General features: G+C 64.2%; 57 protein-coding genes and 1 pseudogene (1 of these 58 only partly in view). 30 read left to right on the forward strand and 28 right to left on the reverse strand.

Features of this window, described 5'->3' with window-relative positions:
* Positions 1-811 precede the first annotated feature (811 nt).
* Entirely contained in the window at positions 812-1531 is a 720-nt protein-coding gene (locus VGR99_RS17205) for a DUF599 domain-containing protein (RefSeq protein ID WP_326899835.1), read from the reverse strand.
* A gap of 121 nt (positions 1532-1652) precedes the next feature.
* Between VGR99_RS17205 and VGR99_RS17210 the strand changes: the two genes are divergently transcribed.
* The 5 genes from VGR99_RS17210 to VGR99_RS17230 all read left to right on the forward strand — a co-directional run bounded on the left by VGR99_RS17210 (position 1653) and on the right by VGR99_RS17230 (position 4802).
* A complete protein-coding gene (locus VGR99_RS17210; protein ID WP_326899836.1) occupies positions 1653-2315 on the forward strand; it encodes a glutathione S-transferase family protein in 663 nt (220 codons plus the stop codon).
* Between the two features lie 88 nt (positions 2316-2403).
* Positions 2404-2772 carry a YidB family protein gene (locus VGR99_RS17215; RefSeq protein WP_326899837.1) on the forward strand — a complete coding sequence of 123 codons (369 nt, stop codon included), beginning with the start codon at positions 2404-2406 and terminating at the stop codon, positions 2770-2772.
* Positions 2773-2976: 204 nt separating this feature from the next.
* The gene (locus VGR99_RS17220) at positions 2977-3168 is read left to right on the forward strand and encodes a hypothetical protein (RefSeq protein WP_326899840.1); all 192 of its coding nucleotides are present in this window, start codon (positions 2977-2979) and stop codon (positions 3166-3168) included.
* A gap of 155 nt (positions 3169-3323) precedes the next feature.
* On the forward strand, positions 3324-4319 hold the full coding sequence (locus VGR99_RS17225) for a hypothetical protein (RefSeq protein ID WP_326899842.1): 996 nt from the start codon (positions 3324-3326) through the stop codon (positions 4317-4319).
* A gap of 42 nt (positions 4320-4361) precedes the next feature.
* Positions 4362-4802, forward strand: a complete 441-nt coding sequence (locus tag VGR99_RS17230) for a DUF1489 domain-containing protein (RefSeq protein ID WP_326899844.1) — start codon at positions 4362-4364, stop codon at positions 4800-4802.
* Between the two features lie 18 nt (positions 4803-4820).
* Here the strand turns inward: VGR99_RS17230 and panC are convergent, their stop codons facing one another.
* Positions 4821-5672 (reverse strand): pantoate--beta-alanine ligase, encoded by an 852-nt coding sequence (gene panC / locus VGR99_RS17235; RefSeq protein ID WP_326899846.1) that lies wholly within the window; start codon positions 5670-5672, stop codon positions 4821-4823.
* Positions 5673-5953: 281 nt separating this feature from the next.
* Here panC and VGR99_RS17240 point away from each other — a divergent pair, with 281 nt between their 5' ends.
* The 3 genes from VGR99_RS17240 to VGR99_RS17250 all read left to right on the forward strand — a co-directional run bounded on the left by VGR99_RS17240 (position 5954) and on the right by VGR99_RS17250 (position 8967).
* Positions 5954-6877: a division plane positioning ATPase MipZ gene (locus VGR99_RS17240; protein ID WP_326899847.1), complete on the forward strand. Its 924-nt coding sequence runs from the start codon at positions 5954-5956 to the stop codon at positions 6875-6877.
* A 343-nt stretch (positions 6878-7220) separates the two neighbouring features.
* Positions 7221-8081, forward strand: coding sequence for an alpha/beta fold hydrolase (locus VGR99_RS17245; RefSeq protein ID WP_326899848.1), 861 nt, complete (start codon positions 7221-7223; stop codon positions 8079-8081).
* Between the two features lie 136 nt (positions 8082-8217).
* Positions 8218-8967, forward strand: a complete 750-nt coding sequence (locus tag VGR99_RS17250; protein WP_326899849.1) for a VWA domain-containing protein — start codon at positions 8218-8220, stop codon at positions 8965-8967.
* A gap of 4 nt (positions 8968-8971) precedes the next feature.
* On the opposite strand, the gene tehA is transcribed toward VGR99_RS17250, so the two are convergent.
* Positions 8972-9961, reverse strand: coding sequence for a dicarboxylate transporter/tellurite-resistance protein TehA (gene tehA / locus VGR99_RS17255; RefSeq protein WP_326899850.1), 990 nt, complete (start codon positions 9959-9961; stop codon positions 8972-8974).
* A 181-nt stretch (positions 9962-10142) separates the two neighbouring features.
* On the opposite strand from tehA, the gene VGR99_RS17260 reads away from it, so the two are divergent.
* Positions 10143-10868 carry a DnaJ domain-containing protein gene (locus VGR99_RS17260; RefSeq protein WP_326899851.1) on the forward strand — a complete coding sequence of 242 codons (726 nt, stop codon included), beginning with the start codon at positions 10143-10145 and terminating at the stop codon, positions 10866-10868.
* A gap of 219 nt (positions 10869-11087) precedes the next feature.
* On the opposite strand, the gene VGR99_RS17265 is transcribed toward VGR99_RS17260, so the two are convergent.
* Entirely contained in the window at positions 11088-12929 is a 1842-nt protein-coding gene (locus VGR99_RS17265) for a D-alanyl-D-alanine carboxypeptidase (protein WP_326899852.1), read from the reverse strand.
* Between the two features lie 390 nt (positions 12930-13319).
* Here VGR99_RS17265 and VGR99_RS17270 point away from each other — a divergent pair, with 390 nt between their 5' ends.
* Positions 13320-13658, forward strand: a complete 339-nt coding sequence (locus VGR99_RS17270) for a phasin family protein (RefSeq protein WP_326899853.1) — start codon at positions 13320-13322, stop codon at positions 13656-13658.
* Positions 13659-13736: 78 nt separating this feature from the next.
* Here VGR99_RS17270 and VGR99_RS17275 read toward each other — a convergent pair whose 3' ends face one another.
* Entirely contained in the window at positions 13737-15404 is a 1668-nt protein-coding gene (locus VGR99_RS17275) for a TadE/TadG family type IV pilus assembly protein (protein WP_326899854.1), read from the reverse strand.
* 473 nt (positions 15405-15877) lie between these two features.
* On the opposite strand from VGR99_RS17275, the gene clpS reads away from it, so the two are divergent.
* Complete coding sequence (clpS, locus tag VGR99_RS17280) at positions 15878-16210, forward strand: ATP-dependent Clp protease adapter ClpS (RefSeq protein ID WP_027548135.1); 333 nt, start codon at positions 15878-15880, stop codon at positions 16208-16210.
* Positions 16211-16504: 294 nt separating this feature from the next.
* Positions 16505-18916: an ATP-dependent Clp protease ATP-binding subunit ClpA gene (clpA, locus tag VGR99_RS17285; protein ID WP_326899855.1), complete on the forward strand. Its 2412-nt coding sequence runs from the start codon at positions 16505-16507 to the stop codon at positions 18914-18916.
* Positions 18917-19015: 99 nt separating this feature from the next.
* Here the strand turns inward: clpA and VGR99_RS17290 are convergent, their stop codons facing one another.
* From VGR99_RS17290 to VGR99_RS17310, 5 genes are all read right to left on the reverse strand, one after another.
* Positions 19016-20440, reverse strand: coding sequence for an MFS transporter (locus tag VGR99_RS17290; protein WP_326899856.1), 1425 nt, complete (start codon positions 20438-20440; stop codon positions 19016-19018).
* 89 nt (positions 20441-20529) lie between these two features.
* Positions 20530-20691: a hypothetical protein gene (locus VGR99_RS17295; RefSeq protein WP_326899857.1), complete on the reverse strand. Its 162-nt coding sequence runs from the start codon at positions 20689-20691 to the stop codon at positions 20530-20532.
* An 80-nt stretch (positions 20692-20771) separates the two neighbouring features.
* Positions 20772-21797: an aldo/keto reductase gene (locus VGR99_RS17300; RefSeq protein WP_326899858.1), complete on the reverse strand. Its 1026-nt coding sequence runs from the start codon at positions 21795-21797 to the stop codon at positions 20772-20774.
* Between the two features lie 115 nt (positions 21798-21912).
* Positions 21913-22149, reverse strand: coding sequence for a hypothetical protein (locus VGR99_RS17305; protein ID WP_326899859.1), 237 nt, complete (start codon positions 22147-22149; stop codon positions 21913-21915).
* 92 nt (positions 22150-22241) lie between these two features.
* Positions 22242-23198 carry a helix-turn-helix domain-containing protein gene (locus tag VGR99_RS17310; RefSeq protein ID WP_326899860.1) on the reverse strand — a complete coding sequence of 319 codons (957 nt, stop codon included), beginning with the start codon at positions 23196-23198 and terminating at the stop codon, positions 22242-22244.
* 196 nt (positions 23199-23394) lie between these two features.
* On the opposite strand from VGR99_RS17310, the gene VGR99_RS17315 reads away from it, so the two are divergent.
* Positions 23395-24411 (forward strand): carbon-nitrogen hydrolase family protein, encoded by a 1017-nt coding sequence (locus VGR99_RS17315; protein WP_326899861.1) that lies wholly within the window; start codon positions 23395-23397, stop codon positions 24409-24411.
* Positions 24412-24438: 27 nt separating this feature from the next.
* Positions 24439-25478: pseudogene (locus VGR99_RS17320) on the forward strand (phenylacetaldoxime dehydratase family protein).
* 97 nt (positions 25479-25575) lie between these two features.
* Here the strand turns inward: VGR99_RS17320 and VGR99_RS17325 are convergent.
* The gene (locus VGR99_RS17325; RefSeq protein WP_326899863.1) at positions 25576-26214 is read right to left on the reverse strand and encodes an HAD family hydrolase; all 639 of its coding nucleotides are present in this window, start codon (positions 26212-26214) and stop codon (positions 25576-25578) included.
* Between the two features lie 71 nt (positions 26215-26285).
* Positions 26286-27302, reverse strand: coding sequence for a TRAP transporter substrate-binding protein (locus VGR99_RS17330; protein ID WP_326899864.1), 1017 nt, complete (start codon positions 27300-27302; stop codon positions 26286-26288).
* Between the two features lie 39 nt (positions 27303-27341).
* On the opposite strand from VGR99_RS17330, the gene VGR99_RS17335 reads away from it, so the two are divergent.
* From VGR99_RS17335 to tsaA, 4 genes are all read left to right on the forward strand, one after another.
* Positions 27342-28364 (forward strand): lytic transglycosylase domain-containing protein, encoded by a 1023-nt coding sequence (locus VGR99_RS17335; protein WP_326899865.1) that lies wholly within the window; start codon positions 27342-27344, stop codon positions 28362-28364.
* Positions 28365-28465: 101 nt separating this feature from the next.
* Entirely contained in the window at positions 28466-29206 is a 741-nt protein-coding gene (locus tag VGR99_RS17340; protein WP_326899867.1) for an AzlC family ABC transporter permease, read from the forward strand.
* Entirely contained in the window at positions 29203-29553 is a 351-nt protein-coding gene (locus VGR99_RS17345; protein WP_326899870.1) for an AzlD domain-containing protein, read from the forward strand. Before VGR99_RS17340 ends, VGR99_RS17345 begins: the two co-directional genes overlap by 4 nt.
* A 31-nt stretch (positions 29554-29584) precedes the next feature.
* On the forward strand, positions 29585-30076 hold the full coding sequence (gene tsaA / locus VGR99_RS17350; RefSeq protein WP_326899871.1) for a tRNA (N6-threonylcarbamoyladenosine(37)-N6)-methyltransferase TrmO: 492 nt from the start codon (positions 29585-29587) through the stop codon (positions 30074-30076).
* A gap of 111 nt (positions 30077-30187) precedes the next feature.
* Here tsaA and VGR99_RS17355 read toward each other — a convergent pair whose 3' ends face one another.
* The 4 genes from VGR99_RS17355 to VGR99_RS17370 all read right to left on the reverse strand — a co-directional run bounded on the left by VGR99_RS17355 (position 30188) and on the right by VGR99_RS17370 (position 33324).
* A complete protein-coding gene (locus tag VGR99_RS17355; RefSeq protein ID WP_326899872.1) occupies positions 30188-30616 on the reverse strand; it encodes an HIT family protein in 429 nt (142 codons plus the stop codon).
* A gap of 66 nt (positions 30617-30682) precedes the next feature.
* Positions 30683-31924 carry a GNAT family N-acetyltransferase gene (locus tag VGR99_RS17360; RefSeq protein ID WP_326899874.1) on the reverse strand — a complete coding sequence of 414 codons (1242 nt, stop codon included), beginning with the start codon at positions 31922-31924 and terminating at the stop codon, positions 30683-30685.
* A gap of 180 nt (positions 31925-32104) precedes the next feature.
* Entirely contained in the window at positions 32105-32851 is a 747-nt protein-coding gene (locus VGR99_RS17365; RefSeq protein ID WP_326899876.1) for a glycerophosphodiester phosphodiesterase, read from the reverse strand.
* A gap of 5 nt (positions 32852-32856) precedes the next feature.
* Complete coding sequence (locus VGR99_RS17370) at positions 32857-33324, reverse strand: RidA family protein (RefSeq protein WP_014494672.1); 468 nt, start codon at positions 33322-33324, stop codon at positions 32857-32859.
* Positions 33325-33566: 242 nt separating this feature from the next.
* Here VGR99_RS17370 and VGR99_RS17375 point away from each other — a divergent pair, with 242 nt between their 5' ends.
* From VGR99_RS17375 to VGR99_RS17385, 3 genes are all read left to right on the forward strand, one after another.
* Positions 33567-34412: a cell envelope integrity EipB family protein gene (locus tag VGR99_RS17375; RefSeq protein WP_326899890.1), complete on the forward strand. Its 846-nt coding sequence runs from the start codon at positions 33567-33569 to the stop codon at positions 34410-34412.
* 202 nt (positions 34413-34614) lie between these two features.
* On the forward strand, positions 34615-35016 hold the full coding sequence (locus VGR99_RS17380; RefSeq protein ID WP_326899891.1) for a RidA family protein: 402 nt from the start codon (positions 34615-34617) through the stop codon (positions 35014-35016).
* Between the two features lie 13 nt (positions 35017-35029).
* A complete protein-coding gene (locus VGR99_RS17385) occupies positions 35030-35434 on the forward strand; it encodes an NUDIX domain-containing protein (RefSeq protein ID WP_326899892.1) in 405 nt (134 codons plus the stop codon).
* 18 nt (positions 35435-35452) lie between these two features.
* On the opposite strand, the gene VGR99_RS17390 is transcribed toward VGR99_RS17385, so the two are convergent.
* The 3 genes from VGR99_RS17390 to VGR99_RS17400 are packed head-to-tail and all read right to left on the reverse strand — an operon-like array spanning position 35453 to position 37457.
* Positions 35453-35860 (reverse strand): ACT domain-containing protein, encoded by a 408-nt coding sequence (locus VGR99_RS17390; RefSeq protein WP_326900056.1) that lies wholly within the window; start codon positions 35858-35860, stop codon positions 35453-35455.
* A complete protein-coding gene (locus VGR99_RS17395; RefSeq protein ID WP_326899893.1) occupies positions 35860-37149 on the reverse strand; it encodes a DNA polymerase IV in 1290 nt (429 codons plus the stop codon). The genes VGR99_RS17390 and VGR99_RS17395 overlap by 1 nt, the downstream gene beginning before the upstream one ends.
* Positions 37146-37457 carry a DUF3572 domain-containing protein gene (locus tag VGR99_RS17400; RefSeq protein ID WP_326899894.1) on the reverse strand — a complete coding sequence of 104 codons (312 nt, stop codon included), beginning with the start codon at positions 37455-37457 and terminating at the stop codon, positions 37146-37148. Before VGR99_RS17400 ends, VGR99_RS17395 begins: the two co-directional genes overlap by 4 nt.
* A gap of 229 nt (positions 37458-37686) precedes the next feature.
* Here VGR99_RS17400 and VGR99_RS17405 point away from each other — a divergent pair, with 229 nt between their 5' ends.
* Both VGR99_RS17405 and VGR99_RS17410 read left to right on the forward strand, forming a co-directional pair.
* Complete coding sequence (locus tag VGR99_RS17405) at positions 37687-38052, forward strand: response regulator (protein ID WP_008566616.1); 366 nt, start codon at positions 37687-37689, stop codon at positions 38050-38052.
* A 14-nt stretch (positions 38053-38066) separates the two neighbouring features.
* Positions 38067-39440, forward strand: coding sequence for a PleD family two-component system response regulator (locus VGR99_RS17410; RefSeq protein ID WP_326899913.1), 1374 nt, complete (start codon positions 38067-38069; stop codon positions 39438-39440).
* A 290-nt stretch (positions 39441-39730) separates the two neighbouring features.
* Here VGR99_RS17410 and VGR99_RS17415 read toward each other — a convergent pair whose 3' ends face one another.
* A complete protein-coding gene (locus tag VGR99_RS17415; protein ID WP_326899914.1) occupies positions 39731-40339 on the reverse strand; it encodes a TetR/AcrR family transcriptional regulator in 609 nt (202 codons plus the stop codon).
* Positions 40340-40468: 129 nt separating this feature from the next.
* Here VGR99_RS17415 and VGR99_RS17420 point away from each other — a divergent pair, with 129 nt between their 5' ends.
* The 5 genes from VGR99_RS17420 to VGR99_RS17440 all read left to right on the forward strand — a co-directional run bounded on the left by VGR99_RS17420 (position 40469) and on the right by VGR99_RS17440 (position 45504).
* Positions 40469-41707, forward strand: coding sequence for an MFS transporter (locus tag VGR99_RS17420; protein WP_326899916.1), 1239 nt, complete (start codon positions 40469-40471; stop codon positions 41705-41707).
* A 281-nt stretch (positions 41708-41988) separates the two neighbouring features.
* The gene (locus VGR99_RS17425; protein ID WP_326899918.1) at positions 41989-42162 is read left to right on the forward strand and encodes a DUF3606 domain-containing protein; all 174 of its coding nucleotides are present in this window, start codon (positions 41989-41991) and stop codon (positions 42160-42162) included.
* Positions 42163-42242: 80 nt separating this feature from the next.
* Positions 42243-43049, forward strand: coding sequence for a transglutaminase family protein (locus tag VGR99_RS17430; protein ID WP_326899919.1), 807 nt, complete (start codon positions 42243-42245; stop codon positions 43047-43049).
* Positions 43050-44293: 1244 nt separating this feature from the next.
* Positions 44294-44473 carry a hypothetical protein gene (locus tag VGR99_RS17435; RefSeq protein ID WP_326899920.1) on the forward strand — a complete coding sequence of 60 codons (180 nt, stop codon included), beginning with the start codon at positions 44294-44296 and terminating at the stop codon, positions 44471-44473.
* 755 nt (positions 44474-45228) lie between these two features.
* Positions 45229-45504 carry a hypothetical protein gene (locus tag VGR99_RS17440; protein ID WP_326899922.1) on the forward strand — a complete coding sequence of 92 codons (276 nt, stop codon included), beginning with the start codon at positions 45229-45231 and terminating at the stop codon, positions 45502-45504.
* Between the two features lie 110 nt (positions 45505-45614).
* On the opposite strand, the gene VGR99_RS17445 is transcribed toward VGR99_RS17440, so the two are convergent.
* Both VGR99_RS17445 and VGR99_RS17450 read right to left on the reverse strand, forming a co-directional pair.
* Positions 45615-45947 carry a hypothetical protein gene (locus VGR99_RS17445; protein ID WP_326899923.1) on the reverse strand — a complete coding sequence of 111 codons (333 nt, stop codon included), beginning with the start codon at positions 45945-45947 and terminating at the stop codon, positions 45615-45617.
* Positions 45948-46340: 393 nt separating this feature from the next.
* Complete coding sequence (locus VGR99_RS17450) at positions 46341-47573, reverse strand: acyltransferase (RefSeq protein WP_326899924.1); 1233 nt, start codon at positions 47571-47573, stop codon at positions 46341-46343.
* Positions 47574-47904: 331 nt separating this feature from the next.
* On the opposite strand from VGR99_RS17450, the gene VGR99_RS17455 reads away from it, so the two are divergent.
* Positions 47905-48672: a hypothetical protein gene (locus VGR99_RS17455; RefSeq protein WP_326899926.1), complete on the forward strand. Its 768-nt coding sequence runs from the start codon at positions 47905-47907 to the stop codon at positions 48670-48672.
* Positions 48673-49008: 336 nt separating this feature from the next.
* Here the strand turns inward: VGR99_RS17455 and VGR99_RS17460 are convergent, their stop codons facing one another.
* The 4 genes from VGR99_RS17460 to VGR99_RS17475 form a co-directional block, all read right to left on the reverse strand.
* Positions 49009-50016: a class I SAM-dependent methyltransferase gene (locus VGR99_RS17460; protein ID WP_326899927.1), complete on the reverse strand. Its 1008-nt coding sequence runs from the start codon at positions 50014-50016 to the stop codon at positions 49009-49011.
* A 140-nt stretch (positions 50017-50156) separates the two neighbouring features.
* Entirely contained in the window at positions 50157-51953 is a 1797-nt protein-coding gene (locus VGR99_RS17465) for a tetratricopeptide repeat protein (RefSeq protein ID WP_326899928.1), read from the reverse strand.
* A 390-nt stretch (positions 51954-52343) separates the two neighbouring features.
* Positions 52344-52511: a 50S ribosomal protein L33 gene (rpmG, locus tag VGR99_RS17470; RefSeq protein ID WP_007603295.1), complete on the reverse strand. Its 168-nt coding sequence runs from the start codon at positions 52509-52511 to the stop codon at positions 52344-52346.
* A gap of 208 nt (positions 52512-52719) precedes the next feature.
* Complete coding sequence (locus VGR99_RS17475) at positions 52720-54045, reverse strand: LLM class flavin-dependent oxidoreductase (RefSeq protein WP_326899962.1); 1326 nt, start codon at positions 54043-54045, stop codon at positions 52720-52722.
* Positions 54046-54371: 326 nt separating this feature from the next.
* Here VGR99_RS17475 and VGR99_RS17480 point away from each other — a divergent pair, with 326 nt between their 5' ends.
* Complete coding sequence (locus tag VGR99_RS17480) at positions 54372-54914, forward strand: hypothetical protein (RefSeq protein ID WP_326899963.1); 543 nt, start codon at positions 54372-54374, stop codon at positions 54912-54914.
* Here VGR99_RS17480 and VGR99_RS17485 read toward each other — a convergent pair.
* Complete coding sequence (locus tag VGR99_RS17485; protein ID WP_326899964.1) at positions 54911-55660, reverse strand: NUDIX hydrolase; 750 nt, start codon at positions 55658-55660, stop codon at positions 54911-54913. The two genes, VGR99_RS17480 and VGR99_RS17485, sit on opposite strands and share 4 nt — an antisense overlap.
* A gap of 32 nt (positions 55661-55692) precedes the next feature.
* Positions 55693-55737, reverse strand: the 3' end of a protein-coding gene (locus VGR99_RS17490) for a DUF983 domain-containing protein (protein WP_326899966.1). It continues 393 nt past the right edge of the window; only the last 45 of its 438 coding nucleotides appear in the window; the start codon falls outside the window, past its right edge — the gene reads right to left on this strand; its stop codon occupies positions 55693-55695.

Genomic DNA, 55737 nt, shown 5'->3' on the forward strand with positions numbered 1-55737 from the left:
GCAGCGTCGGGCGCGAGAGGTTAAGGGCAGGGCGGATGCTCTCCGTGGGCCCAAGACTTCGTGCCGACGAGCGGCGCTGTCAGGTTCGTTTCGCCAGTAAGTTTCCGGCTCCGTCGACAGGGCCGGGAAAACTGCGGCGAGTAAGCGAGCCGTGCGTACGGCAAAACCGTGTGGTCCTGGCCGTCGTTGCTACGGTCAAGCCTTGGCGAATGCGGTGATCGCGTCAACCGGCGCGGTGCCGGCGACTTTCGCGGAGGTGAGGGAGGCCAAAGGGAACTCGGCTCCCGGGAGAGCACGGCATAAGCCGTCCGACCATCGCGCAGGGAAGGCCGTGTGTTGGGCTTCACCTGTATGCCGCTGTGCAGTTCTTCTGCGTGTGCTGTCGCACAGCGGACCGTGGGTGCCAGCCGGCACCCGGCCTTCCCTGCGCCCTCTTGGCGAAGAGGGTGGAGCGATCAAGCAAAGCTCGGGCGAATTACGCCGCGAGGATGCGAAGGCGTGTCTGCGGGGCCGTAGGATGGGTAGAGCGAAGCGAAACCCATCATGCTTCGGCGAGGAGGATGCGCGATGGGTTTCGCTTCGCTCTACCCATCCTACGAGTGCGCGTTCGGAGAACTGCGTTGCCGCCCCATACTCCATCATTGCGAGCAGAGCGAAGCAATCCAGAATCTTTCCGCGGAGGGATTCTGGATTGCTTCGCTCCGCTCGCAATGACGATGTGGAGAACGCGAGCGTCACACTCTGCTCTCGTGCCCCGGACGTATCGTAGCGTCACTTCGACGGTGTGCCGCAGAGCCGGGGCACTAGCGCCTCAATGACCGCGCTTCTTCATTCCCGTATCGCCATCCACCAGCTCCGGCGCCATCGCGGCCCAGGCATTGGACGCGAACTGGCGGCGCCATGTCACCACCACCACCGCTGCCGTGGTCACGAACAGCACCCAGGGGCTGACGAACCAGCCGAGATAGCCGAGCGCGAAGAAGAAGGCGCGCTGGCCGCGGTTGAAATGGCGGCCGGCGGATTCGAACACGCGCGTGGTGCGGATGACGTGGGCTTCGGCCGCCGGCGTGTCGCGCTGGGAGGCCGGCGGCATGCCGCCGAACAGGATCGCGACATAGTTGAACAGGCGATAGGACCAGGCGAACTTGAAGAAGGCGTAGACGCAGATCAGCACGAGCCCGACGCATTTCAGCTCCCACATCGCGGGCGAGGTGCTGAGGTCGACCGGCAGCTTGCTCAGGATCGTGATGGCGTCGTTGGTGGCGTGCAGCAGCGCCAGCGCGCCGCCGAGCGCGAACAGGCTGGTGGAGGCGAAGAAGGCGGTGCCGTTCTGGAGCGAGGCCATGATCTGCATGTCGACCATGCGCGCGTCGCGATCGAGCAGCCGGCGCACCCAGACCTCGCGATAGCGGTTCATGCGCGCCGACAGGCTGTCGCGGCCATAGGCCGAGTGTTCCAGCGTCAGGGCATAGGCCAGCCATTCGATGATGAAGAAGCCGACGGCGGTGATGTCGACCCAGTGCCTGCTCATGTCTTGCTCCGTTGGGGATCGCAACGATTGCCACGCATGTCCCGGTGCGGCAACGATTGATTGGCGGCAGGCGATGGCGCTAAAAGCAGCCGCATCAGACGGACTCGGAAGGACCAGTGACATGGCTGCTCTAAAACTCGCCATCGGCAACAAGAACTACTCGTCATGGTCGATGCGGCCCTGGCTCGCGCTGCGCGCCAACGACATCCCGTTCGTGGAGACGCTGATTCCGCTCTACACCGACAATCCCGCCGACAAGGATCAGATCCTGTCCTTCAGCCGCGCCGGCAAGGTGCCGGTGCTGGTCGACGGCGACGTCACCGTGTGGGATTCGCTCGCCATCATCGAATACATCGCCGAGCGCTATCCCGAGAAGAAGCTGTGGCCCGACGATGCGGCGGCCCGCGCCCATGCCCGTTCGGTCTGCGCCGAGATGCACTCCGGCTTCGTGCCGCTGCGCAGCGAATGCGGCATGAACCTGCACCGGCCGATCCGCCCGGTGGCGCTGTCGGCGGATGCGAAAGCCAACGTCGCGCGCATCGAGGAGATCTGGCGCGAGTGCCGGGCGCGCTACGGCGCCAATGGACCGTTCCTGTTCGGCCGCTTCGGTGCTGCGGACGCCATGTACGCGCCGGTCGTGCACCGCTTCCGCACCTATGCGATCGACGTCGCGCCGGACACGAAAGCCTACATGGAAACCATGTTGGCGTTGCCGGCATTCCAGGAATGGACCCGCGAGGGGCTTGCCGAGACGCTCGTCATCGCAAAGTTCGAGGACGCGTAACCCGCGAATGTGATCGGGCGCCGCTTGACGATGAGCAAGCCGGCGGCGCTCAATCGCGCTGGAGCTACGGCTTGGGAGAGGCACGGCCATGGGATTCCTGGACTCGCTGGAAAACAACCCCGCGCTCCGCAGCGCACTCGGCCAGCTCGGCGCTGCCGTGTTGCCGGCCGTGCTGAATGAAGTGCTCGGCAGCAACAATCAAGGTGGCCTCAGCGCGATCGTCGCCAAGCTCCAGCAGGCAGGCTTCGGCGACCAGGTCAAATCCTGGCTGGGCAACGGCCACAACCTGCCGATCTCGGCCGACCAGCTCCGTGCCGTGCTCGGCAGTGATACCGTCCGCCAGCTCGCGGCGCGCTACAACATCCCGGTCGACCAGCTCGGTCAGATCCTGGCCCGGGAGCTGCCCAAGGCGGTCGACCACGCGAGCCCGGACGGCCATTTGCCCCATACCGCCTGAGGGAACGGTTCCGGCGGTATCCCCAGCGCCTCGGTTCCCCAGCTATCGTCCTGAAAAGATTGCAAGATCGTCACATTTGCCATGCCTGTATACTGCTGGCCAAAACGCCGCATCGCGTGCTATATGTCGGTTCGGGTTTTCAGCCGGTCCTTCGCAGTGGGACCCTGGGCAAGGCCGGCGCTGTTTGAGTGATGGAGATGGGCGTTGAAGCATAAATTCCCCGTGGGAACGCGCGTATTGTTCACTGCCAGCAACATCGCGCGCCCGGCTGCGAGCGGCTCGTACGAGGTCATTCGCCTGCTGCCGACGGACGGTGACGACTGCCAGTATCGCATCAAGAGCTCGACCGAAGCTTTCGAGCGCGTCGCCAAGGAAAGCCAGCTCGCGCTGTCCTGAGGCCGATTCGCTGACGCATTGGCGTCGCAAACGAATTTGTATTTCACGCCGTCAAAAGGCCCGCTTCACCTTCACAAGGTGAGGCGGGGGCAGCTGCCGACTCGCGGTGCTCGCTTTGACCATTCGCTCGCAGCTCGCGTGAGGGGACGTCGCGCATGAACTGGGCATGGGCCTCTTCGCTCGACCAAATCTGGAGCTCGTCGGCTTTCCCGATGTGGATGACGCTGGCGGCTGCCGGCTTCTTCGCATTGATCCTGCTGATGACGCTGCTGCGTGCCGAGAGATCCGTCGCCAACGGCGCGCTGACGGTCATCACGCTGCTGGCCATCGCCATCGCGGTGGCCGCCACCGTGCGCGACTACGGACCGGCGGGGCAGGCGGCTCCAAGCGAGGCGCGCGCGCAGGCTGCGGTGACCGCAAGCCTGCCGGCGCTGTCATGCCTCGACGATCTCGCCGGTGATGCCGTTGCGATCGGCTGCGAGAAGGCGCTGTTCGGTGCGCCCGACACGGCGGCTGCGGCCGTTGCCTACACGGCCGCGAGGATCGACCGGCTGACCGCGCTCGGCGATGTCGCGAGCGCCGAGAAGAGCCTGACGCTGGACATGAAGGTGCTGCGCAGGTCGCTCGAGCGCGATCGCTACGGCCTCGTCGCGCAGGTGCTGGTTGCCCGCAACGGCTGCACGCAGTTCGATTGCGCCGCCTTCCGCTCGCTGACCGATCAGCAGCAGATCGCCGCCAACATGGATTCGCATCTTTACGATCAGCTCGTCGCGCGCTACGCGCCGACCTGGAACGCGCCCGCAGCGCCGGCCGCGACAGCGGCCATCCCGATGACGGGTGCGCTTGCCGGGCTGCCGCCCTCGATGCCGACGGGCAAGCCGACCAATGCAGAGTTCCCGAGCGCCTCCTCGACGCCGCCGGTGAGCATCATGAATCCGGAGCCGACTGCTCGCCAGGCGGCCCCGGCCGCCAACGCAGCGCCGGCGGCTCCGCGTGCGCCTGCAGCCGCCTCGGCGCAGGCCGCAGCTCCCGCGCCAGCGGCCAAGAAGCAGCCGGCCCCCAAGGCTGCGCGTGCACCTGCGCCGGCACCGGTTCCGCTCGCGCCACCGCCGGCCACGGCACCGGCAGCTCCGGCTGCGGATAACGAGTAGATCGGCATTCCAAATGGGTGGCTGCCCGGCTAATGCTGGGCCATGCCACTTCATCTGATCAAGCTTGCCGTCGGCTGCGACTCCGTCAAGGAATTGAAGGAGTGGGTGGCCGAACGGATGCAGACCGCCAAGAAGAAGGGTCTGCCGCAACATCACATCCACGTCACGCGCATGGTGCCCAAGCGCGATGCCGAGATCCTGTCGGGCGGGTCGCTCTACTGGGTGATCAAGGGCGAGATCGCCGCGCGCGAAAAGATCATCGGCATCGAGCCGTTCCGCGACAAGGACGGCATCGGGCGCTGCCGGATCGTGATGCAGCCGAAGGTGATTTCGGTGTCGCCGCGGCCGATGCGCCCGTTCCAGGGCTGGCGCTATCTCGCCGACGATTCCGTGCCGCCCGATCTCGGCAAATCCGCCGCCGGCTCGATCGCGGCGATGCCCGAGCCGATGCGCCGCGAGCTGCGCGACCTCGGACTGCTCTGACCGATCCAGGCTTGGCGGTTACACCGCCATATTGTCGATCAGCCTTGTGGTGCCGAGCTTGGCCGCGACCAGGATCCGCAGCGGCCCGTCCTTGCGCGAGGTGACCGGCGCCAGCGTCTCGGCCTGGCGGACCTCGAAATAATCGAGAGCGAAACCGGCCGCCGTGATCGTCTCGGCGCCGCGCGCCATTGCGGGCGCGATGGCTTCGCCCGCCTTGATCCGTGCCGCGCTGTCCTTCATCGCGCGGTAGAGGGCGGTGGCGGTCTGCCGCTCCGCAGCCGAAAGGTAGACGTTGCGCGAGGACATCGCGAGCCCGTCGCGCTCGCGCACGGTGCGGGAGCCGATCACCCTCACGCCAAGGTCGAGATCCCTGGCCATCTGCGTCACCACGCGCAATTGCTGAAAGTCCTTCTCGCCGAAGATCGCAAAATCCGGCCGGCACTGCGTGAACAGCTTGCCGACCACGGTGGCGACGCCGCCGAAGAAATGCGGGCGGAAGCGGTCCTCGAGCCCGGCGAGCGCCGGTCCCTCCGGCACGATGCGGGTCGCAAAGCCTTCCGGATACATCGCCTCGACGCCGGGATGCCAGACGATGTCGACGTCCTCGGCCGCGAGCTTGGCGATGTCGGACTTCCAGGTGCGCGGATAGGCGCCAAAGTCCTCGGTCGGCGCGAACTGGGTCGGGTTGACGAAGATCGACACCACGACGCGGCTGGCGCGCCGCTTGGCGAGGCGCACCAGCGACACATGCCCGTCATGGAGTGCCCCCATGGTCGGGACCAGCGCGATCGTGGCCTTCCGCTTGCGAAGATTGTCGACGGTGCGTCGCAGGGTGGGGACCGTGCGGGCGATCAAGGGGCTTCGTGACATCGGCACTCGACGGGGTTGGGAATGGGAAGCGGGCGCGTCCCGGCGCCCGGCTAACCTTAACAAGCGGCGGTCGTGGACGCCATGCATCCGGATGCGGCACAGCATCCCGCGTCGAGCCGTGCGCGATGTCGCGACATTGTGGGGTGGATCACAGACGGCAGAACGCGCCGCGATTCACGATGAAGCACGGCGCCGTGCGAATTGCATTTACTGTCACGCATTTCACTTGACCGCAGCCGCGGTCAACTCGAAGATATTCGTCAGGGGTACTGAGGATCGCTATGCTTGTGCAGGCTAGCCAAAGCCAATCCGGCTCGGCGCACGTCGTCGTGCTCGGCAACGAGAAGGGCGGCTCCGGCAAATCGACTACCGCCTTGCACATCGCGGTCGCGCTCCTGAAAGCCGGTCAGCGCGTCGCCACCATCGACCTCGACTGCCGCCAGCAGAGCTTCACCCACTACATCAACAACCGCGCCGCCTGGGCCAGACGCACCAAGCTCGACCTCGAGCTGCCGGTGCATCGCTGCATCAAGCTCGGCGAAACCATGCAGATCGCCGAGAACGAGAATTCGGAGTTCCTTCAATTCATGGAGGCGGTGTCCGCTGTCGAGAGCAGTTTCGACTTCATCGTCATCGATACGCCCGGCACCGACAGCTACCTGATGCGGCTCGCCCATTCGATGGCCGACACGCTGGTCACCCCGATCAACGACAGCTTTCTCGACTTCGACGTGCTCGGCACCGTCGATCCCGCCAACTACGCCGTGACGGGCGAGAGCCATTATGCCGAGATGGTGCGAGACACCCGCCGCAAGCGCCGCCAGCTCGACGGCTCGACCACCGACTGGATCGTGGTGCGCAACCGCCTGTCGATGCTCGGCTCCCGGAACAAGCAACTGGTCGCCGACGGGCTGAAGGAATTGTCGCTGCGACTCGGCTTCCGTTATGTCGACGGCTTCGCCGAACGCGTCGTCTACCGCGAATTCTTCCCGCGCGGCCTGACTGCGCTGGACGAGATCGACGAGGCCACGCTCGGCATGCGGCCCAATCTCGGCCATCTGACCGCGCGGGAGGAGGTGACGAGCCTGCTCCGCCAGCTCAAGCTGCCGCTCGACGAGCGCGGCCGCCGGCGTGCGGCAAATCGCGCCGAATGGTTCAGCCAGGTCGACAAGCCGCTCGAGGTCCACGACATCCTCGGCGCCTGACCGGCGGTATTTCGCTACTTCCGGTCGATCAAAGAAGCCGGTTCCCGGGGGAACTGTGCTCGGCTTCGGCCGTTTTCATCCCACGTTTACTGCGAAATTGAACCCAATCGAGACCGGTTGCGTCCGATGGTGGCCTGCACCCAGACGTAGCCACATCAGAAAGGGCTGCCCAAGAAACGTGTGCGACGCACAATGAAAGGGCTGCCGGTTCACAATATTTGGCCTTCCTGTCACGCCCCTGTGACATATATTAGGGAATAGGCGACAAGGGGCCAAAGAGCCCCGGAAGAACACGATTTTCAACAGGGATTCAGGCCGCAAGAGCCTGAGGCTGAGGACGAAAATGAAGCGTGGAATTGCCGTTCTGGTTTCGGTCAGTGCCCTCTGCGGCGTCGCCTATTTTACGGCGAGCAAGTGGGCGATCAAGCACGAGACCATCACCTTCTACGATGCGTCGCGCGACAATCGTCCCGTGCCTGTCGACATCGCGGTTCGCCGCGACAAGGAAATGCAGGCCAATGCCGGCATGATCACGCTGCCGGTTGCGGTGATCAATCACGGCAACACCGTCAAGAACACCGAGTACGGATTCCTCGCCAACATCTTCGCCGCGCGCGGCTACATGGTCGTGAGCCCGCAGCATGATCTGCCGACCGATCCTCCGATGGTGACCAAGCCCGGTGAGCTCTATGTCGGCCGCCTGCCGCAGATCCTGCGCGGCGTCGCCAACATTCATCTCGCCATGCAGGAGATGAAGAAGGTTCAGCCCAACGCCGACTACGACAAGGTGACGATGGTCGGCCACTCCATGGGCGGCGACATCACGATGTATTTCGCCAAGCAGTATCCGGATGAGGTCAAGAAGGTCGTCACGCTCGACAATCTGCGCGTGCCGTTCGTCACCGCCGGCAAGTTCAAGATCCTCTCGTTCCGCTCGCAGGACCCGCAGTTCAAGACCGACGCGGGCGTGATCCCGACCGACGAGGAGTGCGAGAAGGCCGGCATCCAGGTGGTGAAGACCGAATTCCAGCACAACGACATGCGCGACACCGGTCCGGATGCCGCCAAGAACTCGATCCAGAGCATGCTCGACAAATTCCTGAGCTCGACCGACAGCGACATTGCGCCGGTCGACACGCAATCGGCCCCACCCAAGGTACTTGAGCCCGGTCCGGTTGCCCTGATGGGGCCGGCCAAGAGCTGAGCAAGACTAACGTCCTCCAGATAGACGGTACCGATTTTCCAAGCCTCCGCCGGCGTCCGCCCGCGGAGGCTTTGCACATTGACCGGGCGCTGCGCGCTGACCACATTAGCCGCTCACGCAAGGTCGAGAGCGCCGGATGTCGGGCCAGCCCATCAAGCCGCGTGGTGGCGATGCCGTCTCGGCGCAGGCGGACGGGACGCTGCCGCAGGCCAATACGTCAACCTCAGAGGACATCGCCGCCTTCGTTGCGAAAGCGCGCGCTCTGTCGCCGCATGCGCCCGGTGCCAAGGGCCGGCTGATCTTCGCGCTGGATGCGACGATGAGCCGGCAGCCGACCTGGGACATGGCCTGCGCGCTCCAGGCCGACATGTTCCGCGAGACCGCCGCGCTCGGCAGTCTCGACATCCGGCTCGTCTACTATCGCGGCCACAACGAGTGCCGCGCCACGGGGTGGATCTCCGACAGCGCCAGGCTTGCGACGCTGATGAGCAAGATCGATTGCCGCGGCGGCGACACCCAGATCGGCAAGGTGCTGAGCGAGGCGCGGCGCGAGGCGGTCGCGTCCGGCGTGCGGGCCGTCGTCTTCGTCGGCGACGCCATGGAGGAGAAAATCGACGAGCTTTGCGCCAAGGCCGGTGAGCTCGGCATGCTCAAGGTGCCGGTATTCCTGTTTCAGGAGGGCGACGACCCGGTCGCCGAAAAGGCCTTTCGCGAGATCGCGCGGCTGACCGGCGGGGCCTGGTGCCGGTTCGATCCCGGTGCGGCGGCGCAGTTGCGCGAATTGTTGCGGGCAGCCGCGGCCTACGCCGCCGGCGGCCGCGAGGCGCTGTTGAAACTGGCGAGAAGCGCGAGCGGGGCAGCGAAGCTGATCGGCCAGATGAAGTAGGAGGTCACGCCGGCGCTGCCTGCGTTGGCGGCGGCGCCGCGACCGGCAGCAGGCGTCCCTGCAGGATCAGGCGTAGCGTGCCGAGCGCGATCAATCCGACGACCAGGTTAGCGGCGGCAAACAGCCACGGCGCGAGCTGCGCGATCGCGCCGGTGTCGCCATGTCCGGCCAAGCGGATCGGCGCAATCGCAAGCGCGGTGGCGCCGAACGTAAAGCCCCAATAGGACACCGAGAACGGCTGCTCCATGATCCACGGCAGCAGCCGCAGCAGTAGCAGCGCCATCATCAGGGCGTAGCCGACCAGGATATGCGCGACCATGTCGGGCACGCCGCCATTGATCGCGAGATAGGCGACCGCGCCGACCGCGGGTGGGGCGAGCTGGATGCCGAGCGTCGGCCGCAGCGCCGCCGGAAGTGTCGCGGCGGTGTAGAGCCGGTGCAGCAGCACGGATTCGATCGCAAGCCAGGAGAACAGCGCGACGCCGAAGGCGAGCTGCCCCCAATCGGGGTAGCCGAGTGCGGCGGAGACCGCGGCGGTGACGAAGCCGCCGGCAACCGTCGGCAGGTACAAGACCGGCGTCGTCGCGGTGTGATCGCGGTTGCCGCGCCACAACAGGCCCGTCCGCCACAGCGCGAAGCCCAGCGTGAAGGCTGCACCGATGCCGAACAGGACGATGGCGGCGAGATGCGAATAGGGCTCCGCGGCGATCGCGATCAGCATGGTGGAGACGCCGGCGAGGCCGATGAAGCAGCACTGCACGGGATGGTGGGCTTCGCCGAGCGACTCCGCGCGTGCGAAGATCCAGCGCAGGATGAAGAGGGCGAGCAGCAAGGCCCAGACGATCGCTGCGAGCGCGAGCACCGTCTCGCCGATGATCGCCGGCAGATGCCAGACCTGGTGCGCTGCACGCCAGGCGTTGCCGAGACCTGCGAGCCCAAGCACGATGCCGAAGAAGGCGGCCGGCACGATCGGCGGCTTGAATCCGTTGCTCATGGTCTCCCTCAAACTCTACCCACACTCCTTACGGCGCTGAAGCGGCTTTCGTTTCGGCAGTGCGTGCCGGAATGATCGGTCAGGCGCTTATCGGCAAACGTACGTCGTGTGTCACCCGTCAATCGGGGATGTCCGGAAAGGACGCCATGCTTTTTGACAAGAGGGCGCCTATATTCCGGCCATGACCCTGATCGCCGGCGCCATCGCAATCATCACGCTTTATCTGCTGCTCCAGATGTTCCGCTCGGCCAATCCGGCGGTGCTGGCGCGCACCATCAAGTTCGGCGGTGGCGTGCTGGCGCTGGCGGTTGCGGCCTTCACGGGCCTGCGGGGCGAGCTGGCGGTGGCGATCCCGCTTGGGATCATGGGCGCCGGGCTGCTCGGCTGGACGCCGCTGGCGAACGCGGGCTTCGGCAATATCGGGGGGCTGTTCGGCGGCGGCGCGGCGCCCGCCTCGGGGCAGGCCTCGCGCGTGCGCTCGCAATTCCTCGACATGCGGCTCGACCACGATTCCGGCCGGCTCGGGGGCCAGATCGTCGCCGGGCCTTATGCCGGACGCGATCTCGACGAGTTCGATCTCGCTGGCCTCTTGGCGATGGCCCCGGCGTTCGACGCCGAGAGCGTGGCCCTACTTGAAAGCTATCTGGACCGCCGGTTTCCCGCTTGGCGTCAGAACACGCAGGGCGATGCGGCAGGGGGGCAGCGCCGCACGGCGGCGAGTGGTAAAATGACGACGGAGGAAGCCTATCAGATCCTTGGCTTGCAGCCGGGTGCGGGGCGCGACGACATCAGCCGGGCGCACAAGTCCCTGATGAAGAAACTGCATCCCGACCAGGGGGGCTCGACGTATCTCGCTGCCCGAGTCAACGAGGCCAAGGATACTCTGCTTCGTACGCATAACGGCTAACTCCGGCACCACGCTACAAACGCCAATCCCGCGTGTGCTCCGTTTGCTCTGTCTGCCGTCGCCCCGATGCCCGCCATTGTCGGCGTGGTCGATCTCTTGAGTAAAAATTTAACCGTAAATTGTTGACGAGAGGTTGTCGCGGAGCTGCGTGACCTGCGTCCCCAAAACAAAAATGCCCGCGCAAGGCGCGGGCATTTGGTTCGGAACGATCCGAGTGGATCAGTTGCGGACCGTGATGCAGGAGATATCGGCGCGCTTCAGGGCGCGGCAGACGGCTTCGGCCTGATCGCGCTCGAGCCCGGCGAAACGGGCGCGGTAGAGCTTGCGATTGTCCTTGGCGACGACGGGCTCGGTGAACGGGTCGGCCTTGCTGAGCAGGCCGCGGGCCGAGCTGCGCGCCGCGTCGATGCGCTGCTGGGCTTCGTTCTCGCTCTCGAGTGCGCCGACCTGGACGATCCAACCGCTGTGGGTGACGGCCGGCTTGGTGGTGGCGCTCATCTGGATCGGTTGCGGCGCCGGATCGGCGGACGCAAGCTTCGGAGCCGGGGCTGGCGCAGCGGCGGTTGTGGCCGGCAGCACGCCGAGGATGCCGTTACCGGTGCCGAATCCGGCCGGCTGCTTCGGCATCTCGGCGCGGGCGTCGGCCTTCGGGGCTTCCGGTTGGCTCACCATCTCGGGCTTGTTGATGAGATCGGCACGGGCGACGACGGCGCCGGAGGTTTCGGCAATGTCGGAGCGGGCGGCAATCGTGCTCGTGACTTGCGGTGCGACCTGAGCCGGGGCGGCGGAGGCGACCTTCACGGCGCCGGCCTTGACCTGAACGGTCTTGACCCGGACCGGCTTCATCGGCTCGGACGAGCCGGGAATGATCGCGAGCGGCTGGCTCGAGATCACGCCGTTGGTGAGCGGCGCGGGCTCGATCTTGGATTCCGTCGGCCGAACCTCAGGCTTGGCTTCGGGCTTGGGCGGAGCGGGCGGTACCGCGGCAGTCGCCGCGGCAAGCGTCTGCAGACGCGCAGCGAGGCGCGACGGCGCCGATTCCGGAGCAGGGGCTGGCGCGGCCTGGACCTGCGCAGCGGCGCGGGCGGGGGTATCCGACGCGTCCGCGACCTCGGTAGCGGCGTCAGAGCCGTTGCGCTCGGTGACGGCAGCCACGGTGTGGGTGGTCGCGCCCTTCTCGAGGTTCTCCGCGAGCAGGTTGCGCATGATGGCATCGCGCGATCCACCGCTGCGGCCGCCGAGCACGACGCCGATCAGATGGCGGTTGCCGCGGCGCATCGAGGTCACGAGGTTGAAGCCGGAGGCGCGGGTGTAGCCGGTCTTGATGCCGTCCACGCCCTCGACGCTGCCGAGCAGGTGATTGTGGTTGCGGATCGACTGGCCGCGCCAGTTGAAGGTGGAGGTCGCGAAATAGCGATAGTAGCGCGGGAAGCGCTCCTGGATGGCGCGGCCGAGCGTGGCTTGGTCGCGCGCGGTCGTGACCTGCTCGTCGTTGGGGAGGCCGTTGGCGTTGCGATAGACCGTCTTGGACATGCCGAGCGAGCGCGCCTTGCGCGTCATCATCGTGGCGAAGTCGTCTTCGTCGCCGGCAATCGCTTCGGCGATGACCACGGCGGCGTCGTTGGCGGAGCGGGTGACGAGACCCTTGATCGCGTCCTCGACGCGAATGGTCTGGCCGGCACGAAGGTTCAGCTTGGTCGGATCCTGATCGGCGGCGTGCTGGGACACCGGCATCTCGGTGTCGAGCTTCATCTTGCCGGACTCGAGGCGCTCGAACAGCAGATAGAGCGTCATGATCTTGGTGAGCGAGGCGGGGTGGCGGATTCCGTCCGGGCTGTTCGACTGCAGCACCGTGCCGGAATTGCCGTCGACGATGATCGACGCGAATTTCGGGCTCGAGCTCTCGGACACATCGCGCTGCACCCGGTGATGCGCGTAATGGCGCCGATGGCGCCGCGCCTCGGCGGCATCGGTGGTGAAGATGACCGCCGTGGTGACCGTAAGAAGCCCGAAAACGCCAACCCGCGCCAAGCGCGAGGAAGACAAGTTTTTACGAAGCATGGAACCCCGTCCCCGTTTCTGACTTGATCACCGGCTCGTGGGGCGAAATTGTGCCCAATGGACCCGGGATCATTACCTGCTCAGGCTGTCCCTCCGCTGGTGTTCACTGCGGGGGACGTTGGGCCTGAGCCGCTGTTCTGGCTAAGGTGATGTTCTCAAACGGCTTTCGACCGCTTGCGGAAGCTGAACACGTCCAGGGAATCAGGGTAGGGCTCCGCGGTTTCCAAAAGCTTAAGAAAGCATTGCGGGAAAGTCCGGAAATCTCAGCGACTTGTAACTATTTTTGTGCGACGCACAAGGATTCTTGACATATTTTGTGCGTTGCACTATTTTTGGGCGGAGTCAGGGAGCCGGGGCTTCCGGACGAGAGCCAGGGAAAAGGATTCCGAAATGTTCAAGGTTGAAGACTTTCAGAACTACGGGAAAGAGCAGTTCGAGCAGTGCGTTGCTTCCGCGACCTCGGTGCAGCACGGCCTCCAGGCGATCGCCAGCGCGTATGGCGACTACACCAAGAAGTCGTTCGAAGACACCAAGTCCTTCGTCGAGAAGCTTTCCGGCGTGAAGTCGCTGGACAAGGCCATGGAAGCGCAGACCGACTTCGCCCGTTCCGCCTACGAGACCTTCGTTGCGGAATCGCAGAAGATTGCCGGCCTCTACAGCGACCTCGCCAAGACGGCGTTCAAGCCGGTCGAGACCATCGTGTCGAAGTTCACCCCGGCCGCCCACTAGCTTTTCCCGGATATCCTGGAAGCAAAAAGCCCGGCTCATCGAGCCGGGCTTTTTCGTTTGTGCGGAAGCAGGAGCGGACTATTTCGCGACCCGCAGCTTCGAGATCTGCGTGAGGATGTTCTTGAACGCGTCCGATGTCTGGGACGAGCTCGTGATCATCTGGAAATTGCCGTTGGTCGCGCAATCCTGCAGCACCTGGGACTTTGCATCCTTGTTGCTGATGTTGACCTGGATCGTGAAGATCGTGACCGGGTTCGTGGTGTCGGCCTTGATGTTCTGACAGAGAATTTCCTGGCGGTCATCGATGCTGGACTGCGACGTGCTCCAGCGGTTCTGCGTGTTCAGGCCGTCGGACAGCAGCACGATGTAATCCTTGTAGACGTAGTTGCTGGCCTTGGACGGCGCGGCGATCGGCCCGTTGGTCGTGCTCAGGGATTGCCATCCCCAGGCAAGGCCGACGGACTGGTTGGTATTGCCGCTCGGCGACATCGCCGTGATCTGGTCCTTGAGCGTCTGCCACTGGTTGCTCATCGGAAACACCGTGGCCGGGAGGCAGCCGGACCACTGCTCAGCATAGAATTGCGAGGAGGGGCTCGCCGAGCTCGAGCCCGGTGCGGTGTTCTTGGTGTCGTAGTCCTGGTCGCGATCGTTGACGCAGCCGGTCCAGGTGCTGCGCGCGGGGGCGGCCGCCGCCGTTGCCGCGGTGCCGTCGCCGCGCCAGAGGTGGCAGATCTTGCTCGAGCCGCTGCCGGTGCAGGTGCAGGCCGTGTTCGATCCGCAGCTCGCGCTGGAGCCCGTCACGGTCGTGTAGCAACCGTTGTAATAGATGCCGGTCTTGCCCGCGCGCAGTTTGCCGCTGTCGATGCTCGGGCAGATGTATCCGGCATAGGTGCCGGACGACGGGATCTTGCTGACGCCGTTGGCGCCGCTCATCGTCGCGGGCCGGTCCATGCAGGTGAAGCCGTGGCTGTTGTTCGTGAACGGGCAATCCGAATTGCCGACGGCCGAGTTGAAGGCGCTGGACTTGTTGTTCACGAGGATCGGCGGCTCGCCCTCCCACTCGGTCCAGTTCAGCCACGACGCGCTGAGATTGCTGGTGCCATTGGTGGTGCCGACATTGACGTCCTTCGCGAACGGAACGATCGAGATGTAGACGTCGCCGGTCTGCTTGTTGTAGCCCGATAGCGTGTCGATCATGTCCTTGGCCGCGGTTTGCATCGCGCTCATCTTGCCGTTCTGGGCCATCGATCCCGTGTTATCCAGGATCATCGCCACGCGCATGCGGGTGTTGCCCCAGGCCGCCGTCGAACTCGTGCTGAACCCGAGCGTCGGATAGCCGGCGATCCTCATGAAATCGGTCGTCATGCTGCCGGACCCGGTGACGACGATGTTCGAGATGCCGTTGGAGTCCTTGGGGGTATAGGTGGCGTGGATGGTGGACAGATCCACCGTACCGGATTTGCCGGTGTACAGGCCGCTGAAATAGGATTTCGTCTTGGTCTCGATGTCGGCTTCGGTGATGGTGCCGTTGGTCAGGTCCTTGGAGACCATCAGGGCCGCCGAATCGAGCGCGACCTGCAGCGAGGATCGGGCCTGGACGGCGCGGCTGTAGTCGATCGCAGCGCCGACGAAGCCCAGCACCGGGACCAGCGCGATGGCGAAGAGCACGGCGATATTGCCTTGCTCGGCCGCGGTAAAGCGGGCGAGGTTTCGACCGATGCGGCTCACAACGGGCAGGCGAAGCATGACGAACCCCGAAATCTGTGGTTTTGCCCGATTTCGCGCCAGACCCTTCAACGGCGAGTAAATCAGGCCGTAGAAATCCGGAGATATCCCGCTCGGGTCACCTTGACGTCAGGTTCCTGGTCAACATCTTCTAAACATTCGGGGCGGAAATTTTTGTCAAATCGGTCCGGATTGATTAACCTTGGCAAGGATCGCCCGGACCTGGAATCGGGACCGCCGCGGGCCGCGTCGGCCAAGCCTTTGCACGCTTGCGGCGAGCCGGAGGCGGGCCCATATTGCTGACGAGCGATCCGGCTTCGACCGGACCGGTCGGGAGCGGCGATCCAACAAGGCGGCGCGCCTGTGCGAGGCTCCAGAGCAACGGGCCGCGCGGCGGACCGTTATTCGCTTCCGTGGGGAATTTGAACGCCTGAGCCATGCCGCAACTGACTTCCATATCCGACCTGTCCACGGCCGCCGTGTCCGCTCCCCGGATGAGCAATGACGAGAACCGTTCCGGCAGCCCGACGGGGCCGAATACCTCCGTCATCACCAAGGTCAAGCCGAAGACCAAGCGGCCGAACCTGTACCGCGTGCTGATCCTGAACGACGACTACACGCCGATGGAATTCGTCGTCCACGTGCTGGAGAAGTTCTTCCAGAAAGACGTCGAGGCGGCGACCAAGATCATGCTGCACGTCCACCATCACGGGATCGGCGAGTGCGGCGTGTTTACCTACGAGATCGCCGAGACCAAGGTGACGCAGGTGATGGACTTCGCCCGCAAGCACCAGCATCCGCTGCAATGCGTGATGGAAAAGAAATAACCACGCGTTCGAATCCCGAATTCTCCAGGATTGGTTCTGTTCGTCCGGTGTGTGATGTCAGCGCATGCCGCGACATGGTCCGGCGACAATCAGCGCCGGCGTCAATCCTGCCCAAATGGGTAGTTTTGCCCAAATCGGAACGGGTTTTGCATCGAGTATGCCGTGGGTGCGTAATGCCCATCGAGTCGCGGAACCGGTCTTTCGCGGCGGTCTTGTATAACTATATGTGACAAAGGTTGTTGTTGCCTGACCGGGCGATGGCGATCATGATGGTGGGGGCCATAGAGGACGCGAATGCCGACTTTTTCCCAAAGCCTTGAACAATCCCTGCATCGTGCACTGGCGATCGCAAACGAGCGTCATCACCAATACGCGACGCTCGAGCATCTTCTGCTCTCCCTGATCGACGATTCCGATGCAGCCGCCGTGATGCGTGCCTGCAGCGTCGATCTCGACAAGCTCCGCACGAGCCTCGTCAATTATCTTGAGACCGAATTCGAAAATCTGGTGACGGATGGCGCCGACGATGCCAAGCCGACCGCCGGTTTCCAGCGCGTGATCCAGCGCGCGGTGATCCACGTGCAGTCGTCAGGTCGCGAAGAGGTGACCGGCGCCAACGTGTTGATCGCGATCTTCGCCGAGCGCGAGAGCCATGCTGCGTACTTCCTGCAGGAGCAGGACATGACGCGCTATGACGCCGTCAACTACATCAGCCACGGCATCGCCAAGCGGCCGGGCGTCTCCGAGGCGCGGCCCGTTCGCGGCGTCGACGAGGAGACCGAAGCCAAGGGCAACGAGGACGCCAAGAAGAAGGGCGAAGCGCTCGAGACCTATTGCGTCAACCTCAACAAGAAGGCGCGCGACGGCAAGATCGATCCGGTGATCGGACGCAATTCCGAGATCAACCGCGCGATCCAGGTGCTGTGCCGCCGCCAGAAGAACAATCCGCTGTTCGTGGGCGAGGCCGGCGTCGGCAAGACCGCGATCGCGGAGGGCCTCGCCAAGCGCATCGTCGACAGCGAGGTGCCGGAGGTTCTGGCGGCCGCGACCGTGTTCTCGCTGGACATGGGCACGCTGCTCGCCGGCACGCGCTATCGCGGCGACTTCGAGGAGCGCCTCAAGCAGGTGCTGAAGGAGCTCGAAGCGCATCCCAACGCCATCCTGTTCATCGACGAGATCCACACCGTGATCGGTGCGGGTGCGACGTCGGGCGGGGCGATGGACGCCTCGAACCTGCTCAAGCCGGCGCTTGCCTCGGGCACGATCCGCTGCATGGGCTCGACCACCTACAAGGAATACCGTCAGCACTTCGAGAAGGACCGCGCGCTGGTGCGGCGCTTCCAGAAGATCGACATCAACGAGCCGACCGTCGAGGACGCCATCGCGATCCTCAAGGGCCTCAAGCCGTACTTCGAGGACTACCACCGGCTGAAGTACACCAATGAGGCGATCGAGGCTGCGGTGCAGCTCTCCTCGCGCTACATCCACGACCGCAAGCTGCCCGACAAGGCGATCGACGTGATCGACGAGTCCGGTGCGGCGCAGATGCTGGTCGCCGAGAACAAGCGCAAGAAGACGATCGGCATCAAGGAGATCGAGACCACGATCGCCTCGATGGCGCGGATCCCGCCGAAGAGCGTGTCGAAGGACGACGCCGAGGTGCTCAAGCATCTCGAGCAGACCCTGAAGCGCACCGTGTTCGGCCAGGACAAGGCGATCGAGTCGCTTGCCGCTTCGATCAAGCTCGCCCGCGCGGGCCTGCGCGAGCCGGAGAAGCCGATCGGCTGCTACTTGTTCTCCGGCCCCACCGGCGTCGGCAAGACCGAGGTTGCAAAGCAGCTCGCGGCGTCGCTCGGCGTCGAGTTGTTGCGCTTTGACATGTCCGAATACATGGAGCGGCACACCGTATCGCGTCTGATCGGCGCGCCTCCCGGCTATGTCGGCTTCGATCAGGGCGGCCTGCTCACTGACGGCGTCGACCAGCATCCGCATTGCGTTGTGCTGCTTGACGAAATCGAGAAGGCGCATCCCGACCTCTACAACGTGCTGCTCCAGATCATGGATCACGGCCGGCTCACCGACCACAACGGCAAGCAGGTCAACTTCCGCAACGTGATCCTGATCATGACCACGAACGCGGGTGCTTCGGATCTCGCCAAGCAGGCGTTCGGGTTCACCCGCTCGAAGCGGGAAGGTGACGACCACGAGGCGATCAACCGGCAGTTCGCGCCGGAATTCCGCAACCGTCTCGACGCCATCGTCTCGTTCGGCCATCTCAGCGTCGAGGTGATCGGCACCGTGGTCGAGAAGTTCGTGCTTCAGCTCGAGGCGCAGCTCGGCGACCGCGACGTCACCATCGAGCTGTCGGAGCCCGCCAAGACCTGGCTGGTCCAGCACGGCTATGACGAGCAGATGGGCGCGCGGCCGATGGCCCGCGTGATCCAGGAGCACATCAAGAAGCCGCTGGCTGACGAGGTGCTGTTCGGCAAGCTCAAGGGGGGTGGCCACGTCCGCGTCGTCCTGGTCAAGGACGAGGCCGACGAGACCAAGGAAAAGATCGGCTTCGAGTTCGTCGAGGGCCCGGTCACGCCGAAGCAGGAAAAGCTGCCCGGCACCCGCAAGCGCCCGCCGGGCAAACCCAACAAGCCGGGCGGCCCCGGCGGCTCCAAGGGGCCGACCTCGAAGGGCCCGCTGGTCAAGGCTTGATCGGCGCATCATGAAGCGAAAAGGCCGGCTGAAGAGCCGGCCTTTTTGTTCGTATCGAAATGTCAGGTCCCCTTGTCGGGCGCAGGCGTGTGCGAAGCGTCAATCCCCCTTCATCCGCTGCCCGTCCTGTACCCGCACATGCTCGGCGCCGCGCGCGCCGGTAGGCGACAGGCGCAACATGCTGAGCAGTGCGCCGCACAGGGCGAAGCCGACGGCTGCGAGCAGCGCGATCCTGGTTCCCTCCTGCGGGTATCGGCCGAGGAACAGCGCGACGAGGGCGGCGCCGGTGGTCTGGCCGAGCAGACGGGCCGTGCCGAGCATGCCGCTGGCGCCGCCGGTGCGCTCGCGCGGGGCGGCGGCGATCATGGTGCGGTTGTTCGGCGTCTGGAACAGGCCGAACCCGAAGCCGGCCAGGGCCATGCGCCAGGCGATGTCGAAGGCGCCGGGCGCGGATGGGAGCATGGCGAGCGAGGCGAGCCCGCCTGCGAACAGTAAGAGGCCAATGCCTCCGAGCAGTCCGGCCGGATAGTGCTCGACCAGCCGCCCCGCGAGCGGGGCGGCGAACGCCACCGTGATCGGCCAGGGCGTGATCAGCAGCCCCATGTGCACGGCCGAATAGCCGAAACGGCTTTGCAGGTAGAATGGGATCGCGACGAAGGCGAGCATCTGGGCGCAGAACGAGGCGATCGAGGTCGCGATCGACAGCGCAAAGATCGGGATGCGCAGCAGATCGACCGGCAGCAGCGGCGCGGCCATATGGGTCTCGCGCCAGATCAGGGCTGCGCCTGCGACCACCGCGACGGCGAATTCGATCAGGCAGGTGAGGAGCGGCTCGCCATGGCCGACGCTGTCGACCGCGAAAATGCCGACGCCGAAGGTGACGGCGCTGAGGCCCGCGCTCTGCCAGTCGAACGAATGCGCTGCGAGGTGTGTGCGCGGCAGGCACCGTGCGCCGAGCACAACGGCGACCGCACCGATCGGCACGTTGATCGCGAACAGCCAGGGCCAGCTCCCCACCGCCAGGATTCCCGAAGCCAGCGTCGGTCCGATTGCGGCGGACACCGCCACGACCAGGGCGTTGCGCGCGATGCCGCGCCCAAGCAACGCATGCGGATAGGTGAAGCGCACCAGCGCGGTGTTGACGCTCATGATGCCGGCCGCGCCAAAGCCCTGGATGATGCGCGCGATCGTCAGCATCGGCAGCGAGTGCGCGAGCGCGCAGAACGCGGAGGCGAGGGTGAACAGCGCAAGCCCGGCGAGATAGACGCGCCGGTAGCCCACGATCTCGCCGAGCGAGGCGAGCGGCAGCAGCGAGATGGTGATCGCGAGCTGGTAGCCGTTGACGATCCAGATCGAGAAGGCCGGGCTCGCGTTGAGGTCGGCCGCGATCGTCGGCAGTGCGACGTTGGCGATGGCGCCGTCGATCACGGACATGGTGATGCCGAGTGCGATGGTGAGAATGGCCCATCGGCGCTGTGGCAGCGGCAGGCCGTCGGCCTGCTCGAGCGTGACTGTCGACATCATCAGCGGCGTCTTGTTGGCGAATCGAACTCTGCCCGCTGGCGGAGTATTGCGCCAACAGGGCAGGATCGCGATAGTTCCGGTAACCTCCGTTACCAGCGCCCCGTCGATTTTCCGAAGATGTAGAGCGCGACGAGCCCGATTGTCACCGCCGTGGAGGCGATCAGCACGCTGCGATCCCAATCGATCCGGGACCGCTCGGTGCGGTTGAGATTGAGCATCGTGAACAGGGCCTTCATGGCAAATCGGCGCATCGGGCTGCCTCGCGATGGCCGCACGATGCCACGGCCGATGCGAGCCGGCTTGACGCAGCTCAAGGCTGGGCGCGGCGCGCCTACACCGCCGGCGGATTGCGGTCGGAGAAGGTGCCGCGCTGGTGCCAATAGGGATAGGGCAGCGTGACCTTGCTGGCGGCATCGAGCTTTGCGACCTGGTCCTTGGTCAATGACCAGCCAACCGCGCCGAGATTTTCGCGCAGCTGCGCCTCGTTGCGCGCGCCGATGATCAGCGTCGAGACCGTGGGGCGCTGCAGCAGCCAGTTGAGCGCGATCTGCGAGACGCTCTTGCCGGTCTCCTTCGCGATCTCGTCGATCGCATCGACCACGCGATAGACGTGCTCGTCGGGCACGGGCGGCCCGAATTCGGCGGTCTTGGGCAGGCGGCTCACTTCCGGCTTCGGCTGGCCGCGCCGGATCTTGCCGGTCAGGCGTCCCCAGCCGAGCGGCGACCAGACCACCGCGCCTAATCCCTGGTCCACACCGAGCGGCATCAGCTCCCATTCGTAGTCGCGCCCGATCAATGAATAGTAGGTCTGGTTGGCGACGTAGCGCGGAAAACCGTGCTTGTCGGCGACGGCGAGCGACTTCATCAGGTGCCAGCCAGAAAAATTCGAGACGCCGACATAGCGGATCTTGCCGGCGCGCACGAGCACGTCGAGGGTGCTGAGCACCTCCTCGGGCGGGGTGAAGGCATCGAAGCCGTGGAGCTGGAACAGATCGATGTAATCGGTGCCGAGCCGGCTCAGCGAGCCGTCGATGGCCGCGAGCAAATGCTGGCGCGACGAGCCGATGTCATTGGGACCGTCGCCGAAGCGGAAGGTGGCCTTGGTCGAGACCAGCACCTTGTCGCGACGACCCTTGATGGCTTCGCCGAGCACGCGCTCGGACTCGCCGAGCGAATAGACGTCGGCGGTGTCGAACATCGACACGCCCGCTTCGAGACAGATATCGAGAAGCCGCCGTGCTTCGGTCGCGTCCGTCGTGCCCCACGCCGCGAGGCGGCCGACGCCCCCGAACGTGCCCGTTCCCAGGCTCAAGGCAGGCACCATCAGGCCGGATCGGCCCAAGCGTCGGTATTCCATCGATCTGCTCCTCGGATGGCCGCTGATTGATCCATGCGACCTTGGCGTTGAGGTTAGCGCAGGCGAGCGCCGGGTCCTATCACGCGCTCACATGGCGGCTCTGCTTGGGAACGCCCTAGTCGTGCAGACGCATGTCATCAAACGCGGCATCGGCGACGCGCGCGCCGACTGCCTTTATTGAAGGCTGAGCTTCGACCCTCGTCGCAGGTGAGGCTGTGCACGTGGTTTCGGTGTCCCGCACCTGCCGCGGCAGAAGCGTCAGGCCCCATCCCACCACGACCAGCACCGCGAGCCGGATCGCGATCACGCTCAGCAGAAGCTCCGATCCGCCTGTCGTCGCGTGAGTCCTCATGCGGGCCAGCCTGAGGCACGCGGCCTGACAAGACAATCTGGAATTGGCGAGTGCTGCCTTCGTTCGGGACGAAGGCTCGCGAAGATGGCTGTTCAGTGCCGCAGCTGGCTCTGCCTGTAGTCGCGCGGCGACATCCCGAAGTGCTCGCGGAAGACGCGGCCGAAATGGGAGAGGTCGTTAAAGCCCCAGGCGAACGCGATCTCGCTAATGTGGCGATGGGCGAGCACGGGCGAGGCGAGATCGCGCCGGCATTGCGCGAGACGCTCGGCCAGGACGTGGCGCTGGAACGATGTGTTCTCGTCGGCGAGGAGATCGTTGACATAGCGCGGCGAGATGCCGAGCGCGGCGGCGGTTTCCGCCAGAGCCAGATCGGGATCGGCAAGGTGCGCGCGGATGTGCGCCTTCAGCCGGTAGAGCAGGGCGGAGCGATGCGTCGAGGACGGCAGCGACGTCTTGCCGAGCCGTTCGCCCAGCGCCATCGCGAGCAGATCGACGGCCTGCTCCGACAGGGCGGCGGCATGGTCCGGAGCAAGCCTGTCGGCGCTCTGGCAAAGGCGGAAGATGAAATCGTAGGCGAGCCGCTCGAGCGGCATGTCGGCGCCGAATGACATCGCGGTGAGCGTCTCGGTGGCGCCGAGCCGCCGCTGCAACATCTCGCGCGGCACCTTGAAGATGGTCTGCGTAAAGCTGTCCTTGAACTTCAGCTCGTAGGGCCGCGTGGTGTCGTAGAGCGCGAACTCGCCGGGATGGATCACGGTCTCGCGGCCGTCCTGCACGACGCCGCCGTCGCCGCGATTGCCGAGCGCGACCAGGACGAAATCCTGATCCGAGCGTGCGATGCGGGACGGTGTGCGGAACACGTGCTGGCGGTCGGAGCACACCTCGGAGCAGACGGCCTTGCCGAGCGGGACCTGCGTGACCGAGCCGCGAAAGGCGCTGCCGAGGTCGGACTTGCAGTCGAGCCCAACGAAGACGTCGCAGACGATGTCCTGCCAGAGGGCGAGCCGCCGGTAGCCGGGGCTGCCGTCCGTCGTGAACTGGATTGGCATCAGGACAGCCTCCCTTTCACATCCAGCAAACCGCATGGTGGCGCAGATCCGGCCTGACTGCAGGCAAGTTCCGTACCGGGCGGCGCTTCCTTCCGGTCGAGTTTTTGTTCCGCCGTGGTCGAGCGCGCGGCCGCCCGGCTTGGCCCAATAGACTGCATCGGACGTGGCTTCCGATCAACCGGCAAGGGAGGCGGCAATGGGCATCGAACATCCGAAATACAAGGTGGCGGTGGTGCAGGCGGCGCCCGCCTGGCTCGATCTCGACGCCTCGATCGACAAGTCGATCGCGCTGATCAAAGAGGCCGCCGAGAAGGGCGCCAGGCTGATCGCGTTCCCGGAGGCGTTCATCCCCGGCTACCCCTGGCACATCTGGATGGACTCGCCGGCCTGGGCGATCGGCCGCGGCTTCGTGCAGCGCTATTTCGACAATTCGCTGTCCTATGACAGCCCGCAGGCCGAAAAGCTGCGCGATGCCGTACGCAAGGCAAAGCTCACCGCGGTGCTCGGCCTCTCCGAGCGCGACGGCGGCAGTCTTTACCTGGCGCAATGGCTGATCGGCCCCGACGGCGAGACCATCGCAAAGCGCCGCAAGCTGCGCCCGACCCATGCCGAGCGCACCGTCTATGGTGAGGGCGACGGCAGCGATCTCGCGGTGCATGCGCGCCCCGACATCGGCCGTCTCGGCGCGCTGTGCTGCTGGGAGCATCTGCAGCCGCTGTCGAAATACGCGATGTACGCCCAGAACGAGCAAGTGCATGTCGCGGCCTGGCCGAGCTTCTCGCTCTACGATCCCTTTGCGCCGGCGCTCGGTGCCGAGGTCAACAACGCCGCCTCGCGAGTCTATGCGGTGGAAGGCTCGTGCTTCGTGCTCGCGCCTTGCGCGACGGTGTCGCAGGCGATGATCGACGAGCTCTGTGACCGGCCGGACAAGCATGCGCTGCTGCATGCCGGCGGCGGCTTTGCCGCGATCTACGGCCCCGACGGCAGCCAGATCGGCGACAAGCTGGCGCCGGACCAGGAGGGCCTCCTGATCGCCGAGATCGATCTCGGCGCCATCGGGGTCGCCAAGAACGCCGCCGACCCCGCCGGGCACTATTCGCGGCCCGACGTGACGCGGCTCCTGCTCAACAAGAAGCCCTACAAGCGCGTCGAGCAGTTCGCACTTCCGGTCGACACCGTCGACCCCACGGAGATCGCCGCGGCGGCGAGTTGAGCAACGCAACGAGGGGAGGGCATGGCCATGGAATCTGCAATTCCCGCGTACCTCGAAACGACACGCACGCGCCACAAGCGCGTGCCCGATGATTACCAGCCGCCATATCCATCCTTCGTGGCGCGCTACCAGCCGGCGGTGAACCGCGTCGTGATGGCCTATTTCGGCGTGCAATATCGCAGCGAGGCGCCGTCGCTGCGCGGGAGGCACTCGCCGACATCGCCGGTCTGTTCGCGGGCGAGGGCGGTCCCTCACATTGGGACCGCGCACATTATGTCGACCAGTCTGGCCATGCGAATATCGTGTCGGTGGCCTACTGGAGCGACGTCGTGCGCTTCGATGCCTGGTTCACGCCGGCGCGTGAGGCGTGGACCGGCGAGGCCCGCGAGGGCATCGGTACCTTCATTGAAGTTCTGCGTCCCACGGTCGCGCGGCACGAGACGCTGTTCTCCTCACCCGACCGGCCCGAGGGTGTCGCCGTCATTGCGGACGGCATGAGCGGCGAGGTGCAGGAGCACGCTTATTGGGGCGGCATGCGCGATCGCATTCCGCTGTCGCAGACCGATCCGATGTCGCCGGGCGGCGCGCCCGAGCTGATCCGCGACGGCGCGCGGCTGCGGGTGAAAGCGCACGACAATCTCTGCCTGATCCGTTCCGGACAGGATTGGAGCGACACCGAGGCATCGGAACGAAAGCTCTATCTCGACGACGTCGAGCCGGTGCTGCGCGAGGGCATGGATTTTCTGCGCGACGACGGCCTCGCGATCGGCTGCTATGCCAACCGCTACATGCAGGTGCTCGTCGCCGACGGCAGCGTCAGCGAAAAATCCTACGGCCAGAGCTGGTGGAAGAGCCTCGCCGCGCTGGAGCGCTGGGCGGAGTCGCATCCGACCCATGTCAGGATCTTTGGTGCGGCGATGAAGTATCTCTCGACGCTGGGGCCGTCAGCAAAGCTGCGGCTCTATCACGAGGTCACGGTGGCGGCCGCGGACGAGCAGTTCTTCGAATATCTGAACTGTCACGCCAAGACGGGGATGCTTGCGGCGGTCGAGACTGTGACCGCCTAAAGCGCGATGAGATTTGGACGAATCGTCATCGCGCTTTAGGTTGTTGTTTGAGCATGATCTTTTCGGAAAACCGCTGCGCACTTTTCCGGATCATGCTTTAGCCCCCACAATGGCCGAGCAGCTCGGGATGCGCGGCGCAGATGTGATGGGCGCCGGCGTCCCGCAACTCGGCCTCGCTGCCATAGCCGTAGAGCACACCGATCGCGGTCATGCCGTTGGTCCTTGCGCCGACGACGTCATGGCTGCGGTCGCCGATCATGATTGCAGTGGCTGGATCGACCCTGGCCTCGTCGAGCGCGTAGCGCAGCAGGTCGCGCTTGTCGACGCGGGTGCCGTCGAGCTCGGAGCCGAACACGCGCTCGAAATACGGCTTCAGGCCGAAATGATCGACGATGCGGGTGGCGTAGACCGCGGGCTTGCTGGTGGCCACGAACATGCGCTGGTTGGTCGCGGCAACCGTCGTCAAGGTGTCGACGATGCCGGCATAGGCCTCGTTCTCGAACAGGCCGATATCGCTAAAGCGTTCGCGGTAGAGCAGCAGCGCCCGGTCCGCGAGTTCCGCGCTGCCCGCGAGCTTCTGCAGGCTGGCGTGCAGCGGCGGGCCGATGCACCAGGTCAGCTCGTCCTCGCTCGGTACCGGCAGGCTCAGCCGCTCCAGCGCGTACTGGATCGAGCGGGTGATCCCGGGCTTCGGGTTGGTCAGCGTGCCGTCGAGATCGAAATAGATTGTGGCCATCAGGGCGGAACCGGCTTGGATGTTTCCGCCCGTTGCTATTCGGCTGGGCTCTCAAGTCAAGAGCCAAGGCGTCATTGCTGCCGGGCCCATTCGACGATCCCCGCGGCATCGGTCCCGGCCTGGGCCTCCCAGGCGGCGATCGTGCTTGTTGCGGCATTGCGCAGGGCCGCGACGAGGGATTGCGGCGCGGGCTCGGCGATGTTGACGCCGTTCTCGCGCATGCGTGCGTAATTCTCGGCGGTGCGATGGGCGAGCAGGGCGAACTGGCTCTGCTCGGTCTCGGCTGCGGCCGCCATCACTTCGCGCTGCATCGGTTCCGACAGCGCGGCAAACGCCTCGGTGCGGACGAAGGCGATCGACACCGGCATCGCGTAATTGATGGCGGTGAAATGCGGCAGAAAGTCCCAGAGCTTTCGCCCCGCGCCGCCATCGCCGGAGGTGAGGAACGCGTTCAGTTGATGGTCCTTCAGGCCGGCCAGCGCCTTGTCCATCGGCAGGAACTGCGCGTTGGCGCCGGCCGTGCGCATCACCGCGCTGGAATTGGCGTCGTAGGCCCGCAGGTTCAGCTTCGGCAAATCGTCGGCACCCGCGAGCGCCTGCTCCGACCAGAGACCCGTTGCCGGCCAGATCGTCAGATACAGCAGCTTGAGACCGCGGTCCGCGAAAGCCCTCTCGTAGAGCGGGCGGGCCCGCGCATTGGTGGCGCGGGCAAGGTCTACTGATTGGACCAGAAAGGGCAGAGTGGAGAGACCGAGCACGGGGTCGATGCCGGACAGCGCGCCGGCAAAGGCATCGCCGCCGGCGATCCGGCCGTCCAGCGCCGCGCGCGGCATTTCGCCCGAGTTGATCTTGAGCTCATTGTCGAAGGAATTGGCCACGGTCACGAAACCGTTTGTGCGCGCGGCGACGCGATCGGCGAAAGTGGAAAGGCCGATCCCGGAAATGTTGTTTTGCGGATATTCCGTGGTCATCCGCCAGTTGACTTGCGCGGTGGCCGGCAGGGCGGACAGGATGAGGGCGGCGAGGGCAAGGATCGCGCGGATCCCTGTGGCGGAGAAGCGCATTGGGAGAAGCAGGTCAGGCAGCATATATTGGCAACTCGTCGAACCATGGCACGATGCCACAACATGGCACATCATCTTGTCGCATGCCGCGACGCCCTGCGCCACGGCGTTGCTTGGGCAGTGTTGGCGCGAATTGCGTCACTCCTCGCTGCCGTATGGCTCGTCTCAACGACGGAGGCCGCGGCATGGGACAGCTCGCCCGCGAAGACTGACGTCGCCGTTCCCAGCGTCGAGGAGCTCGCGATCGGGCCGCCAAAGCCCGCCGATGCGCGCGAGAGCGATACGCGGGAATCGATCTGCCTGATCGTGGAGGCGGCGGCCCGCGATGCCAACCTGCCGCTGGAATTCTTCGCCCGCGTGATCTGGCAGGAAAGCCGCTTCCAGGCCGATGCTGTCGGGCCGATGACGCGCAGCGGCGAGCATGCGCAGGGGATCGCGCAGTTCATGCCGGGCACCGCCAGCGAGCGCGGGCTGCTCAATCCATTCAACCCGGTTCAGGCCTTGCCGAAGTCGGCCGAATTTCTGAACGAGCTGCGCAACCAGTTCGGCAATCTCGGCCTTGCCGCGGCGGCCTATAACGCCGGCCCGCGCCGTGTGCAGGAATGGCTCGCCGGCACCGGCCCGATGCCCGCGCAGACCCGCAACTACGTCTATGCCATCACGGGTACGAGCGTCGACGCATGGGCCAAGGCTGGCAGCACCGGCAAGGGGCCGCCGAGCTCGCCGCTGACAAGCTGCCGCGAGCTGATGGCGCTGTTGAAGCGCGCGCCGAATCCGTTCGTCGCCGAGCTCGAGCAGCATGTCGAGCTTGCCGCCGCAAAAATCTGGGGCGTTCAGCTCGCCGCCGGCTTCGACCGCAACAAGGCGCTGGCGATGTACTCGCGCGCCGTCACGCGCCTCAGTGCCGTGATCGGAGAGCGCGATCCCAGCCTGCTGAGTTCGGTCGTGCGCAGTCGCGGTTCGCACACGTTCTACCAGGTGCGCATCGGCGCCGACACGCGCCCCGAGGCGGACGATCTCTGCAACCGCATCCGCAAAGCGGGCGGCGCCTGTTTCGTGCTGAAGAACCGGGGCGTGAGCGGGTAGGGTCCTCACGCGCATGCCAGCCCCGCCGCGCGCTTCCTTGACGCGGACCGCTGCATTGCCCGTTATGCAGGCACGATTCTGCAACCTCAGCCGGCCTTCCCGTGGCGCTCCCTCCGCTCGATTCCCCTCAATGGCAAAGTCCCTTGCGCGCCTTCGGCTGGGGGCTGCGCTCGATCACGCAGACGATCCTCACGCTCGTCCTGTTTGCGACCTATCTCGGCATCGGCGCGCTGGCCCATGACACCCATTTCAGCCTGCTCTGGGCGCTCTGCTCGACCCTGTTCGTCTGGGCAGGCCCGGCGCAGATCATTTTGATCACCACGCTCGGCTCGGGCGCCACCATCATCCAGTCGGCGATCGCGGTGACTGTTAGCGCCATCCGCCTGTTTCCGATGGTGGTCTCGGTGCTGCCGCTGATGCGCACGCCGACGACCAAGCGGCGCGAGCTGTTCTTCGCGGCGCATCTCACCGCCGTGACACTGTGGGTCGAGTGCCATCGCTTCCTGCCGCTTGTGCCGCGCGAGCGGCGCATCGCCTTCGTCAACGGGCTTGGCTTCGGCCTGGTCTCGGTGTGCCTCACCGCCAACACGGTCGGTTATTTCCTCGCCGCCAACCTGACGCAGACGCTTGGTGCTGCGATCCTGATGCTGACGCCGCTGTCGTTCCTGTTCTCGACCGCGCGCAACAGCCGCGAGGTCGCCGACGTCGTCGCGCTGACGCTCGGCGTTTTGCTCTATCCGCTGGCCGCGAGGATGAACTCCGGTCTCGACATCCTCGTCAGCGGCCTCGTGGCCGGCACGATCGCCTATGGCGTGCATTGGTGGCGCGAGGTGCGCGCATGAGCTACGCGCAGCTCATCGGTGACTGGCATGCGCTCGTGGTGCTGTTCGTTGCCGGCGTTGTTCCCAACCAGATATGGCGCATGCTGGGTCTGTGGTTCGGTGGCGGCATCGACGAGGGCTCCGAGCTGCTGGTCTGGGTGAGGGCGGTCGCGACCGCCATCCTCGCCGGTGTCATCGCCCAGATCGTGGTCCAGCCGCCGGGGGCGCTGGCCAGTGTGCCGGATGCCCTGCGCTACGGCGCGGTGGCCGCGGGCCTCGTCGTCTTCCTGCTGACCCGCCGCTCGATTTTCGCCGGCGTGGTGACCGGCGAGGTCTTCATGCTGGCCGGCAAGTGGTGGTTGGGCTAAAACCACCGGCGAACAGCAAGGAACTGGAAATATGGTTCGCGAAAACGAGCTCCGCGAGGGCGAGGTCGCCATCGAGCTGCCGCCTGTGGAAGACGCCGGCCTCGTCTTCATCGGTCGCATCCGCACGCCCTGGACCTCACGGCTGGAGACGCCGCGGCAGGGGCGTCAGGACGGCCCGATCTGCCGCCTCGAGATCTTCGAGCCGTTCGTGCCGGCCATCAAGGGCGTCGATTTCTACAGCAATCTCGAAGTGCTCTATTGGCTCGACAGGTCGCGCCGCGACATCGTGCTGCAAAGCCCCAAGAACAACGAGAAGACCCGCGGCACGTTTTCGCTGCGCTCGCCGGTGCGGCCCAACCCGATCGGCACGTCGATCGTGAAGCTGGTCGGCATCGAGGGCAATGCCATTCTGGTGCGCGGGCTCGATTGCATCGATAACACGCCGCTGATCGATATCAAGCCCGACCGTTGCGAGTTCACGCCATTGGCGGCACCGCAAGCAGGGGATTTTCAGACGGAGTGAGTTCTCTCTACGCCGTCATTGCGAGGAGCAAAGCGACGAAGCAATCCAGACTGTCTCCGCGGAAAGAGTCTGGATTGCTTCGCTTCGCTCGCAATGACGATGTGGAGGCAGCTAGCCCGCCTTCAGCGCCGCGATCAGCTTGGTCGCGTTCTCTTCGAGCACCTTGACGTCTTCCTTGCGGCTCGCGGGCGGCAGCATCGCGATGCCGTCATGGCGCGGCATCACGTGCATGTGGAGATGAAACACGACCTGTCCACCGGCGGGCTCGTTGAACTGCTGCACGGTGATGCCGTCGGCCTTGAACGCCTTCATTGCTGCGATCGCGATCTTCTTCGCGCCGCGGGCGACATGGGCGTAATCATCAGGCGCGACGTCGAGGATGTTGCGGGCAGGGGCCTTTGGGATCACCAGCGTGTGGCCGGGCACGCGCGGCATGATGTCGAGGAAAGCGAAGACGTGCTCGTCCTCGTAGACCTTGTGGCAGGGCAGCTCGCCGCGCAGGATCTTTGCGAAGATGTTGTTGGTGTCGTAGGCAGTCATGGCGGCGGCTCCCAAGAACTTTGAGCTTAGAATTTCGCGCTTACTGTCACCAGCGATGGCAAACCGTCAAGGCGCCTCGTCGATGCCTTTGCGGAACGGGCCGAGCTCGGCGAGCTCTCGTCCTGCCTCGGCGACATAGGCGCGCTCGCGCTTGAGGTAATCGTCGATGGCGCGGCGCAGGCCGGGATCGGCGATGAAGTGGGCGGAATGGGTCGTCCGCGGCAGGTAGCCGCGCGCGATCTTGTGCTCTCCTTGCGCGCCGGCCTCGACATGGGTGAGGCCGTGCTTGATGGCGAAATCGATCGCCTGATAGTAGCAGACCTCGAAATGCAGGAACGGATGATGCTCGACCGCGCCCCAGTTGCGGCCGAACAGCGTGTCCGAGCCGATGAAGTTGATTGCGCCTGCGATCCAGCGGTCGTTGCGGCGGGCCATCACCAGCAGCACGTCCTCGCTCATGGTCTCGCCGATCAGCGAGAAGAACTCGCGTGTGAGGTAAGGCCGGCCCCATTTGCGCGAGCCGGTCTCCATGTAGAACATGAAGAACGCGTCCCAGGCGTCTTCGGTGATGTCCTTGCCGGTGAGCCAGTGGATGGTGATGCCCGCGGCGAGCGCATCGCGCCGCTCGCGCTTGATCGATTTGCGGTGGCGCGAGTTCAGCGTCGCCAGGAAATCGTCGAAGGTGGCAAAGCGCTCGTTGCGCCAGTGGAACTGCTGGTCGGTGCGCTGCAGGAAGCCATGCTGGGCAAGCAGCTTCCACTCCGCCTCGCGGGCGAAGGTGACGTGCACCGAGGAGGCCTTGCTGACGCCGCACAGCGCCACCAGCCCGCTCGCCAGTGTCTCGGTGATGCGCTCGCGGTCGACACCGTCGCGGACCAGCAGCCGCGGCCCTGTGGCCGGCGTGAAGGGAACCGAGACCTGCAGCTTCGGGTAATACCGTCCACCGGCGCGCTCATAGGCGTCCGCCCAGCCGCGGTCGAAGACGTATTCGCCCTGCGAGTGCGATTTCAGATAGCAGGGCACGACGCCGGCGACGCGGCCGTCGATCTTGGCCACGAGATGCCGCGCTCCCCAACCGGTGCGGATCGTCGCCGAACCCGATTTCTCAACGGCCGAGAGAAAGGCGTGCGAGACGAACGGGTTATAGGCGGGTTTTAAGAGGCCGAGGGAATCGCCTGCAAGGGCGGATGAGGTCCCGTTGCCCGCCCCAGTGCAGCGGCCGCCGGGGTTGGCGCAGGCGTCCCAATCTTCAGCCGACACTTCGCCAATGGAGGGGACCGCCTCGAGCGTGATTTCAGATGATGCCATCGCGCCCAAGATCGTGCATCGCAGCAGGGACTTCAAGGGGCGGGAACTGCAGGTCAGGCGGCCGCCACCGTCTCCGTCCGTCATTGCGAGGAGCCCTTGCGACGAAGTCCAGAGTCTCTCCCTGGAGGGATCCTGGATTGCTTCGCTGCGCTCGCAATGACGATGGGATGCAGTTCGGCCCTACGGCACGAACCCCTCAAAGATCATCTGATCCGCATATTGCCCGACCCGCGTGCGCTGCTCCGGTGTGCGGACGGTCCAGCCGAGCATGGCGCAGCCGAACACGTTGCGGGCGATCCAGGGGGCGGGGGCTGGCAAATGGTCGACCTTGAAGGCGACGAAATGCGGCTGGGTCTGAAAGCCGTGGCGCAGGTACAGCATGCTGTCGCGCTGCGGCTGGGTCAGGTAGGCCCAGTATTCGTCCTCATAGCTCCGCTGCGCGACGATGCCGCGCGGACGGTTGGGCAACAGCTCGCGCAGCGCCAGCACCTGGTCGGGATCGAAGGACATGCCGACGGCCGGGCCCTGATAGGACGACAGCACCTCGGCCATCCGCTTCACCAGCTTGCGGTCGCCGCCAAAATGGCTCTTCACCTCGATCACCAGCGGCACGCGGCCGGCGACCATGGCGCAGAGGTCGGACAGCGACATCATCCGCTCGTCGGTATCCCTGAACTTGACGGCTCTCAGCTCCGCCGCGGTCTTCGAGACCACCTCGCCGGTCGCCTCGGTGAGGCGGCCGAGCGCATGGTCGTGATGGATCATCGCCTCGCCGTCGGCGGAGAGCTGGATGTCCACCTCGATCGAGAAGTTGCCAGCGATGGCAGCCTGCACCGCGCCCGGCATGTTCTCGACGATGCCGCGGGAGATGTCGTGCAGGCCGCGATGAGCGACCGGCCGGGCTGTCAGCCAATCCGGAGCGCGCATCAGCCTCAGGCGACCTCGAACACGCCTTCGACCTCGACCGCGGCATCCGCAGGCAGCGAGGCGACGCCGACGGTGGTGCGGGCATGGCGGCCCTTGTCACCGAAGGCGGCGACCATCAGGTCGGAGGCGCCGTTCAGCACCTTCGGCCCGTCCAGGAAGTCCGGCGCCGAGTTGATGAAGCCACCGAGACGGACCACGCGCACGACCTTGTCGAGGTCGCCGAGGGCCGCTTTGACCTGGGCCAGCAGGTTGACCGCGCAGCCGCGCGCCGCCGCAGCACCGTCCTCGATCGAGACGCCGGCGCCAAGCTTGCCCTTGGCGATCAGCTTGCCGGCGGGGTCGAAGCAGACCTGGCCGGAGACGAACAGCAGGTTGCCGGTGCGCACGAACGGCACGTAGTTGGCCACGGGGGTGGGGGCCTCGTGCAGCTTGATGCCCTGTTCCGCCAGTTTCTGCTCGACCGTGCCCGCCATGTTCGACCTCGTTGTCCAAAAAATCATCTGTCCCGGCTTTGGCGGCCGGGCGCGCCCTGTTTCGCCCATCGTGCCGCCACATGCAAGCAACCGGAGGGGGCCCTATTTTGTTGAGGAAGGGCAGGCGGTTCAAAGCGTGGGCCGCAACTTTACGTGAAACAGCCTCAGTTGCGACGCAATGGAACGGTCATTAAACTGTCGAATCTGCGCTTTTCCCACGGACGCATCCTCAAGGACCAGACATGGTGCACCTTTTCCGGACTTCGCTCGGTGTGATGGCGCTCGCGGCGGCCGCTTTTGGCCCGGCTGATATGGCGCAGGCGGCCAGCGGTCCATTCCTCGCGCATCAGGCGCTCTATGACCTCAGCCTGGTCAAATCGCGCTCCAATTCGGTCAACAGCGCTCGAGGCCGCATCCTCTACAATTTCACCGGAAGCTCCTGCGAGGGTTACACCTCCGAATTCCGCCAGGTCTCCGAGCTCGACAGCGGCGAGGGCAAGATCACGCTCAGCGACCTCCGCTCCAATTCGTGGGAGGACGCGGCGGGAAAGAGCTATCGCTTCAAGATCGAGACGCGGATGAACGAGGCCGACGCGGGCCGCGTCGACGGATCGGCCGAGCGCGACGGCGACCACATCAACGTCAAGCTGAAGCTACCGGCGCCGAAGAGCTTCACACTCGACGGCAAGGTCGTGTTCCCGACCGAGCAGATCCAGCGCATCATCGCCGCCGCCAAGGACGGCAAGTCGCTGCTCGAGCTGTCGGTCTATGACGGCTCCGACGATGGCCAGAAGGTCTACAACACGCTGACCGTGATCGGCCAGCCGATCCCCGTAGAGCGCGCCACCTCGTCAGATCCGTCGACCACGGACGAGCACATGAAGTCGCTGAAGCGCTGGCCCGTCACCGTCAGCTATTTCGACCGCGAGGCCCAGCAGAAGGAAGGCGAGCAGACGCCTGTCTATGCGATGGCGTTCGAGCTCTACGAGAACGGCGTCTCGCGCCAGCTCGTGCTCGACTACAACGATTTTGTGATCTCCGGCGCGATGGGCAAGTTCGACGTCAAGGACAGCAAGCCCTGCAATTGAGGGGCGCGCGCTCTCCGTCGTCATTGCGAGCCAACGGGTCCGCGCGTAGCGCGGCCCGATGACAGGCTCCGCGAAGCAATCCAGAATCCCTCCGCGGAAGCAGTCTGGATTGCTTCGTCGCTTTGCTCCTCGCAATGACGGCTAGCTCTCGGCGCGCTCTCCAGCTACGCTCCCACCAACCACAAACTCCGGGAGCCAGCCCATGCCCAAGCTCGATCATCTCCGTCCCAGCGGCCTGCATCACAATCCCGCTTATTCCCACGTCGTCACCGCCACCGGTGCGCGCACCATCTACATCTCCGGTCAGGTGTCGACCGACGAGGAGGGGCGGATCGTGGGTGAGGGCGATCTCGCCGCCCAGACCACGCAGGTGATGCAGAATCTCGGCCACGCGCTGAAGGCGGCCGGTGCGACCTACGCCAACATCGTCAAGATCACGACCTTCGTGGTCGGCTACAAGCCCGAGCTGCGCCCGATCATCGGCAAGGCCCGCTCGGCCTTCTTTGAAGGCATGGAGCCGCCGGCCTCGACGCTCGTCGGCGTCTCCGCGCTCGCCGCGCCGGAATGGCTGATCGAGATCGAGGCGATCGCGGTCGCGGATTGAGGTGTTGCAGGGAATGACTTCGCAGAATTTTATTCGGATCGCGGCTGCGTTGATGAGCAGGAGCGATGGACGCGTCCTGCTCGTCAGGAAGCGGGCCACTGAAGCTTTCATGCAGCCGGGCGGGAAGATCGAGGCCGGCGAGCACCCGGAGGTCGCCCTGAGGCGGGAATTGTCCGAGGAGCTCGGGATCGAGGTCGGTCCGAACGAGATGACCTATGTCGGACGCTACACCGCGCCTGCGGCGCATGAGCCCGGCCGGCAGGTCGATGCGGAAATCTTTCGCGTCGCGATCGCGCACTCGGTCAGTCCCGGCGCCGAGATCGAGGAGATTCTCTGGCTGGATCCGAATGCACCGGGATCGGTGAAGCTCGCGCCGCTCACGCGCGACAAGCTGCTTCCGCTGTGCGCGCGTCCGTAGCCCCGATGGAGCGATGGATTAATCTTGGCTCGCCTCTGATATATCCTGGAGAGCAGCCATCGCATCTTCGACCTTGTCGGACGGTACGAAGAGATGGTCGTGGTGGAAGGCTGAAACGGCGTTCACACTGATGCCGACGTCAGCCAGATGCGTGGTGATGGCCGCAAGAAAGCCCACCGCATCGAGCGCGGAGTGAACTGCCAGGGTAATCAGGCGCGAGGGGAATGCGTAACGCAGGCCCGCTGCTTCGGCCTCTTCGCGCAAAACGATGAGCGTAGTTCCTTCCTGCTCGCGGAACGTCAGCAACGGGCTAAGTCCTGCGGGAATGCTCTGCCTTGCCGCGATCGTGCAGAACACGAAGATGCCCGGTCGCAGATCCGGTTTCATGTCTCTCAGCAGCACGTCGATATCGCGTTCGGCTGTCATCATTCCTCCGCCCTCTCAGGCCCGTCATACGCGATGCCGCGGATCACCGCGGCGCTGCCGAACTTCTTGCGAAGGCTGTCCACCGCGCGCTCGGCGTGGGCGGCGCGGCGGTCGAGCATGTCGGTGTCGTCGGCCGCCGAGCCCTCGCGCAGCGCGCTGACGCCGGCGCCCATCAGGCGGAAGGCGGTGCCGTCGATTTCCTTCGCCAGCATCTCCCGGCAGATCGAGAAGATCTTTGCGGCGAGCTGGGTCGGGGCCGCGATCGACTGCGAGCGGGTGCGCTGGCGGAAATCGGCGGTCTTCAGTTTTAGCGTCACGGTCGAGCCGGCAAGCTCGCTGCTCTTGAGGCGCGACGACGTCTTCTCGCACAGCCGCCACAGGATCTTCTCGAGCGTCGCGAAATCGCGGATGTCGGTCTCGAAGGTGGTTTCGCTGGAGATCGTCTTGGCGCCGCGATCGGGCTCGACGCGGCGGTCGTCGATGCCGCGGGCGAGCCGCCACAGCCTGCGGCCGTCACTCGGAAACTGCCGCATCATCTCGATCTCGTCGGCCTTCTGCAGGTCGGCGATGATGCGGAAGCCGCGCTGCACCAGGCGCTCCTGCGTGGCCGGTCCGACGCCGAAGATGAAGCCGACCGGCCTCGAAGCCAGCATCACGCGCGCTTCCTCCTGATCGAGCGCGGCAAAGCCGCGCGGCTTGTCGAGGTCGGAGGCGATCTTGGCCAGGAACTTGTTGCAGGAGAGGCCAACGGAAACGCTGATGCCGACGTCGCGCTCGATGTCGCGGGCAAAGCGCGCCAGCACTTTTGCCGGGATCATACCGTGCACCCGCTCGGTGCCGGACAGATCGAGGAAGGCCTCGTCGATCGAGAGCGGCTCGACCAGTGGCGTCAGCGCCTGCATGGCCTGCCGTACTTCACGGCCGACGCGGACGTATTTCGCCATGTCGGGCGGGATCACGGTCGCATGCGGGCAGGCTTCCAGCGCCTTGAACATCGGCATGGCCGATCGCACGCCGTAGGTGCGCGCGATGTAGCAGGCCGCCGACACAACGCCGCGTTTTCCCCCGCCGATGATGACGGGCTTGTCGGCGATGTCAGGATTGTCGCGCTTCTCGACCGTGGCGTAGAAGGCGTCGCAGTCGATATGGGCGATGGTCAGCGAGGCGAGCGCCCGGTGGCGGACCAGGCGAGGGGAACCGCAGGCGGAACAGCGCCGCACCCCCATATCCAGATCGGCCGAACAATCCCGGCAGAAGCAGCGAGGCCCGGCCGGGTCGGGCGCGGTCACGGCACGTCGCGCTCCCAATTGGGATCGCCCAGCGCGTCGCCGAGGACCTGCCGCGCCGCAGCAACGTTGGTTGGATGCAGCTCCGAGGCGCTCGCAAAGGCCTTCACGGTGTCGTCATCGCGCAGCACGAAATCGAGCACGCTGAGGAGGAAATTGGGGTCCGAGGCGGCATTGCGCAGGGTCTCCGGACCGACCCCTGTCTCAGCCAGAAACAGGCCCAGCCGCCCGGGCTCGCCGGCAACGAAGGACAGCGCCTGAATCGCAACGATTTCAGCGACTTCGCGAGGGTTGTGAACAGGCTTTTTCAAGGGTCCGGTTTGCCTTTCCGTTAACTTTCGGTGTCTACTTTGAAACCATCATGCCCGAGTCTCAAGACCGCCGACAAGCAACTGGAAACCACATCGCAGAAAGTCGGGCCTCGGGTTTAACGAAACTAGAGCGAATCTGCGGCTAGTTTGAATCCAGTTTTCGAAGCGCCGGAAAGAGGCGCCTGAGGCGTCACATGTATCGGTCTTTGGGACCAAACAGGAGGGCGGGATGGCTAAGACCGTCCTGATCGTGGAAGACAACGAGCTCAACATGAAGCTCTTCCGCGACCTGTTGGAGGCGCACGGCTACCAGACCTCCGGCACCAGCAACGGATATGAGGCGCTCGACCTCGTTCGCAAGATGCGGCCCGACCTTGTGCTGATGGATATCCAGCTGCCGCAGGTGTCGGGCCTCGAAGTCACGCGCTGGATCAAGGACGATCCGGAGCTGCGTGCCATTCCCGTCGTCGCGGTGACCGCGTTCGCGATGAAGGGCGACGAAGAGCGCATCCGCGAGGGCGGCTGCGAAGCCTATTTGTCCAAGCCGATCTCGGTCGGCAAGTTCATTGAGACGGTCCGGCGTTTTATCGGATAGGAAGTGAGTTCACAGTGTCCGCGCGTATCCTGGTTGTCGATGACGTTCCTGCCAACGTCAAACTCCTCGAAGCCCGCCTGTCCGCCGAATATTTCGACGTGATGACGGCCTCGAACGGCACCGAGGCGCTGGCGATCTGCCGCCGCGCCGAATGCGACATCATCCTGCTCGACGTGATGATGCCGGACATGGATGGCTTTGAAGTCTGCCGCCGCATCAAGACCGATCCGGCGACGCACCACATTCCCGTCGTCATGGTCACGGCGCTCGACAGCCCCGCGGACCGCAACCGTGGTCTGGAAGCCGGCGCCGACGACTTCCTCACAAAACCCGTCTCCGACGTCGTGCTGATCGCGCGCGTGCGCTCGCTGACGCGGCTGAAGATGATGACCGATGAGCTGCGCATGCGCGCCATCACCTCGCTCGAGATCGGCATGCAGGCGCCCGAGCGCAGCGCCGTCGCCGACACCGGCAAGGGCGGCCGCATCCTGCTGGTCGACGACCGCCAGTCCTCCTATGAGCGGCTGGCGACGATCCTCGCCGCCGAGCACACCATTGACGTCGAGCCGAACCCGACCGAAGCGTTGTTCCACGCCGCCGAGGGTAATTACGACCTGCTGATCGTCTCGCTCGACCTCAACAATTTCGATGGCCTCAGGCTCTGCAGCCAGGCGCGCTCGCTGGAGCGCACGCGCCATGTGCCGATCCTGGCGATCGCCGACCCCGAGAACTCGACGCGGCTGCTCCGCGGCCTCGAGATCGGCGTCAACGACTATCTGCTGCGCCCGATCGACAAGACCGAGCTCCTCGCGCGCGCCCGCACCCAGATCCGCCGCCGCCGCTACACCGATCACCTGCGCGACAACGTGCAGAACTCGATCGAGATGGCGATCACCGACGCGCTCACCGGCCTGCACAATCGCCGCTACATGGAGAGCCATCTGGCAACGCTCGCCGATCAGGCCTCGACACGCGGCAAGCCGCTGGCGCTGATGATTTTGGACATCGACTACTTCAAGTCGATCAACGACAATTACGGCCACGACGCCGGCGACGACGTCCTGCGCGAATTCGCCGTGCGCGTGCGCAAGTCGATCCGCGGCATCGACTTGGCCTGCCGCTACGGCGGCGAGGAGTTCGTGATCGTGATGCCGGAGACCGACCTGCATGTCGCCGGCATGGTCGCCGAGCGCCTGCGCCGCTCGATCGCGGGCGAGCCGTTTGCGATCCACAAGGGCGCCAAGCGCATCGAGGTCACGATCTCGATCGGCCTCACCACGCTGGAGCAGAAAGGCGAGGCCGTCGCCGACGTCCTCAAGCGCGCCGACACGGCGCTGTACCGCGCCAAGCACGACGGGCGCAACCGGGTGGTGTCGCAGGCGGCGTGAGGGCTGCCGCGGCACAAAACTGCGAAAACAACCCCATGCACAGTAGCCGGCGTTAGTCGGATCAATGGGTTATGCGGGTGGCAGAAACGGCTTGCGCAGTTGGCGGGCCGTTTGACTCGTCGGGCAAAACAGGAGCATGTTGGGCGGCGGTAGGGCAAACTCCGCTGTCATTCCCCGCGAAGGCGGGGAATCCAGTGCGCCGCGGCGCCTCGGCTCAATCACAATCGTCTCTGGAATACTGGATCACCCGCTTTCGCGGGTGATGACAGCGAGCGATACGGCGACGGCAGTTAGTGTGGCGGGCGCTTGTCTTGCTTCGCGGGCACAGCCGCCGCACCACCCACATCCACCCCCGCATTCCGCAACAGCACCTTCGCCGCTTCCTTCGCGGCGCGCGCCATGGCGGGATCATCACGCACGAGGTCCTGGGCGATGGAGCCGTCGACCAAGAGCACGAGCTGCGTCGCCAGCGCCTCCGCTTCCGCGACGCCGAGCTCGCTCAAGCGGTCGCGAAACCAGACGCGGCGGCTTTCCTTGAAGGCGATCGCGATCTTCTTCACCGCGCGGTCCGCAGGGCCGAGCTCGGCCACCGCATTCACGAACGGGCAGCCGCGAAAGTCTTTTGCCGCAAAGCGCCGCTCCAGCGAATCGAAGGTCGCGAGAATCTGTTCGGCCGGCGGCTTGTCGGAGGGGCGGGCGTGCACGAAGCGGCGTTCGAGATAGGCGGCGATCAGCGCGTCCTTGGAGGGGAAGTGGTTGTAGAGCGTGCGCTTGGAGATGCCGACCTCGGCCGCGATGGTATCGACGCCGATCGCGCGAATGCCTTGCAGATAGAACAGCTTGTCGGCGGTCTCGAGGATCCGCTCCTTCATCGTCTGTGGGTGCGTCGGGGGAGCCATGCGATAGCGCGCGTCCTGTTCGCTTGACAGCGTACGCCTTTCATAGCCTAAGTACACAGGTCTGTGTAACCAAAATCAAACGATATTGCAGACGGCGGCTATTGTGCCGTGCCCCGAGGGAGAACAAAAATGCCCCTGCTGCAGGTGCTGCGCCCGACATTGCCCATCCTGATCGGCGCCTCGATCATGCTGACGCTGAGCATGGGGCTGCGGCAGAGCCTCGGCATCTTCATGCAGCCTTTGACGCATGACATCCACATCTCGATCTCGGATTTCACGCTGGCGCTGGCCGTGCAGAACCTCGCCTGGGGCTTCCTGCAGCCGCTCGCCGGCGCGATGACCGTGCGCTACGGCTTCCGTCCCATCATGATCGTGGGATCGCTGATGTACATCGTCGGCCTCATCCTGATGGCGACCGCGGGTGGTCTCGTCAGCATCATGATCGGCGCCGGCGTGCTGATCGGTACGTCGCTGGCCTGCACGGCCGCGGCGATCGCGATGTCGGTGGCGGCGCGCGCGGTGCCTGCAACGGTGCGCTCCACCGTGCTCGGCATCGTCTCAGGCGCAGGCTCGCTCGGCGCGCTGCTGTCGGCGCCGATCGGGCAGATGCTCAACGAGGGCTTTGGCTGGCGCGTCGGGCTCGCCGGCTTCGTCATCATGTCGGTACTGATGATTCCCGCCGCCTGGTACGCCGGCCGCGTCGACGCCATCCCACTGCCGAAGCCGGCCGCCGACGATATCGGCGATGCCACGGCCGCCTCCGTGACCAGGGCGGCGTTCGGCAACGCCGCCTTCGTGGTGATGACCTGCGCCTATCTCGTCTGCGGCATGCAGCTCGTCTTCCTCACCACGCATCTGCCGTCCTATCTGGCGATCTGCGGCCTCGATCCGATGCTGAGCGCGCAGACGCTCGGCATGATCGGCGGCTTCAATGTGCTGGGCTCGCTGTTCTTCGGCTGGGCCGGCCAGCGCTGGAACAAGCTGGCGCTGCTGGGCGGGATCTACATCCTGCGCTCGCTCGCGCTCGCCTGGTATTTCATGCTGCCGGCGACGTCGTTCTCGACGCTGCTGTTCGGCGCCATCATGGGCTTCCTCTGGATGGGCGTCGGCCCGCTGGTCGCAGGTGCGGTCGCCGAGATGTTCGGCCTGCGCTGGCAGGCGATGATCCAGGGCCTTGCCTTCATGAGCCACCAGATCGGCAGCTTCCTCGGCGCGTACGGAGGAGGGGTGATCTACGACGCGCTCGGCTCCTACACCTTGGCCTGGCGCATCGGCGTCGCGCTGGGGCTAGCCGGCGGCATCATCCAGGTCGCGTTCGCGCTGATCCGGCCGTCACAGCCGCCGGCGCCGGTGTTGCGGGCGGCGTAGCGGGAGCGCGTGATCCCTGGCCTCAGCTTGCGGGCTTTGAGCGGAGGCCGCGCTGTTTGGTCGCGATGGACCGTTTGCGACTCCACGCGGGCCTGGAGCCAATTCTCTTCTCCACTCACGCCGAGATAATTCCAGAAACGGCGGAACACCGGTCCCTGGGGATTGTTGGGTTGATGGAGACAGAATCTTCGTGAGCAGCGGGACAGTCACCATCGCGGCCGGAGCGGCGTAACGCCCGCCTGGTCGCGATCCTGTCCGTCCCCTCATCGGCAAAGACGCACATGAACAGACACAAGCCGACCTATTTCCGCAATTCGCTGGATTTAAGAGATAAGGTGCAGGTCAAGATCCTGCGCAAGCGGCTCAAGCTATCGGATGCGCAGTTTACCAGCGTCGTTCGCAAGTCCGGCAGTTCGATCTCGGCCATCACCAAGGAAGCCTCTACCTTGAAGTGACGAACCGCCGGCCGCCGTCGCCAACATAAATCGTGCGCGCAGCCAATTCGGCTCAGTGCAGGCGGAGTCAGGTCCTGAGCATGAAGATACGTGTCGGCTTCGAAATGATCTACGACTTCCAGCAAGTCACACCGTTGATTGCCGTGGTCGGCACACATTTCACCCGGGCATCCGACATCGTCGTGCCGGATCACCTCGCCACCGAGCCTCCGGTGCCGATCACGCCCTATCGCGACGGCTTCGGAAACTGGTGCAGCCGGTTCGTTGCGCCCGCCGGCCGCATGCGCCTTTTTGCCAACGGTATCGTGCGCGATAGCGGGTTGCCTGATGTGATCGCGCCTTCCGCCACGCAGCACGCGGTGGAAGATCTTCCATCCGACACGATCGTTTACCTGCTTGGCAGCCGCTACTGCGAAACCGATCGCCTTTCCGATGTCGCATGGAAGCTGTTCGAGAAAGCGGCGCCGGGGTGGCCACGAGTCCAGGCGATCTGCGATTTCGTGCACAATCACATCGCGTTTGGCTACGAGCATGCGCGCCCCACCATGACGGCCTGGGAAGCATTCAACGAGGGCAAGGGCGTCTGCCGCGACTATGCGCATCTCGCCATTGCATTCTGTCGCTGCATGAACATTCCAGCGCGCTACTGCACCGGTTATCTCGGTGACATCGGTATCCCGCCGCCCCACGCCCCCGGCGATTTTGCAGGCTGGTTCGAGGCCTATCTCGGCGGCCGCTGGTACACCTTCGATGCGCGCAACAACACTCCGCGAATTGGCCGCGTCCTGATCGCTCAAGGCCGCGATGCGGCGGATGTTCCGATTGTCCAAACCTTCGGACCCAATACGCTTGTCAGCTTCAAAGTGTGGACTGATGAAGTTGTGTAAACTGCCCGCCCCGGGCGATTGGGCGCCGGGCAGTTGAGATTGATCTCGCTAATTGGCTGGGGGGCTGCTAAGCAGTTGGCATCACCGCGCGCTTTCGAGGCTGTTATCGGTGACTGAGAGCGTTGCGCTCCCGCCTTAACCCAAGGGAAGGCGGTCAGATGTCAAACCCCGGCAAACTCGACATTCGTGAGTGGCTCGTACCGCCGTTATTGGTGCCGTTCTTTCTCGTACTGCTGATCGCGGTCGCTGCCGTTTTCTAAAGCGCGATGAGATGAGGATGAGTCGTCGTCGCGCTTTAGGTTGTTGTTTGAGCATGATCTTTTCGGAAAACCGCTGCGCACTTTTCCGGATCATGCTTTAGCGGCAAGTCCGTTCAATCATCGTGCGTCAAAATGCACACCGGGGTGCTGGAGCTGGTTTGAAGCAAAGCGGGAGCCGGAAATGGCAAACACGGCAATCGTCAGGGATGCCTACGGGGTTCCGGCAATCTTCGTTGGTTCGAAAACAGGCCGGGACGATGCGCCCTTTGTTTTCGTGAGGGTCGGAGGTGAGGAGCGCCGGATGCGTTGGTCCGAGTGGGATGCTCTTCCGGCTTGGACCGGCGAGACGCCGTCCTGGGCAAGCAAGAGCAAATAGAGATGGGATATTCAGCATGGAAGTAGTTCGAACAGGCATACGGGCGGCGGCGCTCCTGCTGGCATCGGCGCTGGGCGCATCCGCGGTGGCCGCGGCTCCCGCAGAACCCAATTGCCGTGCCATCGAGAACACCGGCGCTCGCCTTTCCTGTTATGACGCGGCGTTTCCGCCAAAGACCAGGAAGCCCGCGGAAGCCGCCATCGACTCGTCGTCGGGGTACAAGGATCCATTCCTTGCGGAAGAGGCCCGAACCGCTGCAAAGCTGAAGAATATTTGCCGCGGTTGCTGAGGTTCGCCGCGCGCGCGTGCGTGTCCGATCACGTGCGCCCCAATTCAGAGGCAAATTGAATGACGAAAGAGGATGCCAGAGGTCGCCAGGTGCTCCGCCAAAGAAAGCGAGCCCTTCGTTTGGCCGACGCGGTGTTGGATGACAGGGCAGACAGCTCGGCGAGTTCCGGGGAGCACCAGGCGCGAAAGCAGCGCCTGCTCGATGGGCCCACGGAGTTTAGAACGGTCCGCGTCGATCGTTCAAAGAAGACTCCCGGCAATGACGACTGACCGGAGTTTGTCGCTGCTGGCGGGTTGATTCGACAGATCTATGATGGCGCATGGAACATCAGGGTATTGAATACACGGTCGTCCAGACGATCAATCCATCGGGCTGGAAATGGTCGTTCGAGCGAGATGGTCGGTCCCCCAGATGGGGAATCGCCTTCAACCGGGCGGAGGCCATCAGCGCGGCTCAGCGTGCGATCAGCCAATTGCTCAGAGTTCAGCAGCACGAATGATCGGTCAGCCAGCGGCCAACGCTCGGCAATTCGCGAATTGTTCCTGCCAGGAACCGAGATAATGCGCTCGCTATCCTGCAGATAAAGGCGCAGTGTCCCACCACCACCGAGCGGCCCTTAGCATCTATCGGTGGTGTGAACGCAAGTTGCGCTCCCGCTCAACCCCGCAGCGGAGCGCCAAACATGTCGGCTCAACGATCCTCAGACCAGTCATCGACGTTCGAATTCCGCCTCGCGCAAGAGGCGGTCAATCTCCGCCTGCAGGCCAAGGAAATGCCCCTCGGCGTCCGCCGCACGGAGCTCTTGCGAAAAGCCAGGCAGATCGATGTGGCCGGAGAGGTCAACAAATGGCTGACCTCTCCAGGACTACAGCCGCCATCTTGAATTTAGGAATCGTCCTTGCCCGACGTGCTGAACTTCAGCGCGCCACGAGGAGACCAACTGTTATCGGGATTTTACGCTCACCCTCCCGGAGTTGATGACCGCCGCCTGCGCTTCATTTAAGCGGGCGGCGTTTTTGCTTGAGATGGGGAAGCGATTGGATGCGATGTCTGGCGGCCGATCGTGATTTTCACGTGGCCTTTCTTGAAGCGCCGCAGGGAGAGCGGCTTTAGGACGGCGTAGCCTGGGCTGTGCTCGCCAACGTCCAGCCGGGAGGATGAAGCCGCTATCACGCGCCGAACATTGGCAATGGTTGTGGGGCTTGCTATCTTGCACCCTGAGATAGCATTGCAGCTATCCGCATTCAGGAGGACATGATGAAAGCTTCGGTTTTTCTTCTTGCGGGTCTGACCATTCTGTCGATCAGCGCGGCCAACGCTGCTCCCAAAGCCACTGGCGCCCCGACCTCCGAAGTGAAAGTGAGTTCGGTCGCATGCTCCATTTCTGGCGGCGGCTTCGGGACTTATCCGGCAGGCTGCAGAAACGCAGCAAACTTCAAGAGCTACAACGAATGCAAGGAATCCGGCGTCAAGCGCGGCTGGAGACACGAAGATATGGCTTGGTATTGCAGCGGCCTGGGACTGCAATAGCAAGCAAAAGCAAAGCGCGATGATGATTAGGATGAATCATCATCGCGCTTTGGGTTGTTGTTGAGAATGAATTTTCCAACAAAACGCTGCGCACTTTCCTGGACCATGCGTTAGCGTGGACGTCCCGATCGCTTGAGTTCGGCGACGTCGCGCTTCTCTGCAGCCAAGGTGGCCAACTTTTCACCGGCCAACTTCCCTCCGGCGAGCAGGCTGCTGCAATGCCACCGGGCTTCTCGCGTTATCCAGCCCAGGAAGAGTTTGGTGTCCATACACTCTACATAGGTCTTGTAGGTGAGTGTGTCATTGCACGTTGCCGAGACAACTGAATTGATTCCCGCCGAATAGCTGCATCCGACCCAGGGGGCGTTGCCCGTCTTGAAGCTCGTTTCGCAACCACCATTGCAGCTGCTGGCGGATCGTTCCAGCTTGGCGATCTTCCCCAATGTCGAATTCGGGTCCGGCGATGGCGTTCGAGCGGCGGACGATGTCGTTTGGGCGGTTGACGATTTCCCGCGGGATGCCGAAGTGTTTGCTGTCCGCTCCGCTCTATGTGGCTTTGCCATCTGCTTCGGCGCTTCGACCGTGACCGGGGGAAGCGTATCGGCGGAGCCTGTTGGAATTTGCGACGCTGCCGGGCCGGCCAGCAGGACAGTAGACAAGACAGCGACGGCGGACGGCGCGACAAGACTTGGCGACAACCTCATAACAGTCCTCCCAACCCGGAAATGCCGCTCCGGCAAATGCATGATAACATACATTCCGAGTTGAGCAACCTGCGGTTGATATGATGTTTGTCGACGACTCACCATCGACGAGTATTGATCGTGGATCGAGCTTTAGGACGCCGCGCCCTTGACGGGGACGGGCAGGGGAAGGCGCAGGCCCTGAGCCAGTGCTGGGCGCCGCGACGCCGGCTGCCTTTTCGGCAGCTTTCCGAAATGCGCGAGGGTTTGCGTCAGCGTGCCTCTGACGGCTGGCTCGATCTTCGCGCACATGAACCAGCAGACGAGCACGAGCATGCCCAGCGCGATCCATACGGCCGAGGTGGCATCCAGGCCGGCCTCCACCAGCGCGCGAATGAGCGCAGAGCCAATGACGTTGTGCGTGAGATAGAGCGGATAGGTGATCAGTCCGAGCGTTCTCAGATAGGCTGGCGCCTCCGGAGCAGGGATGCCCGCAGAGCGCCTGCTCCGGTTCGCGGCACGGGCAATGAGGAGCACCGCAGCCGCCCAGACCATGATCGGCACGAGAGCTGATTGATCCGCAATGGCGGGGATCGACGTCAAAAAGAAAGAAGCGAAGACGTAGATTTCGGCGGCGCCCGAAAGACAGGTGACGGCAACAGCGACCTGTTCGAGCGCGGTCAATCGTCTGTTCGCCGAAATGAACAGCCAGATCCCCAGCGCAAAGAAGCAGCCATGGGTCAACAGAAAGGCTGCACACGGCACCCGAAACATCAGGATGACCAGATAGGGCAGGTCGGATGGCGTCGTGGAGGACACGACCAGCAGCGCGAGAGCATTGAAGATTGCGCTGTAGATGGTGAGACCGAAGGCCATGTGTCGGAGCGTGATTCTTCTCGTCAGCATCGCGCAAAACACGAGTCCATAAAACGCCGTCTCTGCCGCCAGCGTCCAGTAGACCTCGTCAAGCCATTGACCCGTGACTCCCTTCGGAACCATCAGCATGGCGTGGATGTAGGGCAGAATGAGTTCGGATGCCGGTCCGCTCCCGAAGAGAAGCAAAACGAGGAAGGTCGCGGTGGCGCAAACCCAGACCGCCGGATAAAGCCTGAGCGCGCGGCCAAGCAGAAACTCGCCCGGCGAGGATGTGCTCGCCGAATTCGCGATGACGAAACCGGAAATGACAAAGAAGATTTCAACGCCGACCCAGCCGAACCATGTGAAGGGCGCGGCCGACGGGTAGAGAACATCGGCGGCGACGGTGCGCTCGAAACCCGGGACGCCAATCGAAGCCCAGGCCCAGGACCAGAACATCTGGTGGAAAATCGCAACTCCGAAGGCGGCACCGAAGCGCAGCGGATCCAGCAACGGCAAATGGCTCTTCACGGGAATAAACCAAGTTCATGCAACGATCCCGCCGGAGATATTGAAAGCCTTCACCGGGCTCTTTGAGGTACGTCACACTCGCTCCGCCGCGGTCCAGATGCGCAGGTCGGGGCGTGGAGCATGCAACCCGCTCGTTTTGGTCGAGGGCAGGTCATCGCGGTCGCGAACGTGCAGCGTTCCGGGAGTTTTATGAGTGGTATCAGTAACTTGGTCGTTGTCGCTTGGTCGATCGTCGATTGTTGACGATTGCGCTCGTGCGAGCCGGGGGCGTATGCTTGGGGGCGCTATCGTGCTAGTGCACGTCCGTTTTCTCTCCTGCTGGTGTTGAACAATGTTTGATCGACGTAATCTCATCAAGGGCGCAGGTCTTGCGCTGGCCGCAACGACAACGACGGCCCATGCGGCCAACGACAAGGTCGAGATTCCCAAGGGAATGGGATTCTACCACGATTTCAGTGTCGTCGGCCTGAACAACCTGCCGCCCGCAGAGGGTCTCTACCGGCAGAACCAGCTCGTGAAGGAGCCGTTGATCGTCGGCTATATGCTCTACGCGATGGGCAAGCTGAAGGCCCAGGGGATCAAGCCGGTCAGTGTCTGCGAGCTTTTCTGCGCAGACGCATTTTACTCGTTCATTGCGCGGCGCTTCGGCGCGGATCGCTGCGATGCATTCGACAGCGATCGGGACGGCTATTTGGATCAGGCCCGTATCGTCGCCAAGCTCCTCAACGAGGAGGAGAATGTCGGAATACACAAGGTCGACATGTTCGATATGCCGGCCGACTACCGCGCTTCGGTCGTGGTCAATGCCGGCGGCCTCTACCACGTGGCGGACCCTATGCGCGCGGTCGAAATGTCCTATGCGATGGCCGAGCACTATCTGATCATTCAGACCGTCGTGACGCTCACCACCGAGGACGAGAACTATTTCGAGGCTCCCGCGCCCGGCTGGACCTGGGGCAGCCGGTTTTCGTATGCGTACCTGCATCGGGAACTCCTGAAGCGCGGCTACAAGATCCTGGATACGCAGCGCAACATCTTCCCAGCCAATGATCGGCCGGAAGATCGCGGCAATGCGTTCTTCCTGATTTCCCGCGACTAAAGCGCGATGAGATTTGGATGAATCGTCATCGCGCTTTGGGTTGTTGTTTGAGCATGATCTTTTCGGAAAACCGCTGCGCACTTTTCCGGATCATGCTTTAGTCGGTTCGACGCTTCGCAAGGGGCTCGTCGTAATCCCGCGCGGCGATCAGGCAGGCAGGAGCGAGACTTGCTCCTGCCTGCCTGATCGCCGCGCGTGCCCTTCTGCAGGCTGACGAAGTCGACGTCGCAATCGAGGAGGGAGCCAGCGTACGCAGGGCCATCGATCGGTTGCGATCGTTCCTGTGATCGGGATTGTCGGCCCGGACCAGACCGACGCGGAAACGCGTGCGGGCCTCTACGAGGCTTTATCAATCTTCACCCAGAGTGCACTGCCCAGCTTCGATGCGTTCCTGGCGGCGTATGCCCATGCCGGCAAGCGTGTCGGTGAAAGCGCAAGTGCAAGCAACGCCTGCGTCATCCGCTGCACCTTGCTCCGCGGCAAGCCACGCACGAACTCGCCCACGCTACCGGGCTTCTCCGCCCTGCATAGAAAGCTGTCTGTGATGTCTTGCTGAAGGAATGTCGCGAGATTGAACGGTTCTTGCTCGCACTTGCTCAATTGCAAGCCCTGTCGCCGACATAAGGCCTCGAACGCCGCAATCGTCCACCGGCCAATATGGTTTGGCGGCATGTCCAGGAGCGATCCATGACGCTCCATATAACATGTTCTGACGTCATTGGGGACGGCAATGATGACGGTGCCGTGCGGCTTCAGAAGGTACTTCAATCGAGCGAAAACATCCTCGACTCGATCCATGTGCTCGAAGACCTGAAACATGAAGATGATGTCGAAGGTTTCCTTCAGGGAATCGAAACCGCCTTCTCTCAGATCGACCGAAAAGGTTTTGTAGCCCTTCGATTGCAGTGTGCGGAGCGCCGTCTCGTTGTAGTCCAGGGCATGGATATCGGATGTGTGGAAGAACCTGTCCTTGATGAGATCGAGAAAATAGCCAAATCCCGCCCCGACATCGATGATGGTTTTTCCGGCCGTCGTCATGCCGTTGAGCTCTTCGATCGTCCTTGTGTACTCCCATTTCGTGGTTGGATAAGAGGGGTGCGGCGCGGCCAGATTATAGAAGTCAGCGCCGCCCGCGACGAACGGATCTGCAAAGCCGAATCCGCAATCCGCGCATCTTCGGACATCGCAGGTGTTGCGACCCCAGAGACGTGACAGATAATGCGTCAATTCCCGAAAGCGATCCGGATACTGGCGTGGATTGACGAATGATCGCGAGGCCTGATCTGCAGTCACTTCGAACAATTTCGCAGTTGAAGCATGGCCACATGCGGGACAGGTGCTCATCTGCTGATTTCTCTCAGGGTCTCCGGCCTCGACGAGAATGGTCCAGTACAAATTGCTCTGTCATCATTCAAATGACGGCCCCGAAAGGGATGATCAGTCCCGCAAGAGACCCGTTCATGTTCCTGAACGGCCCGCGACGATCAGGCAGGCAACAGCGTCGCCTGATCGTGCCTTGACCGCGAGGCGGCGACCCGCCCCTCGAGCTCGCGGCGAATGTCGTCCACCACGCTGGCCCAGTCGCCGCGCTTCGGTTGCCTGAACAGACGCATCGACTGATACCACGGGCTGTCATTGCGGTTGAGCAGCCAGCGCCAATCGGGATTGAAAGCGACCATCGTCCAGACCGGAATGCGAAGCGCGCCGGCGAGGTGAACGACGCTGGTGTCGACCGAGATGACGAGATCGAGACAGGACATCAGCGCCGCGGTCTCGATGAAATCGGTGAGGTGCGCCGTGAGGTCGACGAGATCTGGATGTTCGGCGAGGAAGGCCTGGTCCTGATCGCGGACGCCTTTCTGCAGGCTGACGAGCTGGACGTCGCAATCGAGGAGGGGCGCGAGCGCGCACAGGGGCATCGATCGGTTGTGATCGTTCTTGTGGTCGGGATTGCCCGCCCAGACCAGACCGACGCGGAGGCGCGTGCGGCGGCCAAGCCGGTTGTCCCACGCCGTGACGCGCGCAGTCGGCGGCGCAGGAACGTAGCCTTCCGCGAGCGGGATCGTGTCGAGCCGCGTCCCGAACGCGAGCGGCAGCGTTCCAAGCGGGCAGTGCAGGTCGAACGCCGGCGATGACGATCGGCCGACACACTCTGCGACGCCGGTGATACCGCCCAGGAGCTGCTGGATCGGAGGCTCGACCTCCAGGATGACCCTGGCACCGAGCGCGGCCACCATGGGCACGTAGCGGGCGAACTGGATCGCATCGCCCAGTCCCTCGTCGGAGTGAAGCAGGATGGTCTTGCCTGCGAGCGGCTGGTCGCCAAGCCAAAGGGGCTGCGCGAAGCCGCGATCCACCAGGCCGGCGGACGGAAGTTGCCACCGCGCTTCGCGCGCAAGCCAGCCGCGCTCGAAATCTCCGGTCAGGAGCTGCAGCGTCGCCAGATAGAACCGCGCCTGCGGATCGTTCGGGGCGACGGTTAGGGATTTTTGCAGGGTGGCGACAGCTTCATCCAGCAATTGCAGATGCATCAACACCACGGCCTTGTTGTTGAGCACGGCGTGAGAATCCGGGCGAAGCGCCAGCGCCCGATCGAAACAGGCAAAGGCCTGCTCCAGTCGGCCGGATCGCCAATGCAGCAGGCCGAGATTGTTGTGCGTCTCTGGAAGGCGAGGGTCCAGCGCGATGGATTTTTCGTAGTCGGCCGCGGCGTCCTCGAACCGTTTCAGCTCCGAGAGGCAAACGCCGCGCATCTGATACAGGGCTGCGGAGTTTCGATTCAGCTTCTCGGCGAGGTCGAAGCATTCGACGGCTTCCGCATGCCGGCCGAGCTCGAGCAGCAGCATGCCGCAATTGTGCGCGGCCTCCCAATATTGCGGATTCAGCTTGAGCGCCTGCTGCAGATGCCGCGCAGCCTCGTCCCTGTGGCCGAGCTGCCAGAGCAGATTGCCGAGGTGGTTCCAGAGGCCGGCATCATCAGGCTTGAGGGTGAGGGCCTGGCTGTAGCGTTGCCGCGCATCCTCGAGCCGGCCCTGCCGCTCCAGCACCGTGGCGAGGCTCAACAGGTACTCTGCCTTGGGAGCCTTCTGGATCGCGCGGGCGATCCATTCAACGGCGGCGTCGGGCTGCTGCGCGTGAAAGCAGAGCACGCCGAGCAGATGGAGCGCATCAGGATGCTGCTCGTCCAGCGTCAGCGCCTGCTGGCAGCAGAGCTCGGCCTCGGCAATTCGCCCCGATTGAAAATGCGCAAAGCCGGCCTGGCAGATCGCTGCCGGCGTCATCTTTCCGGATTGTTTCGCCGCGACCCGGCGCTCTCTGCGATTCATGAACGGTTGGAAATTGCCGCGCCCCGGGCTGACGACTGAGAGCGGTGGAAGCCGTAGCAGCCTCGCAATCGAAGGCAGCGAGGCTGCTCCTTCTAACCACGCCAGGATTTCGCGAGGCTGGCGGCTAGCGCATCGTCTAGGCTGCAGCGCCTCCGGGAAGGGCCAGCGGCGTCAGCCACACTCCGTCATTGCGAGCGCAGCGAAGCAATCCAGACTGCCGCCGCGGAGGGATTGCTGGATTGCTTCGTCGCAAGAGCTCCTCGCAATGACGACGTGGAGGCAGAGGGGCCAAAATAAAACGGGGCCCTAGAGGGCCCCGCAAAAGTCTTCAGCTCATCCGCGATCTTACTTGATCTTGGCTTCGCGGAATTCGACGTGCTTGCGCGCGACCGGATCGTACTTCTTCTTGACCAGCTTGTCGGTCATGGTCCGCGAATTCTTCTTGGCGACGTAGTAGAAGCCGGTGTCAGCCGAGGACACGAGCTTGACCTTGATGGTGACCGCTTTGGCCATGTTCTGAACCTCAGAATATCAGGGGAATCTGGAGCCGGCCAAACGGCCCGCGTTGGCCGGCAACCTAGCCAGAAACCGCCTGATGTCAAGGTTTCGAAGCGTTTTCGAGCGAAGTGGGCACCGGTTCGCGTCAAGAAAACGCGTCAAAAACAATAATCTAGAGCCCCGATCGGGGCTCTAGGGCGGAAAACCACTCAAATCGGCCCGATCAGGCCTCGAAGAAGCGGTTTTTCGGCCGGGGAAGGCCCAGATTCTCCCTCAAAGTGGCCCCTTCATACTCTTTCCGGAAAATCCCGCGCCGCTGCAGCTCCGGGACCACCTTGTCGACGAAATCGTCGAGACCGGCGGGCAGGAACGGGAACATGATGTTGAAGCCGTCGGAGCCGCGCCCGACCAGCCATTCCTCCATCTGGTCGGCGATGGTTTTGGCCGTGCCGATGAAGGCCAGCCCGCCATAGCCGCCGACGCGCTGGGCGAGCTGGCGCACCGTGAGCTTGTCGCGCCTGGCGAGGTCGACCATGCGCTGGCGGCCGCTCTTGCTGGCATTGGTCTCCGGGATCTCCGGCAATTGGCCATCCGGATCGAAGCCGGAGGCATCGGTGCCGAGGATGACGGACAACGAGGCGATGGCACTGTCGTAATGTACGCGGCTGTCGAGCAGCGCGCGCTTCTCCTTGGCCTCGTCGACGCTGTCGCCGACCACGACGAAGGCGCCGGGCAAAATCTTCAGATGTTCAGGATCGCGGCCGATCTTCTCCATGCGGCCCTTGATGTCGGCATAGAGCTTTTGCCCGTCGGCCAAACTGCCGCCGCCGGTGAACACGGCTTCCGCGGTTTCGGCCGCGAGCTGCTTGCCGTCCTCGGAGGCGCCGGCCTGCACGATCACCGGCCAGCCCTGCACCGGGCGGGCGATGTTGAGGGGGCCGCGCACCTTCAGATATTTGCCGTTGTGGTCGAGCACATGCATCTTCGACGGCTCGAAGAAAAGGCCGCTCTCGACGTCGCGCACGAAGGCGTCGTCGGCGAAGGAATCCCACAGGCCCGTGACGACGTCGTAGAATTCGCGGGCGCGCTTGTAGCGCTCGGCATGCTCCATGTGGTCGTCGAGGCCGAAATTCAGCGCTGCATCCGGGTTCGAGGTGGTGACGATGTTCCAGCCCGCGCGGCCGCCGCTGAGATGGTCGAGCGAGGCGAAGCGGCGGGCGACGTGATAGGGCTCGTCGAACGTGGTCGAGCCCGTCGCGATCAGGCCGATGCGCTCGGTGACGGCAGAGAGTGCAGATAGCAGCGTGAATGGCTCGAACGAGGTCACGGTGTGGCTGCGCTTGAGCGCATTGACCGGCATGTTCAGCACGGCGAGGTGGTCGGCCATGAAGAAGGCGTCGAACTTGCCGGCCTCGAGCTTCTGGATCAGCGTCTTGATGTGACCGAAATTGAAATTGGCGTCGGGCCAGGCCCCGGGATAGCGCCAGGCGCCGGTGTGGATGCTGATCGGGCGCATGAACGCGCCAAGCTTGAGTTGCCGTTGTGCCATCGCGCGCCCTTGGTCCGTTCCGGGTGTGGTTCGGAAAGACATAGGGACGGTGGGGAACTTCGCCATTGGGGGAGGCGGGAAGAATCTTTTGTTTTTCGGTGCGTCCTCAGCACGTTCTCGTCATTCCGGGGCGCCGCGGAGCGGCGAGCCCGGAATCCATTGGGCCGCGGAAACTGGCGAGGGATGGATTCCGGGCTCGCGCTTCGCGCGCCCCGGAATGACGGAAGAGTGACCCCTTCGAACCAATCCGCCGCTCGCACCGACCAAGCCAGGACCTTTAAGCTAAGTCCTTCAAGCCAAGACCTTCGCTCCCGAGGAGACCTTTGATGGCAGGCGCAATGACCGTGGACGGCGGCATCGTCCGTATCGACCGTCCCATGCCCTGGGTCGGCCGGCTGCTGTCGTTGCCGCTGCTGGCGGCGAGCGGCTATCTCTTGTGGAACGTCGCACTCGGCCTGCGCCAGGATTTTTCCGGCTTCGGACGGCTCGCCGATGATCTCGTACCGGTGCTGGTGTTCTCGGGGCTGGGACTGCTGGTCGGCATTCCCGGCATCATCCTGCTCACCTACCGCTATTTCGTCGTGCTCAACGAGACGCTCCGGCAGATCGTGATCACCAGGCAGTTCGGGCCGCTGAACTTTCGCAGGCGCCGCGATCTCGCCGACTATCACTTCATCAGCATCACCGACGACTATGATGCGGACCTGACGACCTACGACGTCAATCTCTGCGGCAACAGCGGCATCGAGCCGATCACGCTGGTGAGCTTTACGCGGCGCGAGGAGGCGGACGAGCTCGCAAGCGAGATCGGCCGTGTCCTCAAGCTGCCGGCGCGCGATTATGTCGGCACCGAGCCCGACGCTGATTAGCCCAAAATATCCTTCTGCATCTTGCCGCCGTAGAAATGGAAGAACGGCACCGGCGCGTCGTGGCGCAGCGGGCCGGTGGCAAGACGGGTGTCGAGCTCGTTGAGCACGTTGCGCGTCATCGGATGCAGATCGGCGAGCGGCTTCGAGCCGAGCTCGACCCAGACCAGTTCGACCAGCTCGGCATCGGCGTGGATCACGCCGTCGACGCGATGGGTGATCGCGGAGGCATCCGCGGTGAAGAAGCGCGTGTCGAACCGCTTGACGCGGCCGGGCGGGGTGATCGCGCGCGCGATCAGGAACAGGCTGGAGGGATCAGGCAGCAGGCCTGCATCCGCGAACGGCTTCCACGCGCCCTCAAGCTTTGCCTTGCCCTCGGTCTTGCGGCCGAGACAGAGGCCGGTCTCCTCGCAGGCTTCGCGGATCGCGGCAATCGCGAGCGATTTGGCGCGCGAGGCCGGCGTCTTCGGGCTGCCCTTGGCGAGATTGGCTTCCAGCTCGACGGTGATGGGCGCCGCGCACGGTACGCGGTAATCGTCCTTGTCGACGCGGCCGCCGGGGAAGACGAACTTTCCGGGCATGAACACCACCTTGTCGTGGCGCTTGCCGACCAGAACCTTTGGAATGCTGCCGCTGCGATCGACCAGGATCAGTGTCGCGGCATCCTTCGGGCGGAAATAGGGATGATGGTCGGCTTCCTTGCCCTCGTGGATTTTGGCCTTCTCGTTTGCCTGCGACGTATCCGTCATGTCCTCACCCAAACCGTTTTTTGATTATTTGCTTAGACCGGCGGAATACCATCCGGCGGGTTCTCGTCAAAGCCGTG

The organism is Bradyrhizobium sp., assembly GCF_035935975.1.
Taxonomy (GTDB): Bacteria; Pseudomonadota; Alphaproteobacteria; order Rhizobiales; family Xanthobacteraceae; genus Bradyrhizobium.

Coding starts and splice junctions, on each gene's coding strand:
- VGR99_RS17205 (WP_326899835.1), bottom strand. CDS start 1,531: ATGAGCAGGCACTGGGTCGACATCACCGCCGTCGGCTTCTTCATCATC.
- VGR99_RS17210 (WP_326899836.1), top strand. CDS start 1,653: ATGGCTGCTCTAAAACTCGCCATCGGCAACAAGAACTACTCGTCATGG.
- VGR99_RS17215 (WP_326899837.1), top strand. CDS start 2,404: ATGGGATTCCTGGACTCGCTGGAAAACAACCCCGCGCTCCGCAGCGCA.
- VGR99_RS17225 (WP_326899842.1), top strand. CDS start 3,324: ATGAACTGGGCATGGGCCTCTTCGCTCGACCAAATCTGGAGCTCGTCG.
- VGR99_RS17230 (WP_326899844.1), top strand. CDS start 4,362: ATGCCACTTCATCTGATCAAGCTTGCCGTCGGCTGCGACTCCGTCAAG.
- panC (WP_326899846.1), bottom strand. CDS start 5,672: ATGTCACGAAGCCCCTTGATCGCCCGCACGGTCCCCACCCTGCGACGC.
- VGR99_RS17240 (WP_326899847.1), top strand. CDS start 5,954: ATGCTTGTGCAGGCTAGCCAAAGCCAATCCGGCTCGGCGCACGTCGTC.
- VGR99_RS17245 (WP_326899848.1), top strand. CDS start 7,221: ATGAAGCGTGGAATTGCCGTTCTGGTTTCGGTCAGTGCCCTCTGCGGC.
- VGR99_RS17250 (WP_326899849.1), top strand. CDS start 8,218: ATGTCGGGCCAGCCCATCAAGCCGCGTGGTGGCGATGCCGTCTCGGCG.
- tehA (WP_326899850.1), bottom strand. CDS start 9,961: ATGAGCAACGGATTCAAGCCGCCGATCGTGCCGGCCGCCTTCTTCGGC.
- VGR99_RS17260 (WP_326899851.1), top strand. CDS start 10,143: ATGACCCTGATCGCCGGCGCCATCGCAATCATCACGCTTTATCTGCTG.
- VGR99_RS17265 (WP_326899852.1), bottom strand. CDS start 12,929: ATGCTTCGTAAAAACTTGTCTTCCTCGCGCTTGGCGCGGGTTGGCGTT.
- VGR99_RS17270 (WP_326899853.1), top strand. CDS start 13,320: ATGTTCAAGGTTGAAGACTTTCAGAACTACGGGAAAGAGCAGTTCGAG.
- VGR99_RS17275 (WP_326899854.1), bottom strand. CDS start 15,404: ATGCTTCGCCTGCCCGTTGTGAGCCGCATCGGTCGAAACCTCGCCCGC.
- clpS (WP_027548135.1), top strand. CDS start 15,878: ATGAGCAATGACGAGAACCGTTCCGGCAGCCCGACGGGGCCGAATACC.
- clpA (WP_326899855.1), top strand. CDS start 16,505: ATGCCGACTTTTTCCCAAAGCCTTGAACAATCCCTGCATCGTGCACTG.
- VGR99_RS17290 (WP_326899856.1), bottom strand. CDS start 20,440: ATGATGTCGACAGTCACGCTCGAGCAGGCCGACGGCCTGCCGCTGCCA.
- VGR99_RS17295 (WP_326899857.1), bottom strand. CDS start 20,691: ATGCGCCGATTTGCCATGAAGGCCCTGTTCACGATGCTCAATCTCAAC.
- VGR99_RS17300 (WP_326899858.1), bottom strand. CDS start 21,797: ATGGAATACCGACGCTTGGGCCGATCCGGCCTGATGGTGCCTGCCTTG.
- VGR99_RS17305 (WP_326899859.1), bottom strand. CDS start 22,149: ATGAGGACTCACGCGACGACAGGCGGATCGGAGCTTCTGCTGAGCGTG.
- VGR99_RS17310 (WP_326899860.1), bottom strand. CDS start 23,198: ATGCCAATCCAGTTCACGACGGACGGCAGCCCCGGCTACCGGCGGCTC.
- VGR99_RS17315 (WP_326899861.1), top strand. CDS start 23,395: ATGGGCATCGAACATCCGAAATACAAGGTGGCGGTGGTGCAGGCGGCG.
- VGR99_RS17325 (WP_326899863.1), bottom strand. CDS start 26,214: ATGGCCACAATCTATTTCGATCTCGACGGCACGCTGACCAACCCGAAG.
- VGR99_RS17330 (WP_326899864.1), bottom strand. CDS start 27,302: ATGCTGCCTGACCTGCTTCTCCCAATGCGCTTCTCCGCCACAGGGATC.
- VGR99_RS17335 (WP_326899865.1), top strand. CDS start 27,342: ATGGCACATCATCTTGTCGCATGCCGCGACGCCCTGCGCCACGGCGTT.
- VGR99_RS17345 (WP_326899870.1), top strand. CDS start 29,203: ATGAGCTACGCGCAGCTCATCGGTGACTGGCATGCGCTCGTGGTGCTG.
- tsaA (WP_326899871.1), top strand. CDS start 29,585: ATGGTTCGCGAAAACGAGCTCCGCGAGGGCGAGGTCGCCATCGAGCTG.
- VGR99_RS17355 (WP_326899872.1), bottom strand. CDS start 30,616: ATGACTGCCTACGACACCAACAACATCTTCGCAAAGATCCTGCGCGGC.
- VGR99_RS17360 (WP_326899874.1), bottom strand. CDS start 31,924: ATGGCATCATCTGAAATCACGCTCGAGGCGGTCCCCTCCATTGGCGAA.
- VGR99_RS17365 (WP_326899876.1), bottom strand. CDS start 32,851: ATGCGCGCTCCGGATTGGCTGACAGCCCGGCCGGTCGCTCATCGCGGC.
- VGR99_RS17370 (WP_014494672.1), bottom strand. CDS start 33,324: ATGGCGGGCACGGTCGAGCAGAAACTGGCGGAACAGGGCATCAAGCTG.
- VGR99_RS17375 (WP_326899890.1), top strand. CDS start 33,567: ATGGTGCACCTTTTCCGGACTTCGCTCGGTGTGATGGCGCTCGCGGCG.
- VGR99_RS17380 (WP_326899891.1), top strand. CDS start 34,615: ATGCCCAAGCTCGATCATCTCCGTCCCAGCGGCCTGCATCACAATCCC.
- VGR99_RS17385 (WP_326899892.1), top strand. CDS start 35,030: ATGACTTCGCAGAATTTTATTCGGATCGCGGCTGCGTTGATGAGCAGG.
- VGR99_RS17390 (WP_326900056.1), bottom strand. CDS start 35,860: ATGACAGCCGAACGCGATATCGACGTGCTGCTGAGAGACATGAAACCG.
- VGR99_RS17405 (WP_008566616.1), top strand. CDS start 37,687: ATGGCTAAGACCGTCCTGATCGTGGAAGACAACGAGCTCAACATGAAG.
- VGR99_RS17415 (WP_326899914.1), bottom strand. CDS start 40,339: ATGGCTCCCCCGACGCACCCACAGACGATGAAGGAGCGGATCCTCGAG.
- VGR99_RS17420 (WP_326899916.1), top strand. CDS start 40,469: ATGCCCCTGCTGCAGGTGCTGCGCCCGACATTGCCCATCCTGATCGGC.
- VGR99_RS17425 (WP_326899918.1), top strand. CDS start 41,989: ATGAACAGACACAAGCCGACCTATTTCCGCAATTCGCTGGATTTAAGA.
- VGR99_RS17430 (WP_326899919.1), top strand. CDS start 42,243: ATGAAGATACGTGTCGGCTTCGAAATGATCTACGACTTCCAGCAAGTC.
- VGR99_RS17435 (WP_326899920.1), top strand. CDS start 44,294: ATGGAACATCAGGGTATTGAATACACGGTCGTCCAGACGATCAATCCA.
- VGR99_RS17440 (WP_326899922.1), top strand. CDS start 45,229: ATGATGAAAGCTTCGGTTTTTCTTCTTGCGGGTCTGACCATTCTGTCG.
- VGR99_RS17455 (WP_326899926.1), top strand. CDS start 47,905: ATGTTTGATCGACGTAATCTCATCAAGGGCGCAGGTCTTGCGCTGGCC.
- VGR99_RS17460 (WP_326899927.1), bottom strand. CDS start 50,016: ATGAGCACCTGTCCCGCATGTGGCCATGCTTCAACTGCGAAATTGTTC.
- VGR99_RS17465 (WP_326899928.1), bottom strand. CDS start 51,953: ATGACGCCGGCAGCGATCTGCCAGGCCGGCTTTGCGCATTTTCAATCG.
- rpmG (WP_007603295.1), bottom strand. CDS start 52,511: ATGGCCAAAGCGGTCACCATCAAGGTCAAGCTCGTGTCCTCGGCTGAC.
- VGR99_RS17475 (WP_326899962.1), bottom strand. CDS start 54,045: ATGGCACAACGGCAACTCAAGCTTGGCGCGTTCATGCGCCCGATCAGC.
- VGR99_RS17480 (WP_326899963.1), top strand. CDS start 54,372: ATGGCAGGCGCAATGACCGTGGACGGCGGCATCGTCCGTATCGACCGT.
- VGR99_RS17485 (WP_326899964.1), bottom strand. CDS start 55,660: ATGACGGATACGTCGCAGGCAAACGAGAAGGCCAAAATCCACGAGGGC.